The organism is Pantanalinema rosaneae CENA516 (assembly GCF_050753385.1).
Classification (GTDB): domain Bacteria; phylum Cyanobacteriota; class Cyanobacteriia; order Leptolyngbyales; family Leptolyngbyaceae; genus Pantanalinema; species Pantanalinema rosaneae.
The window spans coordinates 1-54,648 of sequence record NZ_JBLZFZ010000039.1; the positions used below are offsets into that span (position 1 = coordinate 1).

Below are 54,648 nucleotides of genomic sequence, written 5' to 3' on the forward strand. Positions count from 1 at the left end.
AGATGTGTATAAGAGACAGGAGGTGGGGAGGTGGGGAGATGAGGGAGATGAGGGAGATGAGGGAGATGAGGGAGATGAGGGAGATGAGGGAGGTGGGGAGATGGGGAAGATAGGTGAAGATTAACGGCTACCTAGTGATTACTTTAAGGGTTTTTAGGTCAGGGTCGGCACACCCACTGATCATGCCACCGGATGCCAACACATGTTGCAAATAGCCGATCGCTGCCTTAGTAATCCGTTCTCCCGGCATCAACACCGGAATCCCTGGAGGATAAGGACAAACGAGTTCGGCACTGATGAGATCGATCGCCTGCGCCACCTCCACAACCTCCGTCGCCGCACCCCAGGCTTGCCGAGGACTCACTACCATTTCACCCATCATCTGCCAATGCGATCGCCCATCTCCCCCATCTCCCCCATCTCCCCCATCTGTCAGCAAAAACAACTCATAGCAACAGATCGCCACAGCTTGAGCCAGATTAAGCGAGGGATAAACGGGGCTGGATGGAATATAAATTAAACGATGGGCGTAGTTTAATTCTTCGTTGGTCAACCCTCGGTCTTCCCGTCCAAAAATTAGGGCAGCACTATCCGACTGGATTTCATCACTTAATAGCCAGGGTAAGGCAGTTCTTGGCGCTTCTAATGGGGTGGCAAGTGGTCGCAGTAACCCTGTTGTGGCGATCGCGCGTTGGCAACCTTTGAGGGCTTCTGGCAACGTGGCAACGATCAGGGCGGTTTCCAAAATTTCTGGAGCGTGGACTGCCATTTGACGGGCTTCTGCCCCCACTGGATCACATTGGGGATTTACCAAAACTAAATGATTCAATCCCATGTTTTTCATGATGCGGGCGATCGAGCCAACATTCAGTGCCCCAGCCGGTTCTACCAGGACAATCCGAATGTTAGCAAGGCGAGGATCAGGCATAGGTGAGGTCAACCAGAAATCAGCTAAGGTGATAAATGTAAACTTTTGTTTACTGAAGCCATGTCACGCGCTCGATCGAAATCAAATTTACCCACCAAACTCTGTCCGGTATGCCAGCGTCCATTTACCTGGCGCAAAAAATGGGAAGATTGCTGGGATGAAGTGAAATATTGCTCGGAGCGGTGTCGTCGCAGGAGGAATCAGGCATGTCAGGACTAGGGGTGCAACCCAAGTTAATTATTCATGGTGGGGCAGGAAGTTCGCTCAAAAGTAAAGGTGGGTTGGAGTCAGTCCGGCGATCGCTCCATGCGGTGCTTGAGGCAGTGTATCCGGTGTTGCTGGATGGAGCAACGGCAGCAGCGGCAGTGATTCAAGGCTGTCGGTTATTAGAAGATGATCCTCGGTTTAATGCGGGTACGGGGTCGGTGCTGCAATCTGATGGGCAAATTCGCATGAGTGCCTCGCTAATGAACGGGAGTCAACAACGGTTTAGCGGGGTCATTAATGTGTCGCGGGTACAAAATCCGATTCTGTTAGCGGAATTTTTGCAAAATTCTCCTGACCATGTGTTGTCTGACATTGGCGCATTAGAACTATTGCGAGAATTAAACCTGCCCACCTATGACCCCCTGACCGAAATCCGCTTGCAGGAATGGATGCTGGAACGACAGGGCAATTTCACCAAAGAAATGGCAGGTGTGGTAGCAGAACGGGAATTGGTGGAAGAGACAGCAGGACGCGGCACGATCGGGGTAGTGGCATTAGACCGCGAAGGACGATTGGCAGCCGGGACTTCTACCGGCGGGAAAGGGTTTGAGCGGATTGGACGAGTGAGCGATTCTGCGACCCCAGCCGGAAACTATGCCACCACGCAAGCGGCAATTAGTTGTACTGGCATTGGCGAGGACATTCTCGACGAATGTTTAGCGGCGCGGATTGTAGTACGGGTCACCGATGGCATGCCCTTACAAGCGGCTTTCGAGAAATCCTTTAAAGAGGCGGCGCAGAATCACCGGGATTTTGGCGCGATCGGCATTGATGCCACGGGGGCGATTTCCTGGGGGAAAACCTGTGAAGTCCTCCTGGCAGCTTACCACGATGGCACTGCGATCGCAGATGTGTTGGAATGGGCAGATGGCAATTTGGTCGGCGGCACTCACTAGCCTATTCAATTGCGATGGTGGTTATTAAATCGCACTCTGGCACCTGCCCATTGCAGTTTTTCTTGCAAGGTCTGATAGTAGGAATAATTTTCTCGCAGAATGATAAATTCTGCCTGACATTCTGCCATCCGAATGTCCACCCGTTGCCCTGGCCAGATTGAAGTGGCTAATACCCCATCCATCCATAATTTGGTGCTGAGATCCTGGTCGGCAAGCGGCCAAATGCTGATTACACAACCGGGCGGCAAGACGATCGGGCGACTCGATAGACTCAAGGGGCAAATGGGGGTCACCACGATCGCTTCCATACCGGGATGGATAATTGGTCCATTCGCCGCCACGGTATAACAGGTAGAGCCAGTGGGGGTCGCCACCAACAATCCATCGCCCTGATATTGATCCACTACCTCGCCATCAATTTCCATTTCCAGAATCGAGGTAATCATGCGATCGGCGGAGGCAGGCTTGACACACATCTCATTCAGTGCCAGAAACCGATCGCTCATTGGTTCCAGGTTGCTGCGATTGCCTTCAAATACCGTTGCCTGAAGCATCATCCGGCGCTGTACCGCAAAGCGATCGCTCAGTAATCGATCCCAGACTCGTTCAGTATCGGTAAATTCATCAATTGATTCGGTTAAAAAGCCTAAATGCCCACCAATGTTGACGGCTAGAATGGGCACAGCGTCACCAGCTAACCAGCGAGCGGCGGTAAGAGCCGTCCCATCACCCCCCAGCACAATGGCAAGGTCGATCGATTGAGTCGCTGAAGCGAGAAAAACTGGGAAGGGATTGTCTTTCGGCCCGCTCGGACCAACTAAAACTTTACAGCCACGACTCTCTAATTGTCTGGCGCACTTTTCGGCACACCGCTGACTACTGGAATCGTTGGCTTTGTGGGCAATAATGACCTGCTGAAGTTGCACGTTCGCTCAAAGGATTTGGGTGATTAGTTGTTAGTCTACTGGCAAGTTGCGACGGATCACTAATCACCCCAAAATTACCACTTGAGCAAATTAAATTGCTCCATGTCTACCGTGTCACGGTTGCGATAGATCGCCAACACGATCGCCAAACCAACGGCGGCTTCGGCGGCGGCGATCGAAATCACAAACACAGTAAACACCTGTCCTTTGATGCTTTGTCCATCCATGTAATTGGAGAACGCCATCAAATTTAGATTGACCGCATTCAACATCAATTCCACCGACATTAAAACGCGGACAGCATTCCGGCTGGTAATTAAGCCAAAGATACCAATGCAGAATAGGGCGGCTGCCAGGATCAAAAAGTATTGCAGTTGCATGAGTCTCGGTTGAATTCGGGCAAATCGAAGTTAGGACTGAGGAGGTGGGATGCGATCGCGGCTGCCTGCCGATACCAGTTCCCGAGGACGCTCGGGTAAAGTCAACACAGGGGATTGAGCGGAAGCCGCCACCTCATCGGGCAGAAACTCGCGACGCGCTAGAACTACCGCACCAATTAATGCCATCAACAAGAGGACGGATGCCAGTTCAAACGGGAGCAAAAAGTCTGTGAAAAAGTGCTGCCCAATCCGCACGATCGCGTCATCCCCTGCCGGAACCACTGAAGACAGTGACCAGGGCGTGACTAGCACCATCGTTGCCAGTAGAGCAAATAAGCCAATACAGACGATCGCCGTTGCCGATTTCCGAATCCAGGCGCGGGGCACTGGCGCAAAGTCTTCCCGTTTATTCACCAACATAATGGCAAACAGAATCAGGACGTTGACGGCTCCCACATAAATCAACACTTGGGCAGTGGCAACAAAATCCGCATTCAGCAGTAAATACAGCCCTGCCACACTGATAAATGTGCCACCCAGCAAAAATGCCGAGTAGACAATATTGGAGAGTAGCACCACTCCCAAGGCGGCTCCGATCATCATCAGAGCTAGCAGACCAAACGAAACAATCTGAACCCCTTCAGCTAGATTCACAATCTCTGTTCTCCTCGCGACATTGCCATCCGTGGTTGGCGGCTAGCGTTTAAGATGCACGTTCTGGTCAGCGCCAAACCACCGATCGCTTATTTCTCCATTTGTTCCAAAATTTCCTCTGGACGCTGACCTGCCCGCCGCGCATCTGCTGGCAAATCGTGAGGATCGAGTACCCCTTTCGGGAGGTAAGCCAATTCCCGTAGCGGTGTCACCATCGGATCATTTGTCACCTTATACGGCAGGCGACCCAACGCCACATTATCGTAGTTCAGTTCATGGCGATCGTAGGTCGAGAGTTCATATTCTTCCGTCATCGACAAACAGTTGGTGGGGCAGTATTCTACACAGTTGCCACAGAAGATACAAACCCCAAAGTCAATACTATAGTGCTTGAGTTGTTTTTTCTTCGTGCCAGCATTAAATTCCCAGTCCACCACTGGAAGGTTAATCGGGCAGACCCGCACACAAACTTCACAGGCAATACACTTGTCAAACTCAAAGTGAATCCGACCCCGGAATCGCTCAGAAGGAATCAGCTTTTCATAGGGATACTGCACAGTCACGGGGCGACGCTGCATGTGGTCAAATGTCACTGAAAGCCCTTGACCAATGTATTTGGCTGCCTGAACGGTTTCCTTGGCATAGTCGCCGACCTGTTTGAGGAACTTCAGCATAGGTTCAGTCTCTAAAAGGGATAAGGATGAAGTTTAGCCACCAAACGCCACAGGGAAAGCAATTTTTAGCCCTGCTGTGAGCAGAAGGTTAACTAAAGAAACGGGCAATAGGAATTTCCACCCTAAGTCTAACAACTGGTCAATCCGCACCCGAGGCACTGTCCACCGCAACAGCACTGCCAGGAAAACCAGGAAGTAGGCTTTTAGCAATGTCATGGTAATCCCCAATGACGCATCAATGATTTGTAGCCAGGAGTTGGTTTCACTCACGCCAAACCAGTTTGCTACCATATCCAGCGGAATCGGAAACTCCCAACCACCCAAATACAACACTGAAACCAGCAGCGCCGACAGCACCAGGTTGACGTAAGACCCGAGATAGAACAGGGCAAACTTCATCCCAGAGTATTCTGTCTGATAGCCTGCGACCAGTTCTTCTTCGGCTTCGGGTAAGTCAAAGGGCAGACGTTCGCATTCCGCTAGAGCCGCAATCCAAAAAATTAAAAAGCCAACGGGTTGCCGCCAGATATTCCAGCCCAGAATGCCATAGCCGGACTGTTGGTTAACAATGTCGATCGTGCTGAGGGAATTCGACATCATGGCAACGGCTAGCACTGCCAGAGCTAAGGGAATTTCGTAGCTAATCGATTGCGCGGCTGCCCGCAGTCCCCCCAAAAGCGAGTATTTATTGTTCGAGGCATAGCCTGCCATCAATAATCCGATCGGCGCAATACTCGATAGGGCAATCCACAGAAATACGCCCATGCTGACATTGGTGACGACCAGGTTTTGTCCAAACGGCACGATCAAGTAGGACAAAAATACGGGAATCACCACAACCACCGGACCGAGCGTAAATAGCAAGGCATCCGCTTTTGCCGGGACAACATCTTCCTTAAAAATCAGTTTTAAGCCGTCGGCAACGGGTGCTAAAACGCCCAGGGGCCCAATGTATTCCGGACCAATTCGTTGTTGAGCCGCCGCAGAAATCTTCCGTTCTAACCACACGGTGACTAATACGCCCACCGTTGCTCCAATGATCATTAACAACATGGGCAATGGCATCCAGATGGCTTTAGCCGCACCCGCCGGAATGCCCAATTCGGTTAATGACTGAATGAATATTCCTTGTAAATCGATTCCTGAGTCCATGTTTTTCTCGATTCCAGCGATCGCTCAGTATCCACACTGAAGTATATCGCTGGATAGCCGTTACACGATAGGGAAACCGACATCAATAAATTTGGGTTGTCATATAGAGCGATCGTAATCAATCGCATCCATTCCAATAGAAAGCCCCCAGAACCGAGAGTCTGAGGGCTGGAGTTCCTGAAAATCGTCACTTGACATCATCCTGACAAGTTGAAGTCAGAATCGCAAGAGGGGCGTTGCCCATCATTCGCGTCACCCAAAAGTGTGGTAAACCCTATTTTTAGTTAGCGCTCGTCGATCGGCGTGTAGGGCACAGAATGGACTCCAGTATAGATTTGCGTCGGACGAAAGATGCGGTTTTCGTTCAGTTGTTCTTTCCAGTGGGCTAACCAGCCAGCCGTCCGTGAAATCGCGAATACCGGAGTAAATAAATCGATCGGAATGCCGAGTTTGCGATAGACCAGCCCGGAATAAAAGTCTACGTTGGCACAGATGCCTTTATGCCCGACCTTTTCTTGCATGACATTTTCTAGTTCGATCGCGATGTCGTAGTATTCATCCCGACCAAACTTGTCAAACAATTGTTCAGCTAGATGCTGCAAAATCGTCGCCCGTGGATCTTTGACTTTATAGACCCGATGCCCAAAACCCATAATTTTGTCTTTGCGGGCGAGGCGATCTTCCACAAAGGGACGCACATTTTCCACCGAGCCGATCTCTTGCAACATCAGAATCACTTCTTCGTTAGCCCCCCCATGTAAAGGACCTGCCAACGTGCCCACTGCCGAGGCAACGACTCCATAGGGATCGGTTAGGGTGGAAGCCGTTACCATCGCTGAGAAGGTCGAAGCGTTAATTGTGTGCTCGGCATGGAGGGTTAAACAAATGTCGAGCACCCGCGCCGCAAACGGATCTGGCTCCCGTTCATTCAACATATAAAGGAAATTAGCCGCATATTCCAGATCATCGCGTGGCTTCACTGGATCGTTGCCTTTGCGGATCAGTTGAAAGGCGGCAACCATCGTGGGAATTTTTGCTAGTAACCGTACCACCGCTGCCCGAATATACGCCGGATCATCCAACGCCCGCCGGGAATAGAATAGCCCCAATGCAGCCGCACAGGCTTGCAAGGCATCCATCGGGTGTCCGCTTTCGGGAAAACATTCCATCATATCGCGCACCCGATACTTCAGCCGCCGATGGTAGCGAATTTCGTGTTCAAAAGCTGCCAACTCTTCCGCCGTAGGGAGTTCACCCCAAATCAGCAAGTAAGCCGTTTCCAGAAAAGTGCTTTTCTCGGCTAATTCCTCGATCGAAATGCCTCGATATTCCAAAACGCCCCGTTGTCCATCCACAAAACTGATACTGGATTGGGTAACGGGAACGCCCTCTAAACCTGCCCTATATTCGCAGACAGTCATGATTTCACCGATCGTTCAAAAATTAATCAACTCAGGCTAGCTTACTAAAGATCATAAATCTGTATCTCGCTAGTCTGCCTTCCCTCATTGTGCCTGGGTAGAGTCAGGCGTGAGCAGGTATAGCATTATTTGGTAAAAAACTGTGCGTTTTCGTAAAAAACAGTTACCATTTAGCTAAGGTAGTATAAGTCTCATACCCAAAATGATCCGGTCTGAGCTAACTACATGATGAGTTGACGATTCCACCCCAGACTGAATCGACTAGCCCAGCTCTCGACAGTAGTGATGGGGAATGCGGGAACCACCCAACTCTGTCCGTAATTCCAGCACGATCATCTTGTCCCCTGGATACTGCCAGCGAACATTTAGCAAGCGGTACAGGTTGCAAGAACGATGCAGGTCTTGAGAACCAGGACAACCGCCCTTTGCGGCAATGTCAGCCTAATAGAACGATTGAGTTTTTGCGGCAGTTGCCGATGAATGGGGAAGCCCTCACTGAATTGGTCAGTGGGTGGCAGTTCATCCATAAGCCTTATCCAACCTAATAGGTAGTCTTTGCATACATATCCAGCCATTTATCCCTTTCAAGTACCTGAAATTTGTCAGGAGGGGATTGATTGGCTGTTTTAGCCATTTTGAAATAGGAGTAGTATGACTCAACGACGCGTTCGTTCTTCTCGTCCAGACGTAAAGGCAAATTATCAACCTACGCCCACCCGCCACGGTACTGCCAAACCCACGCAAACCTACCGCTCTAAAGCGCATCTCAGCGATCGCCAGCCCCAATCTCGCCTCCTAACCTTGATCGCTCAGGATGCCCCACTGCAAACCCATAGCACCCTGTTACTGATGTATGGACCGTTTCAGGCAGAAATGCTGCCAGAGCACAAGCAAGGGGTTGCCTCCTGGTTGCGTGACTGTGTGAGAAAACATGGTTTGCCTAGCCTGGTGCGCTTTGACTATCGCCATCGGGCACAAATCTTTCGCCGTGATCAGTTTCAATCCTGGTTAGAACCGCTCGTTTCGCAGGCGGCTAGTTAGCTTTTCCAGTCAGCGACCACTGAACTGAAGAGGTGGTGTGCATCAGGATCTCTGCAAATCGGCAGTTCACTATTCAGGGACGATCGTGACTGACTGATTCGTTCATACAAACTGTCATCTTTTATACTGGCTGGCTGGATTGCTAAGGTATGAATTCGACTTAATTCAGCAAATCCATACCTGCAAGGTAATCGGTAACTAATTGTCCTGAGTTTCAGCGGTTTCTAAAACAGTCCTTAGATTTTGCAAAGCCCAATGCTCGGAGGGATACCATCTCCAGGATTGGGCTTTCTGGCGTGGTAGAAGAGACAGGGAAATTGGAAGACTTGTTGCACGATCGCTATTTTTTTAAATTCGGTAGATATAATGAGGTTGCTGCGATAAACATGGATGGTAAAGCCGTGTTTTTACGGAGGTTCTGACGATGGACAGAATCAATGCCGTTCTGGAGGCAGAAATTCCAGGCTGAACTGGGCTGAAGCAAATCCTTCAGTCGGGTGATTTTCTCGCTCAAAATTATTTGCATGATCAATGCAGTATCAGGTCAGCTACCTTGCATCTACCGATCGGCTATTCCTCAAGCAATTAGTTCACCTCCAGGCGGCTAATCGCTGCAATGGTTATGAAAGTTTCGTGTTCTCCCTATTTGTTGCCCTGTTGAGTCATTGGTTTGGCTATGCAAGCACTTGATCTTTCTACTAGCATCCGCTATAGCATTACCCCCTGCCAGGATGGCGTTAATCTCTGCGTTTGGGAAACGGCTAAAACCACAGATGTACGCACAAGACCATTTTTATTTAAGGTGAACCACCGAGTGACTACGCGGGAAGAAGCCTACCGCATGTTAAGGTTCTATCTGGATCCGGTTTAATCAGCCTCATCGATTCAAAATAATTGGAGTTGCGTAGCTTCAGGGGGTGTTTCCGGTGGGAGGGTGTCCCAGGGGAGGCTGGGGATCGGTGACCCGTGTTGTTCTAAGCAATGTTGAATATAGCGGGCATGGCTGGGCGATCGCTCCTCCACGGGGCAATGGACAAAGAAATAAAGCCGAATCCCTTGCTGTAACCATTGGTCTACCTGAGTTAACCAATCCTGCAAAAAAGTCCAGTTGGTTTGTTGATCGGGGTGACTAATAAACCGGATTAGACTAAAGGGGGCGGTGACACTCATTTGCAAAGGCAATCGAGGTTTTCGCCGTTCTGAATGGAGTTGCGGATCATCAGGTACTTCGTACACTGGACGCGAATCGAGCAGCACCCGTCCAATACCTAGCTCTGTCAATAATTCCGTGAGACGCTCTCTATGGGGGGCTTGAAACCAATCGGGATGACGCACCTCTAGGGCAAACTCTGATTCCTGGCGGGGTAAGGCGGTCAGAAAGGCGGCTAAGTCGCTGAAATGGGCTGGACTGTAGCTGGGAGGAAGCTGAGCAAAAAAAGGTCCCCGCCGATCGCCTAAGTCTTGCATCTGTTCGAGGAATTGCATCGTTGCAGCGATGTTGGGTTGCAAGCGATCGGCATGGGTAATTGCCTTGGGGAACTTCAAGCAAAACTCAAATCCTGGTGGTGTGACGGTTGCCCACCGTTGAACAGTTTTGCGATCGGGGACAGAATAAAACGTGGTGTTGCCTTCTACGGTGGTAAATCGCTGGCTATACAGTGTCAGAAACTCGGAAGCCTGACTTCCCGGCGGAAACAGTTCTCCCACCCAGGCTTTGTATGCCCATAGCGCACAGCCAATCCGAAACTCCATATTGTCGTCCTAATCATGCCGCGAGAGTCAGGGCGATCGCCGCTAACCTCTTTATGATGATCGTTTGGACGGAAGCAATCTGTCAAAACCAGTAAGGTAGACAATCTAGAAATGCAAAACACTGCCGAGTTTTTCTGTGCTTACTGTGGTGAACCCAATACCACGTTTATCGATTTTAGTGCGGGTGGGCAACAGTCCTATGTGGAAGATTGCCAGGTGTGTTGCCGACCGAATATTTTGTATGTGCGAATTGATGAAGAGACGCTAGAGATTGAAATTGACAGCGAATACGAAGGCTAAGCGATCGCCCATAAACCGCTAAATGCTGCTCTTGGCATTGATGACCTGAGCAGCATTTAGATCCCGATCTTGAATTCCTTGTTTAGTGGAGATGAATATCAATTGATTGATCGCCTGATTATCCCAGGTAGCTAGCTTCAGCTTCCAATAGCCGGATGAGGTTTTCATCGCCTCTAGCTCTGGCGGCTTCCAAGCGCCGTTGCAGATTCTTTTGCAGATTCATGCGGTGAGTTTGGGCAATTTCTGTTGAATTATGCTGACGTCTTCTGTTCATCATGAACGGATCCCCTTCACTTTAATATGCATCTAATTACGAATTAATATAGCACTGTAAATGCGAAACGGTAGTTTATGTTACCGATTTTTCACAAAGGGTAGTGATTGCTACTCAGTTCGGCTTAGATTAAGTTCGCTGCTAACGGTTTTGCAAATTAAGTGATGATTACCGGACAAAATCGCATTTTGACCCTGTTGACTGACTTTGGATTGCAAGATCCCTATGTTGGTGTGATGAAGGGGGCGATCGCGCAAGTTAATCCTCAGTTAACCGTGATCGATTTAACCCATCAGATTTCCCCGCAAGATGTCGTCAGTGCCCGGTTTGCCTTGATGAGCGCTTATCCTTACTTCCCGGCAGAAACGGTGCATCTGGCGGTGGTTGATCCGGGAGTTGGAACGAGTCGTCGGGCGATCGCGATCGCCGTTGGAACCAATGTTACCCAGCCCACCGGATTTTTAGTCGGGCCTGACAATGGCTTGTTTAGTGGGGTGTTGCAACAGCAGCCTGTGTTGGCAGTCGTTGAGTTAAATCAACCGATCTATTGGCGGGATCCCAATCCCAGTAGCACGTTTCATGGGCGGGATATTTTTGCACCGGTAGCGGCCCATCTTGCCAGTGGAGTGCCGATCGCGGCATTAGGAACGACGATCGCTGCCGATACATTGATCCAACTGGCGATTCCGCAGTGTATTTATCGACATGATCCTAACCAACCCGCCACTACTATTACAGGGTGCATTCAAGCCATTGATCGATTCGGGAACTTGATCACTAATATTCCTGCTGTGGATGTAGTGGAGAAGGAATGGTTGGCGATCGTCAATGGCATTGTCCTATCTGGTAAGCAAACCTATAGCGATCGACAGGCGGGCGAGTTGTTAACGCTGATTGGTAGTCATGGTTGGGTAGAAATTGCTGTCAATCAGGGGAATGCTCAAGCTACACTCAAACTAACGATCGGAAATCCGGTGCAAGTTTTAATTAAAGAACAGTCGTAAGGAATGATGGCTCACTATGACATCAGCCGTTGAACTCATGATTTATCAAGGTCAGTTTGGCGAATTTACTATCACCAAAGCCGATCGCCGGGGAGTGGTGATTTATCGCGGTGGGCTAATGGTCGCCGCCCTCAGTTTTGCGATCGCAGTCGGATTCATCCTAGGGCAGGGTAATGATCCTACGGTAGTGCAACTGTTAACTCCCCTGTATACCGTCTTTTGGTTTGCCTTAGCTGTCAGTTTGCTGACCATTCACATCTATCTCGAACCACTCCATCGCGCTTTACAAGCATTTTTATTGATCGGTGGTCTGGCATCGTTGGCGATCGCTCACCTCAGTCCAGAACCCTTCGCCCAAACGGTATACACCAATCCCTTGAGCATTTTAGGCGTGGGCTTTACCTTTGCGGCGCTGACGGGAATTTATTTTAAGGAAGCCTTTTGTTTTAATCGATTAGAGACTAAAGCCTTAACGCCGATCGTCCCTACCCTATTAATCGGACATTTAGTTGGATTGTTGCCCCTCGCGGTCGAACAAATGTTGTTAGCCAGTTGGGCAATTTTGTTCCTGGTATTTGCCATCCGCAAAGTCATACAACCGATTCCACCGGATATTGGAGATAAAAGTGTGTTTGATTATTTGCATCAGCAACGGCAGGCTAAAACGAATTCTTTGTAGCCAGTAAGTGTGAGGAGGGCTAAATGACGACCCAAACCAATTCCCTAATCCAAATTGACTATCAACCTGCCCAAGAAAAGTTACAAGCTCTGGGTGTGTTTAATTGGCCGATTTGGACAAAAGAGGTTTCAGAGTTTCCCTGGACGTATGATGAGGCGGAAACCTGTTATTTCCTGGCGGGTGAAGTGACTGTCACTCCGGCGGGTGGCGAACCTGTATCGATGGGTCAGGGGGATCTGGTGACTTTCCCGGCAGGGATGTCCTGTACCTGGAAGATCACTAAAGCGGTTAGAAAACATTATTCCTTTGGTTAAGCAACCAAGTCTTTGACGGCGATATTAAAGTTGGATCGAACCAATTGGGTGCTAACAACATCTTCTAAGCCATACAAGGTTTGCTGAGTAGCAGTAATCACTAGCACCCATTGGCTATCAGGAGCCTTAGCATAGCGCAACCCTGAGTCTGAATTGAGCTTAAACTATGCGGACAAATAGGTATAGCGGCTTAGACTGCGTTCGTAGTTTTGCAGCAATAATTGTGATTCTTGCAAGGTAATTTGTTTGTCTTGCAATGCCTGTTCTGTTTGTTGCCGGATACTTTCAATTAAGTCCTCGGAATCGTATTGCACATATCCCAAAACTTCTGTCATGGTGTCACCTTTAACTACATGATCAATCTGGTAGCCTTTGGGAGTCAGGGTAATGTGGATGGCATTCGTATCGCCAAATAAGTTGTGTAAATTCCCCATAATCTCCTGATAGGCTCCATTCAAGAACATACCCAGGTAGTAAGGTTCATGCTGATGGGTAGCAGATTGTGGGTTAGGAATTGGCTTTAGAGGATGCAATTCCAACACATGTTTGACATCTCGCAAATCAATAAATTGATCGATTTTGCCGTCACTATCACAGGTTAAATCCGCTAATGTGCCTCGACAGGTCGGCTCTTCATCCAAGCGGTGAATTGGCATGATGGGGAAAAGCTGATCGATCGCCCAGCTATCGGGAGCCGACTGGAATACGGACAGGTTGACATAGTAAATCGATGCCATGATCTGCTCTAAATCTTCCAGATCATCCGGTACATAATCTTGCTGACGAGCGATCTGCAAAATTTTGTGGCAACATGCCCAATATAAGCGTTCGGCTCGGGCGCGTTCCGGTAAACTCACATAGCCGAAGGTAAATAGGCTGATTGCTTCTTCTTTAAACTGAGTCGCATCATGATATGCCTCCTGATAATTCTCTACTGAAATGGATTGATAGGTTTCGTAGAGATTGCGAATAATCAGGTGTTCCTTCGGCTGAAGCGGTTCCGGTACTCCAGACAGCACTTCGCTAGTGCCCAAAACATCAAATACTAAAACGGATTGATGCGATGCGATCGCCCGTCCACTTTCACTAACTAAGGTTGGTGCTGTGATATTGCGTTCTTCACAGGCTTCTTTCACTTCCGCCACAATGTCATTGGCGTAGTTTTGCATGTTGTAATTTTTAGACGCATAGAAGTTGGTTTTAGAACCGTCATAGTCAACGCCTAACCCTCCGCCAACATCGAGATATTTCATGTTAGCGCCCAGTTTGGACAGTTCCACATAAATCTGGCTGGCTTCCCGGATGGCATCTTTGACGACGGCGATCGCGGAAATTTGGGAGCCAATGTGATAATGCAACAGTTGCAGAGAATCGAGCATATCCGCTGCCCGCAGTTGCTCCACAGTGCTGAGAATTTCGGGAATGGTTAAACCAAACTTGGCGCGATCGCCCGCCGAAATGCCCCAACGTCCAATGCCTTTAGCACTTAACTTGGCGCGTACTCCCAGAATCGGACGAATTCCCAATTTGCGACCCGCTTCGATTACTAAGGGAACTTCTTCAATTTGCTCCAACACAATAATTGGCGTTTTGCCTAACCGTTGTGCCAGAATTGCCGTCTCAATATATTCCCGATCTTTGTACCCATTACAGATCAGCAGTGCCCCCGGTGTCGTCAGGGTTGCCAGGGCAATCATTAATTCTGGTTTAGAGCCAGCTTCTAAGCCAAACTGATAGGGTTTGCCAAATCGCACCAGGGCTTCGACTAAATGCCGTTGTTGGTTACACTTGACCGGAAATACCCCTCGGTAGACCCCCGGATAGTTATACCGGGCGATCGCCTTGGCAAAGGCAGAGTTCAACCGCTCGATCCGGTCTTCTAAAATATCTGAAAAACGAATTAAGAGAGGCAAATTCAGGTTGCGCTGCTTCAGGGCATTGACTAACTCGAATAAGTCTAACGAACCACCACGATCGCCCTTGGGAGACACCGTAATATGACCTGCGGCATTAATCGAAAAATACGGTTCACCCCACCCATTAATCCGATAGAGTTCTTCGCTATCCTCGATCGTCCAGGTTTTTGCAGGTTCAGTTGATACCGATGCTGCCCCATTCAACGGGCGATCGATCTCTCCCTGAGCCTTCGCACCCGCTTTTCCGGATGAGCCATTGGGTGTCTGTTCTGCCTCAGCATCTGTTGCGGTTGGTTTTGCCCCCATGCTGCTTTTACCTCACAATGCGTACCGAAATGCCAGTCTATCGCATTTGTTCCAGCACTGGAGATCATGTAGAACACATTGAGTTCAATAGGGTTTTAAGCAGTCCGATCTAGCCGGTTTAGCAAGTCCAAGATGTCGTCTTGAATTACCAAATGGGAGAGCATGATGCTGAACCGCTATTATTTCTCTATAAAGCAAAACAAATTAAACCTGAATTGTCCAAGTCCCATGCCTTTCAGGACATACAAAATTCATCATTCATCAAATTTCTGCCAGGTTGACTAGAAATCACAATTGCAATGTATGAAGTTACCGAATGGTGATCAAGCCCAGCTTGGTGACAAACTTGAGCGCTACTCACTGAATCAGCAGCATTCGAAAGGGAAGGATAAAGCGGTTCTGTTTGAAAAGCGCTCGGGAATCACGCTAGAAAATCAAGCACTTTTAGAGGTCGTGTTGTTAGCTGTCGCTGCCAATAACGAGGCAGAAATTTATAAAATAGATGATTATGGAACTCAGTATGATATTAAGTTTTTCATGACAACAGAAACAGGCAGTTCGTGGGTACTAAGCTGCTGGATTATTCGTACCAATGAAAATTTTCCCAGGCTAACACATACTTACCCAATTAATAAATCAGGAGAATAGCATGGTATTACACGAATATGATGTTATTGCCTTAAAGGAAGAGATTCAAGCAATTCATAAAGAAACTCATCAACCTATTCTGCTCCGACCGGGGCAAGTTGGTACTATTCTGATGAGCTTTGAAGACAGGGCTTACCTGATAGATTTTGCGGATGCTCAAGGCAATACCTATGCGATGGAAACTGTTCCAGTCGGAAAACTGATGCAACTGATTTATGAATCGTTACCCCTTACGTCTGACCGAAAGAATGGGATACAAGCCTCGTCCTTCCAGGAGGGCTTTTCGCACCTTCATCGAGGAATCTGAATAAATGAACACCTGTTTATTCAGTCAATAGCTATAATGGTTGTATGCTAAATCTCACCTACGAGTACAAACTCATACCCACCGACGCACAGCGCGAAATGTTCGACCACTGGCTAGAAATTTGCCGGAAGGTCTACAATTTTGCGTTGCGTGAGCGGAAAGACTGGGTTAATGCTCGTAAGTGCGACATCAACTCATGCAGTATCAAACAGGAATACATTATTCCGGTTGATGCACCACGACCAACCTTTGCCCGTCAATGCAAAACATTGGCAGAGGCAAAGAAATCAATCCCTGAATTGAAACTTCCTCATACTCACGTCTTGCAGCAAGTGTTACGCCAATTGGAGGCGGCATTTGTAGCCATGTGGGAACGTGGACATGGATTTCCCCGATTCAAAAAACGGATGCGCTCTTTTGTGTTTCCGCAACTGAATTTAGAATCTGTGAAACGATTTGACGGTGCAGACTGGGTGAATCTACCCAAGATTGGTTTGGTCAAAGTGCATTGGTCGCGTCCGATCCCTGATGGCTTTGAGGTTAAGCAAATTCGCGTTGTCAAACGGGCTTCTGGCTACTATGCCATGCTGACGTTGCAGTGTGATGTTGAAGTGCCTCAACTGCTGCCATCAGGTCATGGACTGGGCATTGATTTGGGTCTGGAACATTTCCTGGCAACATCTGATGGTGAATTGATTGATAGACCTCGATTCTTTGTGGATGGACAACGCCAGCTGAAATCGCTGCAACGTCAACTGAAACGGAAGAAAAAAGGTTCTAGGAAATATCGTCAATTGCAGCATCAGATTGCCAAACACCACGAATACATCTCGAATAGCCGCAAGGACTTTCACTTTAAGACCGCTCATCATTTGTGTGGTCAAGCAGGCACAGTATTCGCTGAGGATTTGAATCTGAAAGCAATGTCGGCAGGGATGCTGTGCAAACATACGCTAGACGCTGGGTTTGGGCAGTTCCTCAACATCTTGAGCCATGTTTGCTGTAAGCGGGGTGTATCCTTCGCTAAGGTCAATCCCCATGGCACAAGCCAGACCTGCCCAAGATGTCAAACCCACACAGGCAAAAAGGAATTGTCTCAACGGGTTCATAAATGCTGCGAATGCGGATATGAAACGAATCGAGATGTAGCAGCCGCACAAGTGGTTTTACAGCGTGGCTATACAGCGGTGGGGCACATCGCAGTGAATTTTGGGGAGGGCAAGTAGCATGAGCTATCCCGATGAACCAAGAATCCCCGCTCCTTTAGGACGGGGAGTGTCAATAACAGATGGTGGATTCGGGTCAATCCTAAGGAATGTCGGGGTGGGTCACGATCGCAGCTGCAACGAATTGAGTGTCTATTAAACTCGCGCATATCTAGTTCTAGAACATACCACCAATCCGATCGGTGTACCCGGAACAGTAGAGATAGGAGATATCTTGACTGATTGTTTACATTCAAACAATCCTCTGCTATTCTGTTTGTATGCAAACAGTATGAACTAGTTTGATCTGTCACTAATTTCCTTCAGGAGAACCCAATGACTGAACCTGTTATTGCCGATACTAAGCCTGTCGTGATGCCACTGGAACCTGGAACTTACTATTGGTGCAGTTGTGGTCAAGCTCAAAATCAACCGTTCTGTGATGGGTCGCACAAAGATACAGGCTTTACACCCCTGAAGTTTGAAGTAACGGAAGCCCGACAGGTCGCTTTATGTAACTGCAAACAGACTCAAAATCCGCCGTTCTGTGATGGCGCTCACGCCAAGCTATAACTCTGCAATTCCCGTTGTCCTTTCACTTAAGGATGTCAAATCTATGATCACCATTCGTAAATCTGCCGATCGTGGACATGCGAATTACGGTTGGCTCGATACCTACTATTCCTTCTCGTTCGCCAATTATTATGATCCCAAGCACATGGGCTTCCGCCATCTACGAGTGATTAACGAAGATCGGATTGCTCCGGGCAACGGGTTCCCTACCCATCCCCATCGGGATATGGAAATTATTTCCTATGTGGTTGATGGCTCATTAGCCCACCGGGATAGTTTGGGCAATGGCGAAACGATCGGCGCCAGTGGGATTCAACGCTTCACGGCGGGAACAGGGATTACCCACAGTGAATTTAATCCCTCATCAACCGAATCCACTCATCTCTTGCAGATTTGGATTTTGCCGGAGCAGACAGGCATCAAGCCTAGCTACGAACAAAAACTGTTTCCGGCGGACGAAAAGCGAGGACAGTGGCGCAAACTGGCTAGCCCCGATGCCACCGATGGTGCGGTGAAAGTGCATCAAAATATGACGCTGTATGCCACCATTTTGTCGCCCGGTGAAGCACGTAGCTACACCTTACAACCCGATCGCCATGCCTGGATTCAGGTGGTCAAAGGTGACATTAATTTGAACGATCGCTCTCTATCTGCGGGGGATGGAGCCGCTGTCTCGGAAACGACTAATCTGACGATCGAGGCGACGACGACTGAAGCAGAAGTGTTGCTGTTTGATCTAGCGTAATCAATTGAGGAATGGAGGCTAAACAACTCCGCATCTTTTTGTATGGGCGTGGCATACCCTGCGGGAAGCAAGCTACGGCAGGGATTTCTGGGGCAATAGCAAGGATTTATTACCGAATGCCACGCCCCTACGCAAAATTACACCTTAATCAATCTGCAATTCTTAGGAGGAATTATGGCACTGGGAATGATGGTCGATGGGCAATGGACGACCGAATGGACAGAACGGGATACTAGCGGCAAATTTAACCGGATGCCGACCAAGTTCCGTCACCAGATTACGGCAGATGGTTCGAGCGGATTTCCTGCCGTTGCCGGACGCTATCACCTGTATGTCTCGCTGGCGTGTCCCTGGGCACACCGGACGCTGATAATGCGAAAGCTGAAGGGATTGGAATCTGCGATCGATGTATCGATCGTTGATCCATTACTCAGTGATAAAGGCTGGCATTTTTCCAACTATCCCGGTGCCATCCCCGATTCTGTCAATCAGGCAGAGTATCTTCAGGACATCTATCGTAAAGCCAAAGCGGATTACACTGGGCGCGTGACGGTGCCTGTGTTGTGGGATAAGGAAACTCAGACGATCGTCAACAACGAATCGCGCGAAATTATTCGCATGTTCGATACCCAATTTGGCGCGATCGCAGAATCGAATCTCGATCTGTATCCGGCTGAGTTGCAAGCCAAGATTGATCAAACGATCGATGCCATCTACATGCCGATTAATAACGGTGTTTACCGTTCTGGCTTTGCCACGACCCAAGCGGCGTATGAGGAGGCTGTGACCGAACTGTTTGAAGCCCTGGATCACTGGGAATCGGTGTTAAGCCAACAGCGTTATCTCTGTGGCGATCGCTTGACAGAAGCAGATATCTGTATGTTTACGACGCTGATCCGGTTTGATCCGGTGTATCACGGTCATTTCAAGTGTAATCTCCGGCGAATTGTGGATTATCCCAACCTGTGGAATTACCTCAAGGATCTGTATCAGTTTCCAGGAATTCAAGCTACCTGCAATTTGGATCACATTAAACGGCACTATTACGCCAGTCATACCCAGATTAATCCAACGGGGATTGTGCCCAAAGGACCACTAATTGACTTCTCGGCTCCCCACGATCGCGATCGTTTCGCCACGATGGCAGTTGCATAAACGCCAAGCGTGCACCTGAACAATCAGTAGGTACACGAGCCAATTCAACGATTCCAACTAAAAGCCGCTTAAATCCAGGAGATCTAAGCGGCTTTTCTATGATTAAGGTTTAATTTAGAGAACGCCCGCGTTGCTCAGACCCAGGATGACACCTGCACCCAGGATATGACCAAAGCTAGCAGTTGCCAGCAGTTCCGCTACACCAAAGCCTTCAAATAGAGCGGGTCCTTCTACAGGCAGCTTGGGACCAACACCACGCTTTTGAATGGCATACCGACCGATCGCTACTGCAACCAGGTTGCAGATGATCATCGTCAGTCCAACAGCAGGCGACCACTCCACAGTTCTAGGAGCAGCAGTCGTAGCAGCAAGTAAGAACGAATAAAACAAGCTTTTACCCTCCTGGATTAATAAACTGATGTCCTCACAGTTCTCTGTTGTCCGTAAACAGCGAGTAGCGTAAGATACTCTTTTACAGATGAAATCAACATGCCAATTAATCTCGAACCGAAGCAGCACTTACGATCGAGAGCATTGGGAGAACCGTGACGACGCAGGATTTAGAAGGATTATAGGAAGGTCTTGCTCCAGAACCGCAAAACGATCGCGATCTGTTTTAATTCTTAAGAGTTAACGAAAGAAGAATTAACAAAAAAGTTCATGATTTTATACATGTCAAACTAATGGGGTTACGAGTCAAGATTTGCGGCATTACTAAACCAGACCAGGGACGAGCGATCGCCCAACTGGGAGCGACGGCTTTAGGCTTCATCTGCGCCCAACAATCGCCCCGTTATGTCTCACCGGCACAGATTAAGGCGATCGTTGCCCATCTCCCAACCGATCCCATGACTGGAGCGCCGATCGCTGATCGAGTGGGCGTATTCGTCAACGCTACGCTAGAGGTTATCCAGCAAACGGTAGCGATCGGACACTTAAACGTGGTGCAACTTCATGGCAGTGAATCACCGGAGTTCTGTCAACAGGTACGGCAACACTTACCAGGAATTGAATTAATCAAAGCTCTACGGATTCGGACGATCGCGGATTGCACTCAAGCCGATCGTTATCATGCCTGGATTGATACATTGCTGTTGGATGCCTATGATCCCAAACTGGCAGGAGGGACAGGGAAAACGATCGATTGGCAGATTCTGCAACAATTCCAGCCGCAATGCCCCTGGTTTCTAGCAGGAGGCTTAACGCCGGATAATGTGCTGGCAGCGTTGCAACAGGTCAATCCAGATGGGATTGATTTATCCAGTGGAGTTGAACGCAGTCCCGGCGATAAAGATCTCGATCGCGTGGCACAGTTGTTTCAGCAATTACAGCATGGGTAGGGGCAATAGTTTCTAGAACCAGGCTACCCCTACCTGCGTCAAATCCTGTTGTTTAGCTATCTGGGATCACCACATCACCAGGTTGTCGGGTTGTGCCAGTGGCTGGTTGAGTAGCCGGTTGACCTGTGACAGGTGGTGAGGTTTCTGGCTGTCCACTGGTTGCGGGAGAGGAGGGGAGGGGCTGGCTAAGGGGAGCAGGAGGAGTCGGGGCTACGGGCGATCCGGTAGATGCAGGGGCGATCGCGGGTTGTCCGGTTGTCGTGGGGGAGGTTGGTGCGGATTGCCCCGTGGGAGGTTGGTTCAGCATACTCGGTTGTCCAGTGGTTGCGCCTGGATCTGGAGCCGTTTGACCCGTTGGGGCGGCAGGAGTTCGCGGTGGCTGTCCGGTAGTGGGTGTCGCTGGGGAATTCGTTGGTTGTTGGGGGGCTGCACTACCTGGTTGTCCCGGTTCGCCTGCCAGGAAGGTAAATTCCACTTGCCCAGCCACTTTTTTGGCATCCAAACTATTGCCGATCGAGTAAATTGCTTCCTTGGTGGAATTATTTAAATCGTGCTGTTTGTTGTTGCGAATGACATTGTTACCTGAATCGGCATCTGACCCTAAATTCGGTTTTGCTTTGATGGTAACAATAATGCCGTCCCGGTTGTTATTTTCAATTAAATTGTTGCGCAGAATGGGTTTGGCGGAGTCATTAATATAAATGCCGTCCACATTTTGCACAATCTGATTACTATCAACAATTGGCGCTGATGATCCACCGATCGCTAAACCAAATCCCGTATCTTGAAACAAATTATTCCGAATTTCACCTCTGGCTTTAGAGGCGAGTGAAATGCCATTGCCACCGTTCTTAAAAAACACATTACTCGTAATCTTGGGATTGCCTGTGCCAGTGACAAAAATCCCTTCCCGGTGGTTGCTGGTGAAGGTGGAATTCTGAATTAAAGGGCTTCCGGCTTCAATCCAAATCCCGGTGCCGCGAACGTTGGGATTGCTAACCGTAATGCCGCGAATCTCCGCATCTCGATCGAGCCAGATGGTCATATTTTGGCGGGCAAAGCTAGGGCTAACATTTTGTCCACCCCCGGTAATCACCACACTTTGACCCCGATCGGCTTCACTGCCCAACAGCACGACACCCGTAGGGAGCATTAATGGAAAAACTTCCCCCGATTCCTGGGAATAGGTACCCGGAGCCACCTGCACGATCGTTCCCGGAGTGGCTTGTTTAAGCGCGTAAGCAATAGTGCGATAGGGGGCTTCACTGGTTCCGGCTCCCGGAGCATCCTGACTATTGTTAGCCATGGGATTCACGTAAAGTACCGTCATCCCCGCTGGTGCTTGGGCAACTGATATGGATGGCTGAATAGTTTGGGCGAATGCGAGCGGTTGAGTCGCCAACAGACCCAGGCTATTAGCGCCGAGCAAAAGGGTGACGAAGCCAACTCGAATTGGGGTAGCGAAGTGGAGGAGAAGTTGGTTCATAGGTTTGAAACTCCCAGTTTGGCGATGACGCGATCCCTGACAAACTTTATGCAGGATAGTGAAAACTATTCAAGCTGATCCGACTCGTTGCAAAACTTGATTTAGCCGCTAGCGATCGTCAGCAAATATTTTATTTCAGGCAGCTTAATTCATCATCATTCCCGATCGACGAAGGCTTCCATGACGTGTCTTAACAAAAAAAGTTTCTCGATCCATCAAACTGGCGATGGAGATTCGTGTAGCGGGAGTCTGGACATTCGGGCTTCAGGGATAACCAGGGCTGCTGTCAACCTCTATCGCAGAGCGCTCGTCGAGGATCAAAAGCGCAGAATGGGGTTGACTGACCACACTTCTAGCAACTGGAGCAACATATCCGCGATCGCTCTAAATGGGATAAGGCTAAAAAATTTGGAATTACATAAAAAATATAGGGGCAGATAGTGCTAAAGATCTGAGCTAGCCAGTGGGTTCTGGCTACATTAGCAATGTCTGCCTCTACAGGAGAAATATTAATCTAGATCGCCGACTCAGTTAGTAAGCCAGGGTTTCTAGTGTTTCGCGCAAATAGCGATGCACCAACGTGTCTAACTCTTGGTTAGGTAAGCGATCGTCTACACTATGTTCCAATTGCCAACGACGGAAGCCAGAACTGGCGGCGATTGCTTGCTTCAGGTTGTGCCAAATCTGGGAATCTTCCGGCAATCGATCCAGCGTTTCCTGAGGGAGGTTTCTCATGGAAAAAGTATCTCCGAATGAAGGGTTAGAACTAGTCATAGGGAATTAGGGTGAGGAGGAATTTGCAAAGTGAACGTCGATTGCTTCCTTTCTCAGGATAACGTACCCCTCTGATTGGAGTGTGTCTACAGTAACACTCTCGGATTCGAGTTGCCGTACTTTAAGCACCTGAATGGAGGATAGGCGTAAGGGTTTGGGGATTCGGACGTGACAGAATCTACTGATTTAAAAAATCATGGCGGATTGTGATATTTAGTCTGTTTTCATGAGGAAGTACGAATAATCGTGGTAGCTGGAGTAAATTGCTCGGTTGCCGAGGTCAGATGTTTGAGCAAAGTAGCTGGTGGTAGAGCCGCCTGTAAATGGCTCCAGGGCAGCAGTTGACCCGGTTGCCAGTCACGATGCACGTAAAAGTCCAAATCGGGTAACTGACCACGTAGCTCTTTAAATGCCCGTCGATAGCTACCCAGGGAATCGCCATAATGTCGTGTTAGTTTGAGGAGTTGAGATAGGCGGCGATCGCCCCGTGACAATAACGCCTGAATCACTGACCAGTTGTAGCTTTCAGGTCGAAAATCTATGCCGTGGGGACGTAGGTGTTTTTGCAGGAATTGCAAGCGTTTTTCCGCTTGTCGATTCACGCCAAACCATTGAAACGGGGTATGGGCTTTTGGCACAAAGGTGCTACATCCCAAAGTTAACCGTAGACCAGGAGCCGCTTTTTTAAGCTGCCGCATCATGGCAACGGTCTGTTCTAAATCCTCCGTCTGTTCATCGGGCAGACCCACCATACCGTACAATTTCAAACTACTTAAACCACCTGCTTTGGCATTTATCGCCGCTTGAACAATCTCCTGATTCAACAGTTTTTTGTTAATGATTTGTCGTAAGCGATCGCTACCCGTTTCGACGGCGATCGTGACGGATTTGGTGTCATGTTTCACCAGGGTTTCTGCCAGTTTGGGAGTAACAGTATTAGTCCGAACGGAGGCAATACTGACTCGAACGTGGTCATATTCGGGACGATTTAAATAATCCAGTAAGCTTTCAAATTCAGGATGTTGGGTGACTGATGCACCCAGTAATCCCAGGCGATCGGTGACTTGTAAACCCCGAGCGATCGCGGGGATCAAAGATTCTTCGATACTGGCTGTCCGAAACGGCAGGGTTAAATAACTAGCGAGGCAAAAGCGACACATTTCTGGGCAACTGCGGACTACCTCGACCATATAAATATTTTCCCAGGCGGCTTTTTCGGTGACCACCGTTGAGGCAGATAGCACATTCCCCCGGTAAGTTTGCTTATCAATTTGAGCCGGAATATCTGCATCGATCGGTTGTATATCCGCTACTCCAGCCTCCGCACTGTGATAAGTGACTTCGTACAAACTGGGAACATAAATCCCCGGAATTTTGGCTAAATGTCGCAGTTGAGTAGCGCGATCGGCATGACGAATGGCTTTGTAACCCTCAATCAATGCCGCTAATAAAATTTCGCCATCCCCTAACAAAATCACATCAAAAAAGTCAGCAAAGGGTTCGGGATTTGCCGTCAATACAGGCCCACCACCAAACACTAAGGGATGTTCAGAGATGCGATCGCGGGTTTCGATCGGAATCGCTAACGCCTCCAGCATGTTCAGAATATTGACGTAATCTAGTTCCCAGGAGAGGGAAAACCCCAGCAATTCTGGATTCGCGGGTAATGATTCCTGCACATCAGTAAATAAGCGGCTGACTTGCACATCCGATCGCGTGGCTAAGGTTGCCCAAACCACTTGATACCCCAGGCTGGTAATCCCCACACTATATTCATTTGGGAAGGCAAAGATGACCGGGATGGCATCTGATTCGGGAGTGGTCGGCGTGAATAATAAGCGTTCTGCCGCAAACGGAGACTCTGGCATTGAAGCGTTGTGGGAATAATGAACTGGAATTGTTAGGAATAATCGTCAAATCGAATCGTCTTAACGAGCGATCGTTTGGCGTAACTGCTGCAAAATACTGGCAACGTTGTATAGATCGTTATGTCGTCGCTGCAAGGTAAACAGGTCTGCAAACCCATATTGATTCGTCGATTTAACGAGCTTGGCAAATAAAAATTCTGTTCCATTCGTGATCAGTCCAAAAGCAGGACGATCGGGATGGGGGGTTGCCGCCAGGTAAGCGATCGTCTGTGCTATGCCTGCATTGACTGAAAAGCCAGCTTCTTTTGATTCCACCACCATTACCCAGAATTGATCCTGCAACACCAGGACATCAATCCGTCCTCGCACAATGGCATCGTCAGCTTCAAGTGCAATTTGAATCGGTGCTTCAGTTCTCAGATGAAAGGGGGGGCGATAAAACCCTGACATGGCTAACAGAGGTGAGACAATCACTAATTTGACTGCCTCTTCACTCATGGGATATTTCTTCAAATACAGAAAGTTCGCTTTGATTTCATCCAGCGATCGCTGTTCTGGTTCGGTTAGTTCAGGTAAGTTTTGCCAAAACTCTGGAAAGAATGACGGCTCATTCGCCTCTTGTAACCCAAATCTAGCCTCAACCTCATGAAGCGATAATTCGCTGGCTTGAATCGTTTGTACCATGCTCCATTCCCCGCTCTCCCTTCCAGTGTAACGTTCCTAAGCTAGACAAGTTGCTAGACTAAAACCAATGAAATTAGACAGTCTAGCTAGAAAACCTCTATGGCTCGAATTTGGCAACTTCAGGAAGCAAAGGATCAGTTTAGCGAAGTTGTGGATGAAGCAATTCATCATGGACCGCAAGTGATCACTCAGCATGGGGTAGAAGTCGCGATCATCCTGTCTTCTGCTGAATATCACCAAATGATGCGTTCCCAACAAAAGCTATCCGAGTTTTTTCACACCTCACCGTTAGCTGAAGTTAGCGAAGAACTAGACTTAAACCGTGATCCCAGTCCAGCCCGACCTGATCTCGCTCTATGAGATTCTTGCTCGATACGTGTGTCATCTCGGAATTGATTACCAAACAGCCCAATCAGCAGGTTATTGCTTGGTTAGATGCATTACCTCCTCCTAATGTTTACTTGAGCGTGATTACAATCGGCGAAATCAGCAAAGGAATTACAAGACTTCCAGATTCTCGCCGCAAAAGGCAATTGGATGAATGGCTGCATCAGGAATTACTGGTTCGCTTTGCCGATCGAATTGCTGAAATTGATCTGGAAACAATGCTGATTTGGGGAGAACTGGCAGGCAGGCTAGAACGAAATGGTCATCCGATGCCTGCCATTGATTCGCTGATTGCCGCGATTGCGCTGCGGGGAGATTTTCACTTAGCAACTCGGAATACGAATGATTTTCGAGAGACCGGAGTAAACATCGTGAATCCCTGGCAGGCGTGATTATTGGTACGCTTCCATGGGTAGGCAGGTACAAACAAGATTACGATCGCCGTAGGCTTGATCAATCCGACTGACAGATGCCCAGAATTTATTGTCCCGTGTCCAGGTGGTCGGGTAAGCCGCACGTTGCCGGGAATAGGGACGATTCCACTCGTCTGCCATTAAAGCGCTGGCCGTGTGAGGGGCATTTTTCAGCAGGTTATTCTGGCGATCGACCTTGCCCACTTCAATTTCTCGAATCTCTTCCCGAATGGCGATGAGCGCATCACAGAAGCGATCGAGTTCGGCTGGCGATTCGCTTTCCGTTGGTTCTACCATGATCGTTCCCGCAACCGGCCAGGACACGGTAGGCGGATGGAAACCGTAATCAATCAACCGTTTCGCTATATCATCGACTTCAATTTCGGCGGTTTTCTTAAATTGCCGCAGATCGATAATACATTCGTGCGCTACTAACCCCTGTTGACCTTTGTAGAGGACAGGATAATGACCTTCCAGGCGTTTGGCGATGTAATTCGCGTTGAGGATGGCGACCTGAGTCGCTTTCGTTAAGCCCTCGGCTCCCATTAGCGCGATGTAAACCCAAGAGATCGGCAGAATACTCGGACTACCCCAGGGTGCAGCGGATACCGCTCCGATTCCTTGTTCTCCGCCCACGGCAATCACGGGATGTTGGGGGAGAAAAGGCACGAGATGCTTGGCTACTCCGATCGGTCCCATGCCAGGGCCACCACCACCGTGGGGAATACAGAAAGTTTTGTGCAGATTTAAGTGACAGACATCCGCCCCAAAGTCTGCTGGACGACACAAGCCCACCTGGGCATTCATGTTGGCACCATCCATGTAAACCTGTCCGCCGTTGGCATGGATAATTTCGCAGATTTCGATCATGCCTTCTTCAAACACGCCATGCGTGGAAGGGTAGGTGACCATCAAGGCCGACAGGCGATCGCGATGGTGTTCGGCTTTAGCTCGCAGGTCAGCGATATCAATGTTGCCGTCTTTATCACAGGCCACCGCCACGACTTGCATTCCAGCCATCACTGCACTTGCCGGATTCGTGCCATGAGCAGATTGAGGAATTAAACAAACCTGCCGATGCGTATCCCCGCGAGATTCGTGATACTGCCGGATCACCAACAGTCCAGCATATTCGCCCTGGGAACCCGCATTCGGTTGGAGGGAAATGCCAGCGAATCCGGTGATCTCCGCTAACCATTGTTCTAACTGTTCAAACAGAGTTTGATAGCCGCGAGTTTGTTCTAGCGGCACAAAGGGATGAATTTGCCCAAATTCTGCCCAGGTAACAGGCAACATTTCGGTTGTGGCATTCAGCTTCATGGTGCAGGAACCCAACGGAATCATGGCTGTGGTCAGCGATAGATCCTTCGCCTGCAATTGATAGATGTAACGCAACAATTCGGTTTCCGAGTGATGCGTATTAAAAACGGGATGGGTGAGATAGGAAGAAGTCCGCACCAACTCCGAGGGTAGGGACGATACGGGGCAATGCAGCAAATCCTCGGGCGTGAAGTGCGCTCCCTGTTCTCCGGCGAAGATTTGGAATAAGGCAATCAAATCATCGGAACACACCGTTTCATCCAGCGATACCCCGATCGCGCGATCGCTAATTCGCCGCAAATTGATCTGATGGGAATGGGCGCGGGCAAGAATCTGATCGACTTGCCCCTCAGGGACTTCTACCCGCAATGTATCAAAGTAAGGTTCTGTGCCCAGGGTGTAGCCTAACCGTTGCAAACCCGCCGCCAGAATTCCGGTCAAACAGTGGACGCGATCGGCGATTTGCCGAAGTCCCTGTGCCCCGTGGTAGACGGCATACATACTGGCAATAATGGCTAATAACACCTGCGCCGTACAAATATTGCTGGTGGCTTTATCTCGGCGAATATGTTGTTCCCGCGTTTGCAATGCCAACCGTAACGCCGGACGACCTTCGGCATCCTTGGAGACTCCAACGAGCCGACCTGGCAGTTGTCGCTTAAACGTTTCTTTAGTGGCAAAGTATGCGGCATGAGGGCCACCATACCCCAGAGGCACACCAAACCGTTGGGTATTGCCGATCGCAATATCTGCGCCGAATTCTCCCGGTGGCTTTAATTTGGTCAGACTCAAGAGATCCGCCGCAACCGTGACTAATGCTCCCGCCGCATGAGCGCGATCGCAGAACTCTCGATAGTCGTAAATCGCGCCATCGGTTGCCGGATATTGCAGTAATACGCCGAACACCGCTTGATCAAATTGGCACTGACGATGATCGCCGATGATCACCTCAATGCCTAACGCTTTAGCGCGGGTCTGCACCACCGCGATCGTCTGGGGATGGCACGCGTCCGACACCCAAAAGGCTTTGGCTCCCGCCTTATGCAGCCCATAGCTCATAAACATGGCTTCAGCCGCCGCCGTCGCTTCATCTAATAGGGACGCATTGGCGATCTCCAGTCCCGTCAAATCGGTGATCATGGTCTGGAAGTTCAGTAGCGCTTCCAACCGACCTTGGGAGATTTCCGGTTGATAGGGCGTGTATTGCGTGTACCAGCCGGGATTCTCCAAAATGTTGCGCTGAATCACCGGCGGGGTAATGCAGTTGGCATATCCCATGCCAATAAAGGAACGAAAAACCTGATTTTCGGCAGCAATCTCTTTGAGTTCCTGCAATAGTTCATACTCGCTCTTGGCAGGATTTAAGTGCAGCGGTCGTTGTAGCCGAATCGCTGCCGGAATCGTGGCATCAATTAATGCCTCCAAGCTGTCGAACCCCACTACCTTTAACATTTCGGCAATATCGGCATCATTCGGACCAATATGTCGATCGGTAAAGCAGTCGGTATAGGCTAGAGGCGATGCCGCGATCGCGGCAGCAGTAGAATTCATTGGCGTTCCACGTTTAATTGGAGCAGCAGAATAACTTGTAACGGTTGGATGGTCAGCATTAGCAGTGATATCGGACTGTTCCATGGAACGCTCTAGCATAGAAGACTCAAGGGATTAGGTGCTTTGGTGCCGCCGCAGACGACGCTCTTTATATTTTGCAACAAATCCACCCGAAGCATCCGACTTTACTGATCAGCTCTAACAAATAACCACCGATCGAGTAGGCTATCCTTACTGCCAAACCTCGACTGGTGGTGTATTTAAGGTGATTGAGTTAAGCGATTGCAGTGAGATGAGCGATTCAAATAATGCTTATTCGCCTTCGACCTGCGATCGATATTCATTTGCCGATAAAGCATCATCCAGGTCATCCAGATCATTTACTCGGACTTTAATTAACCAGGCTGCCCCATAGGGATCATCGGCTAGTTGTTCGGGTGCATCAAGGAGCGGTGCATTACTTTCAATCACTGTGCCAGACACGGGAGAGTTCAAATCTTCCACGGCTTTCACCGATTCCACTGTGCCAAACTTCTCCCCCTTTTCGACGGCATCCCCCACGTCCGGTAATTCCAGGAACACAATGTCTCCCAACTGATCGACGGCAAAGGCTGAGATGCCGATCGTGGCAATGTCTCCCTCCAGCCGAGCGTACTCATGGGAGTCCAAATATTTCAAATCGTCAGGATATTCCAGAGCCATTCGCTGTTTCTGTCAACGCCTACAGGTTCTAGGGTACAGGGTAACGGCAACAACGGGTAGAGGCTGGGGATAGAGAGGGGAGGGGGAAGATAGGGGAAGTGAGGGAGATGAGGCAGGGGAGAGAGATGGGGTGGTGGAATTTTGCTGGCTGGCAGAGGTCATGCCCTGATCTGTGGGTTGGCTTTAATAGGGGGTGCCATCTTTGTGAACAAATTGCCACTTGCCCTCCACCAATAGAGCTTGGAGATCGTCATCAGGGTAGTGTCCGGCATCGCCTGGTGTGCGATCGCCCACTTCTAGATACACGACATCCTCAGTTGTTTTGTTGATCAGATGATGAGCATTGCCCGTACCTGCTGGGAAGCCTGCACACATACCAGGAGCAAGTAGTGTTTCCCCAGCATCAGTGCATAGCGTGGGATGTCCTTGCAAGATGTAAATAAACTCATCTTGTTTGGTATGAGCATGGCGGAGGGCGGAAACGGCATTAGGGGACAAGCGGGTCAAATTCACCCCGAAGTTGGTCAGACCAAATAAATCACCGAGCGGACGCTTTTCTCTACCGACCATCCGAGTGGCGAAGGGTTCAGGGTAGTTAGAAGGCTTAATTCGGGCTGGGGCGGTAGTGGCATGAATGGCGATCGGTCTTGGCTCGTGTGACATATAAGATTTGTGAGACAGAGTGGGGGAATCGGTTATCTCAGTTTCAGTTAAGTGCAATCAGTTGGCTCATCTGGAGGCATCCAGACAGTCGGTATTGGCAAAGGTGATTGCTGAGTTAGAAGCCGATCGATCCCTATCCACCAAAATCGCGAGAGCCTCGATACCCTGATAGATCGGCTAAAGCGGTTAACGGATAGCTGCCGACATAATATTGCCCATTAATTTCCCAGGTCGGATAAGCTGAAATGTTGGCTCGATTACAGAGATCGGGGCGGGCATTGGTGCCCCGAGGGTCACATTCAATATAAGTAATGTATTGGGCTGCCTGACCGAATTTGTCCTTCTGATGATTGCAACTGGAACACCAATAGGTGCCATATATCTTTGCGCCCACTTTGCGTAGGTGCATTGCCAATGCCATTTCAGCCGTCACTGTTGGTGTAGCTGCTATTGCAACAGTGGGTTTAGGTGGATTTAAAGTGTTTAATTGTTCCTGCACAACCGCCGCCTGGGCTTGATTACCCTGCTGTTTAAACAGTTGATTCGCAGTGGTCAAATCAGCGATCGCATTTTTCTTATTGCCTAACGCCACATATTCATCGGCGCGATTTTGATACGCGGCGGCAAATTTAGGATTGAGCAGAATGGCTCGATCGTAGTCTTTAATTGCTGCTCGGCGATTCCCCAAACTGGCGTAGGTCAACCCCCTGCCTAAGTAGGCTTCTGGCATCTTGGCATCGTTTTGAATCGCTTGGTTAAACTGCTTCAATGCTGCTTGATAATTCCCACTACTTAACTGCTGCACTCCTTGATTGTTGAAGGCAACGGCTTGAGAATTTTGAGCTTTAGTCGGTTGTGATGTTGTCTGAATAGGTTGAGGTGTAGGTTGACTACTGGCTACCGGCGAGGTGCTAGGGGATGGGGTCGGTGGTGGGCTGGCGATCTGAATAGAGCATCCAGTTAGCAGCGTCAGGAGAGCGATCGCAGTAGTCCGTCGGTGCAAAGTTAGCCAGGGCATAGGATGAAGAAAATGGGGCAGGTGAGCAAGAAGATCGATTTACTTCGGTTGATTTATTATTCCCAGTTCTAACCTGACAACTCCTTTAGAATCGGAAGTGTGAATAACTGTTTCGGGTTGAGCGTTTTCCTATGCCGCGAATTGTCCTAATTGCTGGATTTGAATCGTTTAATGCCGATCTGTATCGACAAGCGGCAACATTGGCACAATCTCGTTGTCCGGCGCTCGATATCCAGATCTTTAGCGATCGGGATTTAGCTGCAAAACCGGATCAAGTGGAGGCGGCACTGCAAGGGGCACAGGTATTTTTTGCCAGTCTGTTGTTTGACTATGATCAGGTGCTATGGCTGCGGGAACGGGTGCAGCAGATTCCGATTCGCTTAGTGTTTGAGTCGGCGTTGGAATTAATGAGTTTGACGCAGTTGGGTAAATTCGCGATCGGGGATAAGCCGAAGGGGATGCCGAAACCCGTACAGTTTATTCTCAGCAAGTTTAGTAATGGGCGGGAAGAAGATAAGTTAGCGGGGTATATCAGCTTCCTGAAAACGGGCCCGAAGTTACTGAAATTTATTCCGATCGGCAAAGTTCAAGATCTCCGCAACTGGCTGATTATCTACGGCTATTGGAATGCGGGGGGAACAGAAAATGTGGCGGCGCTGTTCTGGACGCTGGCAGAAAAGTATTTGAATTTGACGGTAGGAGAAATTCCGCCTCCGCTAGAAACGCCGAATATTGGCTTGTTGCACCCGGATTATGTGGGTTACTTTGAGTCGCCACGGGAGTATTTGAGGTGGTATTTGGGACGGAAGGTTGGGGGTGCGGGAGATAAGGGAGATAAGGGAGATAAGGGAGATAAGGGGGATGGGGGAGATGGGGGAGAACAACTGCCGAGGGTGGGGATTCTGTTGTATCGCAAGCATGTGATTACGAAGCAGCCCTATATTCCGCAGTTGATTCGATCGTTTGAGCAGGCGGGAATTGTGCCGGTGCCGATCTTTATCAATGGGGTAGAGGGGCATGTGGCGGTACGAGATTTGCTGACGACGGAGTATGAGCAAACTCAACGGCTGCGGGGGATTAAGGAAACACCATCGTTGTCTGAGCAAGCGGTCATTGTCGATGCGATCGTTTCGACGATCGGGTTTCCGTTGGTCGGTGGTCCGGCGGGTTCGATGGAAGCGGGGCGGCAAGTGGAGGTGGCGAAACGGATTCTGACGGCGAAGAATATTCCCTACATCGTGGCAGCCCCGTTGTTGATTCAAGATATTCATTCCTGGACACGGCAGGGGGTGGGCGGTTTGCAGAGTGTGGTGTTGTATGCCTTGCCGGAGTTGGATGGGGCGATCGATACAATTCCGTTGGGTGGCTTGGTGGGCGAAGACATTTATCTAGTTCCCGATCGCGTCAAACGCCTGACCGATCGCCTGAAACACTGGATTGCCTTACGCCGAACTCCCGCCACCGATCGCCGGATTGCCATTATTCTGTATGGGTTTCCACCGGGATATGGAGCGGTAGGAACAGCCGCATTGTTGAATGTGCCGCAGTCTCTCTTGAAATTGCTGCAAGCTCTGAAAGAGCAGGGCTACACGATCGCCGACTTGCCGGAGGAGGGTGAAGAGTTGCTCGATCGGGTAAAAGCGGCGGATGAAATTAGTAGTTTGCAAGTGGTGGGAACGACCCATGTGGCAACTCCCAGTTTTGTGGCGGGGACAACGGTGAACGTGCGTCAGCTAGAACGTTGGCTGGGCTATTTGCAAACCTCCCGAATTGAAAAATGTTGGAAGTCTCTCACCGAAACGGGGATTAAAACCCTGGACGATCAGTTTTTGTTAGGCGGAGTGCAACTAGGCAACGTCTGGATTGGGGTGCAGCCGCCTTTGGGGGTAGCCGGTGATCCGATGCGATTGATGTTTGAGCGAGATTTAACCCCCCATCCTCAATACGCCGCCTTCTACAAATGGTTACAGGAGGAGTTTCGGGCCCAGGCGATCGTCCACTTTGGTATGCATGGCACCGTGGAATGGTTACCAGGTTCACCCTTGGGCAATACCGGCTATTCCTGGTCAGATATTTTGTTGGGTAATCTGCCGAATCTCTATGTCTATGCCGCCAATAATCCCTCGGAGTCGATTCTGGCAAAGCGGCGCGGCTATGGCGTGTTGATTTCCCACAATGTGCCGCCCTATGGTCGAGCCGGATTGTATAAGGAATTGGTAGCGTTGCGAGATTTGATTGCCGAGTATCGCGAAGACCCGCAGAAGAATGCCGTACTGAAGGATGCGATTTGCAAAAAGATTGTCGATGCCGGAATTAATGCCGATTGTCCGTTTGAGGAGGCCCGCCATTTAGGGATTGAATTTACGCCAGAGAATGCTCGCTTGTTTAGTCAGGATGTGTTCGATCGCTATCTGGTCAAGCTCTACGACTATTTGCAAGTGCTAGAGAATCGCCTGTTCTCATCAGGGTTGCATGTGTTGGGGGCTGTGCCGTCACCGGAACAACTGACGCAATATTTAGAGGCTTATTTTGGCGATCGCTTACCCTTAGCCGTAATTGACCCGATCGCCAATGGAGCAGATTTACCTGCGGCGATCGCAGTGGCAACCACCTACTACAAACGGGAAACCGGGAAATCGATTGACCTTGAATCGATGCAGCCGACGATCGAGGAAGCGATCGCCATTCGGTCATTATTGACTCAAACTACGGATGAGTTAACCAACTTATTGCGGGGATTGAATGGCGAATATATTCCGCCCGCTCCCGGTGGCGACTTGTTACGGGATGGCATGGGTGTACTGCCGACCGGACGCAACATTCATGCCCTCGATCCCTATCGGATGCCTTCTCCCGCCGCATACGAACGCGGTCGCGAGATTGCCCGCAAGCTGATTGAGCAACATTTGCAGGAACACCAGAGTTACCCCGAAACGATCGCCGTGATGTTGTGGGGGTTAGATGCCATCAAAACAAAAGGGGAATCGTTAGGAATTCTGCTGGAATTAGTCGGGGCGGAACCCGTCAAAGAAGGCACAGGGCGCATTGTCCGCTATGAATTGAAACCCTTAGCGGCAGTGGGACATCCCCGGATTGATGTGTTGGCAAATCTATCCGGTATCTTCCGCGATAGTTTCGTCAACATTATTGAATTGCTCGATGATTTATTCCGGCGTGCCGCTGAAGCCGACGAACCAGAGTCAGCCAACTTCATTCGCAAACACGCCCTGAGCTTAAAATCCCAAGGCATTGATAACACGTCAGCCCGACTATTCTCCAATCCGGCGGGTGATTTCGGCTCGTTGGTCAACGATCAAGTCGTTGCCTCTAATTGGGAATCGGGTAACGAATTGGGGCAAACCTGGCAAAGCCGCAATGCCTTCAGTTATGGTCGGCAGGACAAAGGACAAGCCCGCCCGGAAGTGCTGAACACGCTGCTGAATAGCTGCGATCGCATTGTGCAGGAAATCGATTCGATCGAATATGGCTTGACCGACATCCAGGAATACTATGCGAATACAGGGGGCTTAAAGAAAGCCGCAGAACAGCAACGCGGTCGCAAAGTGACGGCTAACTTTGTCGAAAGCTTTTCGCAGGACACCACTCCCCGCAAACTGGAAGACCTGTTGCGGATGGAATATCGCACGAAGCTGCTCAACCCTAAATGGGCGGAAGCGATGGCAGAGCAGGGATCTGGCGGTGCCTATGAAATCTCCCAACGCATGACAGCGCTCCTTGGTTGGGGTGGCACGGCAGACTTCCAAGATGCCTGGGTGTATGACCAAGCGGCTAGCACTTATGCCCTCGACGCAGAGATGGCAGAAAAACTTCGTCAATCGAACCCAGAAGCGTTTCGCAATATCATTGGCAGAATGCTAGAGGCGCATGGTCGTGGCTTTTGGAACCCAGATCAGGATACGTTGAGCCAGCTTCGTGAACTATATGATTTAACGGATGAAGACTTGGAAGGGGTCACGGTTTAAGGCTTATCGCAGTAGCCTGGTGACTCTAACGTCATATTCTGTGCCTTTCGGGTGTTCGGCTCTCGCTTTGGCGCGGGCCATGCCATCAACTCTGGCTCTAGACTCGGCATCAATCTCGTACCGGGTAGTTTCGTTATGAGAGGCGCTGGCATCGAAGTATTCCCGGATGTCTACCAGCACTTCGTATGTGTGAACCATTGTAGGGGTCTCCTCGTTCAACTTACAAACGACAGGAATTGGCTTTAGTATAAAAACCTTAAGCACCCCTAGTCTGCCCTGGCTTACAATTCTTCAGTTGTTGTTAGAAATTGTCACGCAATTGCAATTTGTTGTATTGCTCGCTGCTGCTTAAGGAAACCGTTGCATGCCTTAATCCTTGTGAAAGCAGTCAATTAAGCTAAGCAGAAGTCAAATTATTTTACAATCAGAATATTATGCATGAGCGCGACCATCAGCATAATCCTTGCACTCATACATAACCTGTCGTGATGGTGGGACTGCTAAGGGTTGGAGACTTGTAGGTTCTATCACTAGGTAAGAGTATTCTATGGAAACCCTGTTTGTCTCGCTCCTACCCTATATCATCGGCAGTGCTGTTGTGCCTGTGCAAATCATCATCGGTTTGTTACTACTCAAAAGCCCCAATCAGGGACTATTGAAGGCTATAGCTTATGTCATTGGAATGACGATTACACGTCTGTTCCAAGGTCTGATTTTTGGTTGGGTTTTGTCCGAATCTTCGGCATTCGGTGAGGGAAGTAACGGTAAAAATCCAATAATTTCAACATTGCTCCTAGTGCTTGGCATTCTCTTACTAATCACCGCTTATAAAAAATGGTGTGGAGAGAACGATCCAGACGATCCCGCTCCCAAAGGGTTAACCATAATTGATAGTTTAACTCCGCTCAAAGCGTTTGGAATTGGACTCGGACTACCGTTGATTGCAGCAAAGTTATGGGTTTTTACCCTTAGTGCACTAGCTACTATCGCAGCAGCGCAATTGAATCAGCAATCGAGCGCGATCGTATACTTACTCTTCATTTTGTTAGCTGAATCGTTGCTGTTGCTCCCGATTTTGACCCGTATCCTCATCCCCAAACGCTCGAAGTTTCTACTGACTCAACTTTCAGCCTGGTTGACTAATAATAGCCGTCCAATCACCATTGTTGTTTCGCTTATTTTTGGTTTGTTTTTCTTACACTCTGGTATCAGCGGATTACTTTTGTGAATTGCTTACACAGATTTTCCACGATCGCCCATCTTTTCTCAACAACGACAAATATCCGAGGCGCGATCGTGAAGGCAGATGTAAAGTTACTCATCTGATATCCAAGCTCAGGTTGTCTTGTATTTCCCGAAGGATCTGAAATTAGGTAGAAAGATTCTCTCGATGCAGCTTGAGTGGCGTATTATGCAGAAATAATCTAGCTAAACACTAAATTTGGAGTGTTATGCCGAATCGTTCTGCCTATCTACCCAAAATGGGATCTTAGGCAGAAAAATTCCGTCTATTCATTGTTAGGCTTCACTCTTTTACAGGTTGTGCTTGTCCAGTGGTCATTCCTCTGCTGTGGGAGTCAACTTATACTTTGCTTCAATAAGACTTTCTATGAATGAACCAGTAGATATTGATATTGAGACTGTCAGAGCTGAAGCACTTAGAAAGCTTGGGAGAAATATAGTCAACTTTTCAAAAATTGAAGCAGTCCTAAAATACTTACTCGCGGTTAGTCAATTTAAAGGAACGAGGGGTACAACTTCAGAACAGTTTTATAGAGATCATGTTAAAAATCGTAAAGAAACTTTAGGCAAGCTAGTTCAAGAATTTCATAAGAATGTTTTAGTAGATGGTAGCCACGTCGAAGCCACAGTGCCTCCTTCTAATTCCGAATTCTCTGTTTCCTTCCTTGTTACTTATAGTGATCCAGACTTCCAGAAATCTCAGAAACGTGCTCTTTCAAAGATAGTAGTTGAGCGCAACAAATTGATTCATCAAGACTTGGCACTTCTTGATACCACTTGCATAGAAGACTACCGTAAACTCATTGGTCTTTTAGATGAACAGAATCCTCGACTACTGGCTCATCTCGAAGAACTGGGATGGATGATAAAGGCAATGGGTAGTAGTTTGAAAACCCTAGTGGAGTCACCAGAATTTCTTGAATTTATACAATCCAACCAAATTGAAGCCTAACAATTCGGGTGCAGCGGATTGACTGAAGCCGCTTGGGTTGGATGCAAAGGTGCTAGCAACCGCTGACCCGAACCGTTGGACTGCTTCATATTCTGGTGGGGATGGTACAGCAGTGTTATCTGTAAGTATCAAAGGTTAATCTACTTTGAGGTTATCTGTGCGGCATTGCTTTAAGGGGGTTGGCGAGGCGATTCTCTCCGAGACGGCAAAGCCGAACGCACAAATAGGGATTACGGCATAAAATCAGGGCATGGTCTCATTCAACAGATATGCTAAAAACGCTTTGGGCTACGGTTCGGCAAGGGAAAATTGAGCTGCTGGAATCAGCAGAACTCCCAGAAGGGGTAAGAGTGCTGGTAACAGTTTTACCTGACGATGAGGCTGAATTTTGGCTACAGGCAAGCCAAACATCCCTTGATGCCGTCTGGGACAATGCTGAGGACGATGTGTATGCCCAGCTACTCCAAGCATGACGTGATTCTAGTGCGCTATCCCTTCTCAGATTTGTCGAGTTCAAAGGTAAGACCTGCTGTTGTTGTAAGTACAGCGCATCCATCTCAAGACATTCTCATTACTCCTCTGACAAGCAAAACAAGCTCATTACTGGCAGGAGAGTTTGTGTTGTCTGAGTGGGCAGCAGCAGGATTGAACGTAGAAACCGCAGTCAAAAGAGGCGTGTACACAGTGCATGAAAGTTTGGTAATCAAAGTGATTGGTCAGTTGGCTAAGGACGATGCCGACCAACTTGAGCAATCCTTGCGAGGATGGCTAGGTTTGTAGAATATTCCAACAGCTACAGCCCAATATTGCGTTGGTGCAGACGGTACAAAGGTCAAAGGTTATCGGTGGGTGTTCGGTGTTATCTGCCGCCGCACAACTTCGATGTTACTCCTCCTAAATTTCATGAGAATACATCTGAAAGCTGCTTGGTTGGGAGTTAGAATCATTAGGCTCACGTAAGCTTTTGCTTGGGTTGAGCTTAAGTATCTCCAACTTTGAAGAATCTGTTGATGTGGGTCAAAATGGTGAGGTAGGTTTTTCGATCGCACCTAATTATGGCTATGAAACCTGATTTTGGTTGGGATTTATCAGTTGGCGATCGTAACAATTTCCATGTCGGCTGTGAAAGAGCTAATTAATCATGTGAAAAAATATAGAGGCTTTAGATCAATATAGGTTCATTGACCTGAAAATCACCAACTTCTAGGTTATACTCCTCATCACCATTAAGAAAGCTGGCTTCTCCATCGATCGCATTCATCTAATAGCCGGTTAAGTTCTGCCGCCACTTGCCACGGATTGCGCCCTTTAAATGGTGCTGCAACTACAGCTTCGTAGGGATTTCTCCCCGTTTGTTTCACCGCCGCGATCGCGGCTTTGGGAGCAAGTCCGCGTCCAGCCACCAGCCAAGCGGCTAAAACATGCCCTGTGCGCCCAATTCCGCCCGAGCAGTGAACCACCACCTTTTGATTAGTTTGATCCGCAGTGGCTAAGAACGGCAAAATTTGGTGGATGAGAATGTCGGGGGTGGCAAGGTGAAAATCCTCGATCGGGATCCAACAGACGCGATCGCGTCCAAAGGTCTGTTGGTAGACATCAAGTAAATTGGTATAGCGAGTCAGTTGCGATGCAGGCAGCAAACAGCAAACAGCAAACCCGCTTGATGTCCCGATTCTGCATAAATGCAATCCACTCAGTCACTCGCTCATGACGATATCCGGGACGAGCCGCGCCAAACACGATCGATTCATTCTCCATAGCGGCAGCAAATCTATACATAGTGCATGTGCATTGAGTGGCTCAACGATCGATTTCGACGCTTAGTGAAGTTAGTCGATAGTAGAGTATTTCATCCCAACAGTCAGGCTGAACTGGAACACATTTAATAGTGATATACTTTCAGCCATCGGTTCTAGTGGGGAGCAGCCGCTAGAGGTAACGGGGAAAGTCCGGTGGAAATCCGGCACTGTCCCGCAGCTGTGAAGCGAGGAATAACACCTCTCAGTCAGAATGCCCGCCGATGAATAATTCAAGCTCCATCACATCTGCGAGGTACGGGTGACAATCCAGTATTTTATTAACTGCTGCCCTAGTGCTGCACAGTCTATATTCTCCATTCATGCTGCTGCCGATACCTTTCTATCAGCATCTGACCCATTGAGCAGTTGGGAGATATATCGCGCTGCTCTGGGATACTGCTTTGGCGACAATGTGCTGTGTTTCGTTTAGCACCGGTCTAAGTAATTCCTGAGTCGCATCTGTCTAAACTCTCAACACCCTGCCGTTGCTGCTTCAGGACTGTGGGGAGGACTGCCGATTGTGCGATCGCTCAGTGCCATAATGACCCAAAAAAATTAAGACCTTTGCTTTAAACTGATTCTTCTAGGAGATTTGTATGAAACACTTGCATCGAACGCGGCAATTAGCTGCAATGGTAGGTTTGAGCGCCTATCTTGTGATCGGATCTGCCCAGCCTGCCCAGGCGATGCACATCATGGAAGGCTTTTTACCCGTTAGTTGGGCGGTGTTTTGGTGGGTTGTGGCGTTGCCCTGCTTTATCTGGGGAGTGCGATCGCTGACTAAAATCACTCGCGAGAATCCCGAACTCAAGCTGCTCCTTGCCCTGGCTGGAGCCTTTAGCTTTGTCCTCTCGGCGCTCAAAATTCCCTCGGTGACGGGTAGCTGTTCTCACCCCACGGGTACGGGATTGGGAGCCGTGTTGTTTGGGCCGTCGGTGATGACGGTGTTGGGGAGTCTGGTGCTGGTGTTCCAGGCGGTGCTGCTGGCGCATGGGGGCTTGACCACACTGGGAGCCAATGTGTTTTCGATGGCGATCGTCGGACCTTGGGTTGCCTATGCTGTTTATCGGCTCTTTGCCAATAGCGGTAAGCAAAAACTTGGTGTTTTCCTTGCCGCTGCCCTGGGTGATCTGGTGACTTATGTGGTTACGTCGATTCAGTTAGCCCTTGCCTTCCCTGCTGCCAATGGTGGTTTTCTGGCGGCGCTGGCTAAATTTGCTGGAATCTTTGCGTTGACCCAGATTCCCCTGGCGATCAGCGAAGGGTTGCTTACGGTGTTGGTGTGGAATTGGCTCCAGTCCTACGCCACCGATGAGTTACGCACCCTGAAACTTTTGCGCCCCCAAGCATGATCGGTTAATTCACTGTTTGTGATCTATTTATTCCCAGAGTTTTGCTATGAACGAACCCTCAAAAAACACGCCATCTACGGCCTCAACGTCAACCCATCAAGGGACCTGGTTAATTGTGCTGACCGTGATCGCATTGGCTGTGTTGCCTCTCATATTCGTGCGGGGAGAATACGGCGGCGCAGATGGGGAGGCTGAAGCCGCGATCGCCGAACTTCAACCGGATTATCAACCCTGGTTTGGGGGGGTGTTTCAACCGCCCAGTGGGGAAATTGAAAGCCTTTTATTTGTCTCTCAGGCGGCTATAGGTGCTGGGATCATCGGTTATGTGATTGGGCTATACAAGGGGCGCAATTCTGTCAAAAAATAAGGCTCTGAGTCCCAATGAACCTTTGAGTTGATTCGGTTGAATGCACCATCAAATTGATACGCTAGCCCATACTAACCAATTGCGATCGCTTCCTCCAGAACACAAACTTGGATTTGCGATCGCCCTGTTTCTATTAGGCTATCTAGCGCCTGCCCATGTGCAAGGGTTGATGGTACTCTGGCTATTTCTTTGGGTGGTCAAATATGCTCGAATTCCTGCCCAGATTTATCTCAAACTTCTATCTCTGCCCATTAGTTTTCTCCTATTAAGCCTGCCTGCGTTGCTGATTGGCATGGGGACGGTGGATCACCTGACAGCTTTTGCACCCGATGTAGTTTGGGGCATGCCCATCGGTTCCATCTATCTCTATCTGAGCCAGCAGGGGATTGAACAAGCCAGGGCTGTCTTTGTTCGGGCGATCGCCCTGACCTCTTGCCTCTATTTCATCCTGCTAACGGTTCCCATGTTCGAGATCATTCGTGTCTTAAATCGGTTAGGATGTCCTGTCCTGGTGACTGAATTGATGGGGCTGATGTATCGGTTTATCTTCATCCTGACCGACACGGTGGGGGAATTGCTCACTGCCCAACAATCGCGCATGGGTTACGGCACCTGGCGGATTGGAATGCGCAGTCTGAGTGTGTTAGTGGGACAACTGCTGCATCGCACGTTGCACAACTATCGGCAGCTTACGCTGGGGCTGACCGCTCGCGGCTACACCGGGGAATTGCGGGTTTGGCATCGCCGCCGTTATCAAGCCAATCGCCGCTACACTTCCGAAGCGATCGGCGGTTATCTATTGTTGCTCACCCTGACCGGCTTCCACTATCACACCATCCTATGCTGATGACGTTCGAGCAGGTAAGCTACACCTATCCCTGCAACCCCAAACCCACGCTACGTGAGCTTTCCCTTAGGATCCAGGCAGGGCGGCGCTATGCGGTGATTGGGCAAAATGGTTGTGGCAAAACCACGCTGTTTCGCCTTGCCAATGGGCTGTATCGTCCCTCGGTAGGGCATGTGTGTTGGGACAACCAACCGTTGCGCTACGATCGCTCCTTTCTCTACCAGCTTCGCCAACAGGTAGGTCTGGTCTTCCAAAATCCCGAGGAACAACTGGTCGCCGCTACGGTAGAAGAGGATCTATCCTACGGTCTGTGCAATTTGGGACTGCCCGATGCGGACATTGCTCAGCGTGTCCAGGAGGCTCTGGAGGCATTTAGACTGACGGATTTAGCAGATTTTCCAGTCAATTACCTGAGTTTGGGGCAAAAAAAGCGCTTGGCGATCGCTGACATTATGATCCTTCGCCCCCGCTTACTACTGCTTGACGAACCCACGGCGTATCTCGATCCTGGACAAGTTCGCAACCTGCGGCAGATGCTTGCCACGATCCAAGCCACCGGAACTACCCTTGTCATTGCGACCCACGATCTCCAATTTGTTCATGACTGGGCAGATTGGGTTGTTGTTATGCACCAGGGGCAAGTTGTGATGGAAGACCATCCCACGACCATTTTCAGTCATCAGTCTTTTCTACAGGCAATTGGTTTAAGTTAGTCATCTTTGGCATTGGTGAAATCAGGGCGATTGCATTTGTTAGACCTTGGCGCTCAAAGTGACTTTTATGATGATTAGTTATTCCAAGCATGAGTCTTGGTTGCTGCATGATTAGATACGAGAGGAGCGAGAGGCATTACGACAGGCGTTTGAATAAGTGGCAACTGCGGCATAACCATTGTGTTGGGACTCGGTAGACATATCCCATACTTGATTTGATAGACTTGGGGCATCAATTGGGCTAGGTTGACTTATGAGTATTGCCATCGATCGATCAATTCAACAGACACCACTTAGCTTTGACGAGTTCCTGGCTCGTTATGGTGGCGGTAACCGCTACGAACTGATTGATGGCGAGGTGTTCGATTTGGAACCAACAGGTGCCCATGAAGAAGTTGCCGCCTTCATTACCACAAAGCTCTGTGTTCAGATCGATGCCATAGGCTTACCTTGGTTTGTGCTTCAGCGAGGACTCCTACGCCCTATTAACATTGGGATCACAGCCTTCCGACCTGACGTTGCCGTTGTCGATCGCAATGAACTTATCAAAGAATCCCTGTGGTCTGAGCAATCCATCTTAACGCTAGGTAGCTCAATTAAACTTGTCGCAGAAGTAGTGAGTAACAACTGGCAAAATGATTATGCCCGTAAGGTCGAAGACTATGCCATTTTGGGCATTCCCGAATATTGGATTGCCGACTATGCCGGATTAGGGGGGACTCGACACATTGGCAAGCCCAAACAACCCACCCTCTCTATTTGTACGTTAGTGGATGGGGAGTATGACATTCAGCAATTTCGGGGCAATCAAACAATTGTTTCTCCAACCTTTCCTGATTTGAAGCTAACCGCTGCCCAAGTGTTGCAGGCTGATAGATAATACCGCTGCGAGCCAGAAATCCGATTTCCCTCACAATGGCAAACTTCTGAAGCGCGATCGTGGGGACATGGTGTATTGCTTTAGCTTGGTAAGAATTTTTTAAAGACTAGAGAAATTTATGGATTTTGGCTAACCATTCAAGTTAATTGCGCTTAAGCTTGGAACATTGGGTGTTGCCAGCAGAACAACTTTAGGAGTGGAGCGCTATGGGGCAGTTATTCGATCGTGTTAGCCGCGTGGTTCGAGCTGGGTTGAACTCCAAGCCAGGTGATTGTCAGGCGAATTACCTGAATGAAGGAACTGCTCTAGTGGCTGGAGGAGCAGTTACAGGTGCTTCTATTGGTAAGGTAGGAGTATTGCCTGGTGGCACATACAGCGTTGGTGCTGTTCCACTTGCTGCTGCGGGGACGTTAATAAGTGCAGCTCTTTACGAAGCCTTACAATAACAGCTTATGACACTAACCCTTAACCTATCACCAGAGTTAGAGCAGTATCTTTTGCAGGAAGCTAGCCAGAATGGGCTTTCTGTAGAGGCGTTGGCATTACAACTTTTGACAAATTCTATCTTGTTGAAGCAAAAGCAAACTGAAGCGGTCAACTTACTTCAGTCTTGGATTGATGATGAGGGTGAAGGGGAACAGCAGGAAACAGGTCAGTATTTAATTCAGGCTTTAGATGACGATCGCTTATCTGATCGCAAGCTATTTCCTGCTGAACTGAAAGGTATCTCTTGGTGAGCCGCGTCATCCTATTGGATACAGGACCGCTTGGTCTAGTGACTAATCCAAAGTTGTCTGCCGAGAGTCTGGCTTGTGCCCAATGGCTCCAAGCTCACGTTAGCTCAAGTAACCGTGTAATGATTCCAGAGATCGCCGACTATGAGGTTCGACGCGAACTCCTACGGGCAAATAAGGTCAAAGGGCTGGCTCGTTTAGATGAACTATCTAAGCTGCTTGAATATTTACTGATTACAACGAACTCAATGCGTCAAGCCGCACAACTTTGGGCACAAGCTCGCCAGCAAGGACAGCCAACAGCAGGTGACAAAACAATTGATGGTGATATGATTCTGGTGGCTCAAGCTATGACTCTAGCCATTCCAACGGTTGTTATTGCAACAACAAATGTGGGTCACTTGTCCAAATTTATAGCAGCAGAATTGTGGCAAAATATTGCCTCTAGTTGATCGCCGTGAGAACTCACTTTATTGAGGATTTAGTAGCTTATGGTGCGATCGCTTAGCGGCGGGCTAAAAATTCGACTTTGGGAATTAAGGGATCTTGGACAATGCCGATGCCGCTAAAGTCCCAGCGTTTGAGTAAGCTTTCGAGTTGGCTCATGGGAATCGATTCCACCGCAAAGCGATCGGTGGTTCCGCCCCCATGCGTATTCAAATAACTCAAGGCATCAAAGTGTTCTTGAAAAAGTAACAAGTAGCCTTGTTTGGGTGGTTGACGATCGCCTTCCGATGCCGCCTCGCGATCGCCCAGTCGAGCCGCTAAATAACTGCCATCGGCTCGGGAACGCACTAAATAATAGACTTGCGAATACATTACGCATCCCCTAGCTTAATGCGTGGATCAACCGCTTTCAGCAATAGGTCTGCCAGGAGATTGCCAATGATTAACATCGTGGCTCCAATCATCAGGCTAGCCATCACCAGGTATAAATCCTGTGCCTGCATCGCTTGCAAAATTAAGCGTCCCAGCCCAGGCCAGTTAAAGAAATACTCGGTGATAAAAGCTCCACTTAAGAGGCTGGCAAACTCAAACCCCAACAGAGTGATTAAGGGATTGACGGCATTCCGGAGGGCATGGACATAGATGACCTTATTTTCTGGTAATCCCTTAGCTCGTGCCGTTTGAATGTAATCTTGCCGCAAGACATCGAGTAGTTGCCCCCGAGTAATCCGTTGTAGTCCAGCAAAGCCAGTAATGCTAAGAGCCAGGGTGGGCAAAATCATGTGCCAAACAATATCGACGACTTTTCCGATCGGGGTCAGATCCTCATGATTGATACTGGTCATATCTCCGACGGGAAATAGCGGTGTCGTATTTTGCGCCACAATCAGCAACACCAATGCCGCGATAAAGCTGGGAAAGCCTTGACCGATGTAACTGATCACCCGCAGGATGCGATCGCTGAGTTTATTCTGATTCACCGCGCCAATAATGCCCAACGGCAGGGCGATCGCCCAGGTGACGATGAGCGAGGAGAATGCCAGTAACAACGTCGCTGGCACCCGTTCCCATAGGAGAGAAGCCACCGATCGGTTATAGACAAAACTCGTACCAAAGTTACCCTGGAGAATTTGTCCGAGCCAGCGACTATATTGCCCACTCCAACAAACTGGGGTGGTTAGCGCTCCCGGTAAGCGCCACTTCTGTACTCCTTGCTCTGCCCAGGTACAATCCAAGCCAAATTGTTGCTTGAGTTGCTCGATCCGTTCCGGGGAAATTTTGGGATTCTCCCGCAGGGTATCGATGTAATCTCCGGGAGCCAGTTGAATAATCACAAAGCACAGGATTGAGGCGAGAAACAGGGTTAACAGCCCCTGCAATAATCGCTTAACAATATAGGCAAAGGTATCACTGACAAAAAAAGAGCCTAAAGCATCGATCGTGGACTCTAACCGGGTGCGGGCGGAGGTTGACATAACGTGGGACTGATGGGGAATCAGGGAGCAGGAACTTAATAACTATCCTAGTATTGCACCAGGGTTACGATCGGCACGTCTGGTAAATACTGACGACCCTGAAGTTCCAAGAGTTCAATCACAAAGGCAAACCCGACTAAGTTGCCCCCAGCTTGTTCCACTAGCTTAGCGGTAGCGGCGGCAGTGCCTCCTGTGGCAATCAAGTCGTCTACGATCAGAACTTTACAACCCGGTGGAATTAAGGCATCCTGGTGAACTTCCAGCCGATCGGAACCATATTCCAACTCATATTCCACCGTATGGACAGCCCCAGGCAATTTCCCGGGTTTCCGGACTGGAATAAACCCTAGCCCCATGTGATATGCCAGCGCTGTGCCGAAGATAAACCCGCGTGATTCCATGCCAATAATGCAGTCGGGCGCTAGATCGGCACACTTTTCTGCCAGGGTATCGATCGTGTAGCGTAGTCCTTGAGCATCCCGTAACAGTGTAGTGATGTCGCGGAACAAAATTCCAGGTTTAGGGAAATCGGGAATCTCGCGGATCAGGGCTTTAATGTCCATTGCAGGTCTACAAACTCATGATTTAAAGGATCAAGGCTAAGAGTATCATCTGTTGAGCGATCGCAGTGTTCAGCGCCGCCAATTCGCTGGAAGTTCGATAAAATCGTCGGCATGGCTATAATCACTCAGTTAATGGGCTGAGGTAGCCAACCTGCGTTTGATCGGGTAAGCATAGCTTTCCACTGCACCAAGGATGGGATGGGTCATGGGTGAGAAAAATTTGCTGAAATTTTCTGGCAAGTGGATTGCCGCCTTAATTGTGCTGGCTCTAGGGGTAACGGGCTTCAGCATTTTTGTAGCGCTGCGTCCTCCCGAGCAGAAGCAAGCCCAGTCTGAAGGGAGCACAGATTCTACGCCTATGCCACCATCTACTCGTGAGGATCAGATTACGGCGTTGGGGCGGTTGGAGCCAGGTGGCGAGGTGTTTTGTGTGTCTCCTCCGTCCTCCGCCGGATTTAGTAGTGTGATTCGGCGCTGGATGGTCAAAGAGGGCGATCGCGTCAAGCAAAATCAGGTGATTGCGGTCATGGACACCTACGATCGCCTGTATGCCGCCGGGTTAGAAGCCGAAGCGAGGGTGAGAGAAGCGCAGACCCGATTGGCACAGGTTCAGGCGGGTGAAGCCAAACAGGGTGATGTCAATGCCCAACAGGCGACGATTCAGGCACGACAAGCCCAAATTGGGGTGAAAGAGGCAGAAATCAATCGCTGGGCTGCCGAGTTAGAGATTGCCAAACGCGACTATCAACGCTACGAAAGCCTGTATAACAGTGGTGCGATTTCCCAATCGGATCTGGATCAACGCCGATTGGCTCTAGCAACCGCCTCCGAAACCTTAAAGCAAGCTCAAAAGGAATTGGAACAGTCGGTACGGGAGTTTCAACAGTCCCAACAGGTGCGTAGTGGACTGGTAGAAGTGCGTCCGGTGGATCTGCAACAGGCAGAAGCCCAGGTGCAGGTGGAACTGGCAAATTTACAGCGTGCCAAAGCGGATATGGAAACGGCGGCGGTACGATCGCCGATCGAAGGTCAGGTACTCAAAATCTACGCTAAAGAAGGGGAACAGGCAGGCAGTGCTCAGTCATCTGGTGGTAGCAACCGCCAAAGCTGTAGTGGCATCGCTGAATTGGGACGGACGGATCAAATGTATGCGGTGGCTGAGGTGGCCGAAGGGGATGTGGGTCGAGTGCGGGTTGGGCAACAGGCAACGATCGCCAGTACCAGTCCTGTCAACCCTCCGTTCCCAGGCACACTGGCGGGAACTGTGGAGCATATTGGTTTACAGATTCGTAAAAATGATGTCCTGAACACCGATCCGGTGCAGGATACAGATACTCGAGTGGTAGAAGTGAAAGTGCGATTGAACGATAGTCAGCCTGTTGCCAAACTGACTAACTTAAAGGTTTTGGTGAGTATTGAGCCGTAGAGCATGTTTGCGATTCCCCTAGCCTGGTTACAACTCAAACGTGAGAAAGTGCGCTTATTGGTAGCGCTGGCAGGCATCGGCTTTGCCGTGATTTTGATGTTTATTCAATTTGGCTTTCAAGATGCCCTGTTCGATAGTGCGGTCAGCCTACACCGCAATATTGAAGGCGATATCTTTTTAATTAGTCCCCAATCCACGGCATTAATTGCGATGGAGCAATTTCCTCAACGTCGCTTATATCAGGCGTTAGGAGTGAATGGGGTGGAATCTGTTAGTCCGTTATATTTGGGGTTTGCCACCTGGAGAAATCCGACCAATCGCCGCACCCGGCAAATTCTGGTAATTGGATTTGATCCGGACAATCCCATTTTTAGTCAGGAAATTGTCTCAAATTTAGCCCCCATTCGGTTGCCGGATACCGTGTTATTTGATCGCGCCTCACGGGAGGAATTCGGACCGATCGGTGAGTTATTTGAACAGCACAAAAGTGTAAGGACGGAACTGAGTGGGCGGCGCGTGAATGTAGGCGGTTTGTTTAAGCTAGGGGCATCCTTTGGTGCCGATGGCAACCTGATTACCAGCGATCTGAATTTTCTGCGGTTGTTTGGACAACGAGACATAGGACAGTTGGATGTGGGAGTGATTCGGTTAACGCCCAATGCCGATCGCGAACAGGTTCTACAGAGATTACGAACGATTTTGCAAGAGGCAACCAAGGATGTGCGGGTGTTCTCTAAAGAAGAATTTGTCGATTTTGAACGCAACTATTGGGCAAGTAGTACCGCGATCGGGTTCATTTTTACTCTAGGGGCGGCGATCGGCTTTGTCGTTGGCACCGTGATTGTGTATCAGATTTTGTATACCGATGTTTCCGATCACCTGGCAGAATACGCCACGCTCAAGGCGATGGGCTATCGGAATACTTACCTGTTGTCTGTAGTGTTTCAGGAGGCGTTTATCCTGGCAATTATGGGCTATATTCCAGGGTTTCTGTTTTCGACGGGACTGTATAACCTGACCCGCAACGCCACCTCATTGCCCATCTTTATGACCGCCGAACGCAGCCTGATGGTGTTTTGTCTAACGGTCATTATGTGTATGGTGTCCGGAGCGATCGCGGTACGTCGAGTCCAGGATGCCGATCCAGCCGACATTTTCTAGTAATCTACCAGGCTAAACGGAGCATCGGCTAAGATCAAAACCAGTCTCACTAGTATTTTGATCCATGTCGCAGGAACCTGTTATTGCCATCGATCGGGTGAATCACTACTTTGGCAGCGGTCGATTACGCAAACAAATTTTGTTTGAGATTACTGCCGAGATTCAGCCTGGGGAAATTGTGATTATGATGGGACCCTCCGGCTCCGGGAAAACAACCTTACTGACGTTAATTGGTGCCCTGCGATCAACTCAAGAAGGCAGTATGCGGGTGTTGGGGCAGGAGTTATATCATGCCGACCACGGTCGCTTAGTGCCTTTACGGCGCAATATTGGCTATATCTTTCAGGCACACAATCTCCTCAATTCCTTGACGGCGCGGCAAAATGTCCAGATGTCGCTGGAATTGCATAGTGAGGTGTCTGAACGAGATGCCCGTCGTCTGTCGGAAGAAATGCTAGAAGCGGTGGGACTCCGCGATTGGGCGAACTACTATCCCCATGAGCTATCCGGTGGGCAGAAGCAACGGGTGGCGATCGCCCGCGCCTTAGCCAGTCATCCCAAAATTGTGCTGGCAGATGAACCAACGGCCGCGTTGGACAAGCAATCCGGGCGGGATGTGGTGGAAATTATGCAACGGCTGGCGAAACAACGGGGTTCGGCGATTTTGTTAGTCACCCACGATAATCGGATTCTGGATGTCGCCGATCGGATTATTTATATGGAAGATGGACGACTCTCTGCCTTAGAGACGGCACCGATTTGAACCAGGAATTTATTTTCAGCGATCAGCGACTTTTGCCCTAGAATCCTTGTACTGCTGTAGTCGGTTAGAGTCGCGATTTTGAATCCTATCCCCAGCGTCACTGCTTCTGACCTCGATCGCCATCGTCCAGAACTAAATCAGCTTCAGGAGCGCGATCGAGTTGCCCATAGTTGGTATCGGTTTATCCTGTCTTTTCCGCCCCATCTGGTACAGGATTACATTGAGAAGTTTGGCATTACACCTGACCATCAGGTGCTTGATCCCTTTTGTGGCACTGGTACCACCGTGGTTGAATGCAAAAAGTTAAGCATCCCCAGCCTGGGAACGGAAGCTAACCCAATGGCGTGGTTCGCGGGTTCCGTTAAACTCGATTGGACTCCCGACCCAGATCAGCTTTTAGCGATTGCCGAAACGGTTGGCATTGCCACAGAACAGGCGATCGCTCAATCACCTGAATCCCTTCGCACTCTGCCCGAGGAAAGCCAGAAGGTGATTCTGAAAAACTCGATTAGTCCCCTACCACTACATAAAACCTTAGTATTACTGGAGCAAATCGATCGGTATGCCACCCATCCCTCATTCCGACACGTGCGGTTGGCATTGGCAAAGGCGGTGATTACGTCCATTAGTAATTTGCGGTTTGGGCCGGAAGTTGGGGTGGGGAAAGCAAAGTCTGATGCTCCTGTTGTGGAAGCTTGGCTGAGGGAAGTACAAGCGATCGCCGCCGATCTTCGGTATTTACAAACTTTGCCGTTCACTCCGGCAACGATTCATCATGCCGATGCGCGGCAAGTCGTCCAGGTGTTCGCTGCCAATTCGATCGATGCTGTTATCACCTCACCGCCCTACCCAAATGAAAAAGATTACACCCGGACAACACGGCTAGAATCTGTCCTCTTGGGATTCATTCACAATAAAGCAGAGTTGCGATCGTTTAAGGAAGGGTTAATTCGCTCTAATACTCGAAATGTGTTCAAGGCTGACACCGATGATATCTGGGTATCTCGCCATCCTGAAATTCAACGGATTGCCAATGAAATTGAACAGCGCCGCCTGAGTTTAGGCAAAACCAGTGGCTTTGAGCGGCTGTATCACCGAGCGGTCAAACTGTACTTTGGTGGTATGGCAAAACATCTCGCCGATTTGCGGCATATTCTGCGTCCGGGGGCACAACTCGCCTATGTAGTGGGTGATCAAAAATCCTATCTGCAAGTTCTGATTCGGACAGGAGAATTACTAGGAGATTTGGCACAGGGGTTAGGCTACGAATTTGTTGGGATTGATCTGTTTCGCACACGATTAGCGACGGCAACCAAAGAGCAGATGCGGGAGGAGGTGGTGTTATTGCGGTGGTCGGGGCAAATGCCAACAACGCTTTACCCGTTTAGCGATCGCCCATTGTAATGGTTCAAAATGCGATTACTCATGCACTCGACCATCGGGCAGAATTGTACCCGTGAGTTTAGCGCCCGTTAGTTTCACCATAATGCGATCGCCGGAACCGACTTTGGCTCCGGTTAAATCCGCACCCGATAAATCGGCTCCACTTAAGTCCGCTCCGATCAAATTGGCTTCCCGGAGGTTGGTCTGTTGTAAGTTGGCTTCCAGTAAATTGGCGCGAAACAGATTGGCTTTCTCCAAATTTGCCGCGTGTAAATTCACCCGGTGGAGAAAAGCATCACTCAAATCGGTTTGACTCAAATTCGCGCGAGTCAGATTCCTCCCAGCGAAATCCTTTTCCTTTAAATTGCGACCACTGTAATCCACTCCAGTTAAATCAGGGGTTTGATTCCAACTATTGAAGGTCGAACTGCTCTGGCTGGTCGAATGCGGTCTGGCTTGGGATTGCCCATTGCTATTCGGCTTAGCCGTCTGATGATTGCCGGTGGTATGGGTCTGCTTCTGTTCCGCCGATCCTTGCTGGTAATAGGAAGAATAGGGTTGGTAATACGAGGCGTAACTCTGGTAGCTCGATCGCTCTTTGTGGGAAGCCGCCTGATGGTTGGTTTGATGGCTGCTGTTCTGATGGCTACCACCTTGGTGGTTCGTTTGGTGGTTGTTCGGCGGTCGATCGCCAGCTTGATGGCTACTGCCATTCGCGGCATTTGTAGCCCGATGCTTAGGGGATTGGTCGTTTGTTGATTGATGATGGGATTGAGCTTGAGACTGCGATCGCCCCGCCGATGACTGAGACTCATGGGGACGAGGATAGGGTTGATAGTAATGGTTACGGGCTTTAGATCGGGCTGCCTGTACCCGGACTTTCTCCTGGTGTTCTCGCAGCCGATCGCGGGCTTCATTAATTTCTTTAATCTTGGCTTCTGCTTTTTGGTGCAGACGCGGATTATCCTTCGGCACCCGATCGGGATGCCAAATAAACACCAAGTCCTTATACGCCTGGTTCACTTCTTCCAGTGAGGCTCCAGGCTGTAATCCTAATACATCGTAAAACCGCTTCAGATCGCTCATTGACACCACGATACCACCATTTTTCTAGTTCTGACTTTGGTGCATTTGGGTCTTAAAGACGAATATAAGCTAAAGGATAGATTAGCTTACTCTATCCTTTAGCTTATTCAGGTCAGCCTTCAGGCTTTCTTTAGGCTTCAACCTTAGAATGTTTTAAGGTTTCCCCCAGAATTAGAGAGTTAGGGGGCATTCAAATCACTAGTTCTCTGTTTCAACCAGCCTCTTAGGAGCGGGAATTAAATCAGCTCAAGGTTTGGTAGGGACGGGTTTTGCCAATAGATTATATAGGGAGGAGGCAGATTAAGTCTTCTCAACCCGCCCGTACAGTTTGATTAAGCGTTGGTGCGGGTCAGCAAGACGGGACAATTCGCATGTACCCGCACATAGTCTGACAGTGAGGAGCCCAACAACCGATCGAGATCCGGTAGCCCCCGGGCAATAGAAGGACGGCGATCGGGCGAACCCAACAGTAATAGATCAATGTGCATTTCCTCTGCCAGACGGCAAATTTCTTCACCCGGCTTACCCGAAGTCACCACGCACTTGTAACCAACGCCCATTCGTTTGGCTTCCGCGATCGCGGGAGCTAAGACTGGATCACGTTCAGCCTCCGTACTGCTGAGGGTAGTACCCGGTTTACCACTTAAATCAGGATTGACATGGACTAAAACAATCTGTCCATCTTTAACATCTCGCAGCAGGAATAATGCTAGTTTCAGGGCTTGACTGGCGGAGTCAGACTTGTCCAGGGCAACCATAACTCGCTGGATATGCCGAACTGCGTACAGATCATCTTTTACCAGCAGCATGGGGCGGGACGACAATTGAAACACGTACTGACTCACGGAGTTTTCCAAGATAGAAACCAGGCGTTTCAGACCCCGTGATCCCATGATGATCAGGTCAGCATCAATCTCTTCCGCCACCTTACAGACGGTATCTTTAGGATCACCCTGCCGTAGCACTGCTGTGACTAAGTTAGGGTCTAAGTTAAGAGTCTGAATTGCGTTTGCCAAGATTTTGCCGCCCTCTTCCCACTTTTCAGTCATCACATCTGTGGTGATTTGGGAAGGAACAACATGCAAAACAGTCACATTGGCGTTCCGAAGGGGAGGAATTTCCATTAAAACCTTCAGCATTTCTTCAGAATGCCCAGTTCCAGAGTCAGCCAGGAGAATCTTATTGATCATTACATTGCCTCGGACTTCTAAAACGGTTTCAGTCTCTATAAACCCTCAGACTCATTCAACAATCATCAATCGTTGCATGATTGCAGTGACCCGATCGCCTGATATCTATCATCACGGCTTTTGATAGCACCTCGTCATCACTGAGGACGAACAAAAGACTACCTTAACGAATGTCTCTCCTCATTCCAAATCGGATCGCTATATGAGTTTCAATCAGTAATTATACCTTCAGAATTGCTCGATCTTATGGTGTTGTGGCACTCTAATTAGGATTGAAAAATGTAAAGAAATATCAAATTAATTCTTGAAAATTTCTAGCATTTAAAAATATGTTTAAACGTTGCTAGAATCCTGGGATGACCTTTGCTGCTAAGAGAATGTTTTAAAAGTATCAAAACGATTGCACTAGCCCCCTAAATCCCCCAATTCTGGGGGACTTTGAATCCGGTTCCCCCCAGAATTGGGGGGTAGGGGGGCAGTTCAGGTAACGATTGTGACTTTTCAAACGCCCTCTAAGCAAATTTCTCATTGGCGGATGGCAACCAATCGTAAAATAACTCTG

The 54,648-nt window shown here is 49.2% G+C and carries 63 protein-coding genes and 1 riboswitch; of the genes, 35 read left to right on the forward strand and 28 right to left on the reverse strand.

The genetic code is table 11. The features are described 5' to 3' along the window. Positions 1–127: 127 nt before the first annotated feature. The gene (locus ACN4EK_RS20615; RefSeq protein WP_431660077.1) at positions 128–928 is read right to left on the reverse strand and encodes an RNA methyltransferase; all 801 of its coding nucleotides are present in this window, start codon (positions 926–928) and stop codon (positions 128–130) included. Positions 929–988: 60 nt separating this feature from the next. Between ACN4EK_RS20615 and ACN4EK_RS20620 the strand changes: the two genes are divergently transcribed. Then, positions 989–1,147: a DUF2256 domain-containing protein gene (locus tag ACN4EK_RS20620; RefSeq protein WP_431660078.1), complete on the forward strand. Its 159-nt coding sequence runs from the start codon at positions 989–991 to the stop codon at positions 1,145–1,147. Beyond that, on the forward strand, positions 1,135–2,091 hold the full coding sequence (locus ACN4EK_RS20625; protein WP_431660079.1) for an isoaspartyl peptidase/L-asparaginase: 957 nt from the start codon (positions 1,135–1,137) through the stop codon (positions 2,089–2,091). Before ACN4EK_RS20620 ends, ACN4EK_RS20625 begins: the two co-directional genes overlap by 13 nt. 5 nt (positions 2,092–2,096) lie before the next feature. Here ACN4EK_RS20625 and ACN4EK_RS20630 read toward each other — a convergent pair whose 3' ends face one another. The 6 genes from ACN4EK_RS20630 to ACN4EK_RS20655 all read right to left on the reverse strand — a co-directional run bounded on the left by ACN4EK_RS20630 (position 2,097) and on the right by ACN4EK_RS20655 (position 7,298). Next, positions 2,097–3,017 (reverse strand): NAD(+) kinase, encoded by a 921-nt coding sequence (locus tag ACN4EK_RS20630; RefSeq protein WP_431660080.1) that lies wholly within the window; start codon positions 3,015–3,017, stop codon positions 2,097–2,099. A 74-nt stretch (positions 3,018–3,091) separates the two neighbouring features. Next, positions 3,092–3,397: an NADH-quinone oxidoreductase subunit NuoK gene (gene nuoK / locus ACN4EK_RS20635; protein WP_431660081.1), complete on the reverse strand. Its 306-nt coding sequence runs from the start codon at positions 3,395–3,397 to the stop codon at positions 3,092–3,094. A gap of 30 nt (positions 3,398–3,427) precedes the next feature. Continuing rightward, positions 3,428–4,051, reverse strand: coding sequence for an NADH-quinone oxidoreductase subunit J (locus ACN4EK_RS20640; RefSeq protein ID WP_431660082.1), 624 nt, complete (start codon positions 4,049–4,051; stop codon positions 3,428–3,430). Positions 4,052–4,140: 89 nt separating this feature from the next. Next, complete coding sequence (gene ndhI, locus ACN4EK_RS20645; protein ID WP_431660144.1) at positions 4,141–4,722, reverse strand: NAD(P)H-quinone oxidoreductase subunit I; 582 nt, start codon at positions 4,720–4,722, stop codon at positions 4,141–4,143. Positions 4,723–4,758: 36 nt separating this feature from the next. After that, the gene (gene nuoH / locus ACN4EK_RS20650) at positions 4,759–5,877 is read right to left on the reverse strand and encodes an NADH-quinone oxidoreductase subunit NuoH (RefSeq protein ID WP_431660083.1); all 1,119 of its coding nucleotides are present in this window, start codon (positions 5,875–5,877) and stop codon (positions 4,759–4,761) included. A gap of 284 nt (positions 5,878–6,161) precedes the next feature. Further along, complete coding sequence (locus ACN4EK_RS20655) at positions 6,162–7,298, reverse strand: citrate synthase (protein ID WP_431660084.1); 1,137 nt, start codon at positions 7,296–7,298, stop codon at positions 6,162–6,164. A 651-nt stretch (positions 7,299–7,949) separates the two neighbouring features. Here ACN4EK_RS20655 and ACN4EK_RS20660 point away from each other — a divergent pair. The 3 genes from ACN4EK_RS20660 (at position 7,950) to ACN4EK_RS20670 (ending at position 9,210) form a co-directional block, all read left to right on the forward strand. Beyond that, complete coding sequence (locus tag ACN4EK_RS20660; protein ID WP_431660085.1) at positions 7,950–8,339, forward strand: hypothetical protein; 390 nt, start codon at positions 7,950–7,952, stop codon at positions 8,337–8,339. 531 nt (positions 8,340–8,870) lie between these two features. Then, entirely contained in the window at positions 8,871–9,029 is a 159-nt protein-coding gene (locus tag ACN4EK_RS20665; RefSeq protein WP_431660086.1) for a hypothetical protein, read from the forward strand. Then, a complete protein-coding gene (locus tag ACN4EK_RS20670; RefSeq protein ID WP_431660087.1) occupies positions 9,016–9,210 on the forward strand; it encodes a hypothetical protein in 195 nt (64 codons plus the stop codon). The genes ACN4EK_RS20665 and ACN4EK_RS20670 overlap by 14 nt, the downstream gene beginning before the upstream one ends. A 14-nt stretch (positions 9,211–9,224) precedes the next feature. Here ACN4EK_RS20670 and ACN4EK_RS20675 read toward each other — a convergent pair whose 3' ends face one another. Further along, positions 9,225–10,091 carry a DUF72 domain-containing protein gene (locus tag ACN4EK_RS20675; RefSeq protein ID WP_431660088.1) on the reverse strand — a complete coding sequence of 289 codons (867 nt, stop codon included), beginning with the start codon at positions 10,089–10,091 and terminating at the stop codon, positions 9,225–9,227. A 111-nt stretch (positions 10,092–10,202) separates the two neighbouring features. Between ACN4EK_RS20675 and ACN4EK_RS20680 the strand changes: the two genes are divergently transcribed. Next, positions 10,203–10,391, forward strand: coding sequence for a CPXCG motif-containing cysteine-rich protein (locus ACN4EK_RS20680; protein WP_431660089.1), 189 nt, complete (start codon positions 10,203–10,205; stop codon positions 10,389–10,391). A gap of 118 nt (positions 10,392–10,509) precedes the next feature. Here the strand turns inward: ACN4EK_RS20680 and pirA are convergent, their stop codons facing one another. After that, the gene (gene pirA, locus ACN4EK_RS20685; protein WP_431660090.1) at positions 10,510–10,665 is read right to left on the reverse strand and encodes an arginine synthesis PII-interacting regulator PirA; all 156 of its coding nucleotides are present in this window, start codon (positions 10,663–10,665) and stop codon (positions 10,510–10,512) included. 164 nt (positions 10,666–10,829) lie between these two features. Here pirA and ACN4EK_RS20690 point away from each other — a divergent pair, with 164 nt between their 5' ends. Genes ACN4EK_RS20690 through ACN4EK_RS20700 form a run of 3 tightly spaced genes read left to right on the forward strand, consistent with a single transcriptional unit; the run spans position 10,830 to position 12,662 of the window. Then, positions 10,830–11,669 (forward strand): SAM hydrolase/SAM-dependent halogenase family protein, encoded by an 840-nt coding sequence (locus ACN4EK_RS20690; RefSeq protein WP_431660091.1) that lies wholly within the window; start codon positions 10,830–10,832, stop codon positions 11,667–11,669. 16 nt (positions 11,670–11,685) lie between these two features. Next, the gene (locus tag ACN4EK_RS20695) at positions 11,686–12,348 is read left to right on the forward strand and encodes a DUF2301 domain-containing membrane protein (protein ID WP_431660092.1); all 663 of its coding nucleotides are present in this window, start codon (positions 11,686–11,688) and stop codon (positions 12,346–12,348) included. A 23-nt stretch (positions 12,349–12,371) separates the two neighbouring features. Continuing rightward, positions 12,372–12,662 (forward strand): cupin domain-containing protein, encoded by a 291-nt coding sequence (locus ACN4EK_RS20700; protein ID WP_431660093.1) that lies wholly within the window; start codon positions 12,372–12,374, stop codon positions 12,660–12,662. A 164-nt stretch (positions 12,663–12,826) separates the two neighbouring features. Here ACN4EK_RS20700 and speA read toward each other — a convergent pair whose 3' ends face one another. Then, positions 12,827–14,884 (reverse strand): biosynthetic arginine decarboxylase, encoded by a 2,058-nt coding sequence (speA, locus tag ACN4EK_RS20705; protein ID WP_431660094.1) that lies wholly within the window; start codon positions 14,882–14,884, stop codon positions 12,827–12,829. A 303-nt stretch (positions 14,885–15,187) separates the two neighbouring features. Here speA and ACN4EK_RS20710 point away from each other — a divergent pair, with 303 nt between their 5' ends. The 6 genes from ACN4EK_RS20710 (at position 15,188) to ACN4EK_RS20735 (ending at position 19,517) form a co-directional block, all read left to right on the forward strand. Then, complete coding sequence (locus ACN4EK_RS20710; protein ID WP_431660095.1) at positions 15,188–15,532, forward strand: DUF6883 domain-containing protein; 345 nt, start codon at positions 15,188–15,190, stop codon at positions 15,530–15,532. Position 15,533: 1 nt separating this feature from the next. Further along, positions 15,534–15,839 (forward strand): DUF4926 domain-containing protein, encoded by a 306-nt coding sequence (locus ACN4EK_RS20715; RefSeq protein WP_431660096.1) that lies wholly within the window; start codon positions 15,534–15,536, stop codon positions 15,837–15,839. Positions 15,840–15,883: 44 nt separating this feature from the next. Then, a complete protein-coding gene (locus ACN4EK_RS20720) occupies positions 15,884–17,065 on the forward strand; it encodes an RNA-guided endonuclease InsQ/TnpB family protein (protein ID WP_431660097.1) in 1,182 nt (393 codons plus the stop codon). A gap of 315 nt (positions 17,066–17,380) precedes the next feature. Further along, on the forward strand, positions 17,381–17,617 hold the full coding sequence (locus ACN4EK_RS20725; protein ID WP_431660098.1) for a CDGSH iron-sulfur domain-containing protein: 237 nt from the start codon (positions 17,381–17,383) through the stop codon (positions 17,615–17,617). 43 nt (positions 17,618–17,660) lie between these two features. Further along, positions 17,661–18,362, forward strand: coding sequence for a pirin family protein (locus tag ACN4EK_RS20730; RefSeq protein ID WP_431660099.1), 702 nt, complete (start codon positions 17,661–17,663; stop codon positions 18,360–18,362). Positions 18,363–18,536: 174 nt separating this feature from the next. Further along, positions 18,537–19,517, forward strand: a complete 981-nt coding sequence (locus tag ACN4EK_RS20735) for a glutathione S-transferase family protein (protein WP_431660100.1) — start codon at positions 18,537–18,539, stop codon at positions 19,515–19,517. Positions 19,518–19,631: 114 nt separating this feature from the next. On the opposite strand, the gene psaK is transcribed toward ACN4EK_RS20735, so the two are convergent. After that, positions 19,632–19,907 (reverse strand): photosystem I reaction center subunit PsaK, encoded by a 276-nt coding sequence (gene psaK, locus ACN4EK_RS20740; protein ID WP_431660101.1) that lies wholly within the window; start codon positions 19,905–19,907, stop codon positions 19,632–19,634. Positions 19,908–20,200: 293 nt separating this feature from the next. Between psaK and ACN4EK_RS20745 the strand changes: the two genes are divergently transcribed. Continuing rightward, positions 20,201–20,857: a phosphoribosylanthranilate isomerase gene (locus tag ACN4EK_RS20745; RefSeq protein WP_431660102.1), complete on the forward strand. Its 657-nt coding sequence runs from the start codon at positions 20,201–20,203 to the stop codon at positions 20,855–20,857. A 52-nt stretch (positions 20,858–20,909) separates the two neighbouring features. Here ACN4EK_RS20745 and ACN4EK_RS20750 read toward each other — a convergent pair whose 3' ends face one another. The 4 genes from ACN4EK_RS20750 to ACN4EK_RS20765 all read right to left on the reverse strand — a co-directional run bounded on the left by ACN4EK_RS20750 (position 20,910) and on the right by ACN4EK_RS20765 (position 25,669). Beyond that, positions 20,910–22,343 carry a DUF1565 domain-containing protein gene (locus tag ACN4EK_RS20750; RefSeq protein ID WP_431660103.1) on the reverse strand — a complete coding sequence of 478 codons (1,434 nt, stop codon included), beginning with the start codon at positions 22,341–22,343 and terminating at the stop codon, positions 20,910–20,912. Between the two features lie 531 nt (positions 22,344–22,874). Then, positions 22,875–23,078 (reverse strand): hypothetical protein, encoded by a 204-nt coding sequence (locus tag ACN4EK_RS20755; RefSeq protein WP_431660104.1) that lies wholly within the window; start codon positions 23,076–23,078, stop codon positions 22,875–22,877. 263 nt (positions 23,079–23,341) lie between these two features. After that, on the reverse strand, positions 23,342–24,985 hold the full coding sequence (locus tag ACN4EK_RS20760) for a B12-binding domain-containing radical SAM protein (protein ID WP_431660105.1): 1,644 nt from the start codon (positions 24,983–24,985) through the stop codon (positions 23,342–23,344). 60 nt (positions 24,986–25,045) lie between these two features. Then, the gene (locus ACN4EK_RS20765) at positions 25,046–25,669 is read right to left on the reverse strand and encodes a restriction endonuclease subunit R (RefSeq protein WP_431660106.1); all 624 of its coding nucleotides are present in this window, start codon (positions 25,667–25,669) and stop codon (positions 25,046–25,048) included. A 99-nt stretch (positions 25,670–25,768) separates the two neighbouring features. On the opposite strand from ACN4EK_RS20765, the gene ACN4EK_RS20770 reads away from it, so the two are divergent. Further along, positions 25,769–26,029, forward strand: coding sequence for a type II toxin-antitoxin system Phd/YefM family antitoxin (locus ACN4EK_RS20770; protein WP_431660107.1), 261 nt, complete (start codon positions 25,769–25,771; stop codon positions 26,027–26,029). Between the two features lie 5 nt (positions 26,030–26,034). After that, positions 26,035–26,448, forward strand: coding sequence for a type II toxin-antitoxin system VapC family toxin (locus tag ACN4EK_RS20775; protein ID WP_431660109.1), 414 nt, complete (start codon positions 26,035–26,037; stop codon positions 26,446–26,448). Here ACN4EK_RS20775 and gcvP read toward each other — a convergent pair whose 3' ends face one another. The 4 genes from gcvP to ACN4EK_RS20795 all read right to left on the reverse strand — a co-directional run bounded on the left by gcvP (position 26,449) and on the right by ACN4EK_RS20795 (position 31,723). Then, positions 26,449–29,340 carry an aminomethyl-transferring glycine dehydrogenase gene (gene gcvP / locus ACN4EK_RS20780; RefSeq protein WP_431660110.1) on the reverse strand — a complete coding sequence of 964 codons (2,892 nt, stop codon included), beginning with the start codon at positions 29,338–29,340 and terminating at the stop codon, positions 26,449–26,451. A 312-nt stretch (positions 29,341–29,652) separates the two neighbouring features. Then, positions 29,653–30,042 carry a glycine cleavage system protein GcvH gene (gene gcvH / locus ACN4EK_RS20785; protein ID WP_431660111.1) on the reverse strand — a complete coding sequence of 130 codons (390 nt, stop codon included), beginning with the start codon at positions 30,040–30,042 and terminating at the stop codon, positions 29,653–29,655. A 183-nt stretch (positions 30,043–30,225) separates the two neighbouring features. Further along, entirely contained in the window at positions 30,226–30,705 is a 480-nt protein-coding gene (locus tag ACN4EK_RS20790; protein ID WP_431660112.1) for a cupin domain-containing protein, read from the reverse strand. A gap of 133 nt (positions 30,706–30,838) precedes the next feature. Further along, the gene (locus tag ACN4EK_RS20795) at positions 30,839–31,723 is read right to left on the reverse strand and encodes a tetratricopeptide repeat protein (RefSeq protein ID WP_431660113.1); all 885 of its coding nucleotides are present in this window, start codon (positions 31,721–31,723) and stop codon (positions 30,839–30,841) included. 131 nt (positions 31,724–31,854) lie between these two features. On the opposite strand from ACN4EK_RS20795, the gene bchH reads away from it, so the two are divergent. Next, a complete protein-coding gene (bchH, locus tag ACN4EK_RS20800; protein WP_431660114.1) occupies positions 31,855–35,706 on the forward strand; it encodes a magnesium chelatase subunit H in 3,852 nt (1,283 codons plus the stop codon). A gap of 3 nt (positions 35,707–35,709) precedes the next feature. On the opposite strand, the gene ACN4EK_RS20805 is transcribed toward bchH, so the two are convergent. Then, complete coding sequence (locus tag ACN4EK_RS20805; protein ID WP_431660115.1) at positions 35,710–35,904, reverse strand: hypothetical protein; 195 nt, start codon at positions 35,902–35,904, stop codon at positions 35,710–35,712. Between the two features lie 349 nt (positions 35,905–36,253). Between ACN4EK_RS20805 and ACN4EK_RS20810 the strand changes: the two genes are divergently transcribed. The 4 genes from ACN4EK_RS20810 (at position 36,254) to ACN4EK_RS20825 (ending at position 38,680) form a co-directional block, all read left to right on the forward strand. Further along, on the forward strand, positions 36,254–36,934 hold the full coding sequence (locus tag ACN4EK_RS20810; protein ID WP_431660116.1) for a GAP family protein: 681 nt from the start codon (positions 36,254–36,256) through the stop codon (positions 36,932–36,934). A gap of 381 nt (positions 36,935–37,315) precedes the next feature. Further along, positions 37,316–37,900, forward strand: coding sequence for a hypothetical protein (locus tag ACN4EK_RS20815; protein ID WP_431660117.1), 585 nt, complete (start codon positions 37,316–37,318; stop codon positions 37,898–37,900). 269 nt (positions 37,901–38,169) lie between these two features. Then, positions 38,170–38,373: a hypothetical protein gene (locus ACN4EK_RS20820; RefSeq protein WP_106174877.1), complete on the forward strand. Its 204-nt coding sequence runs from the start codon at positions 38,170–38,172 to the stop codon at positions 38,371–38,373. Next, entirely contained in the window at positions 38,351–38,680 is a 330-nt protein-coding gene (locus ACN4EK_RS20825; protein WP_431660118.1) for a type II toxin-antitoxin system PemK/MazF family toxin, read from the forward strand. The genes ACN4EK_RS20820 and ACN4EK_RS20825 overlap by 23 nt, the downstream gene beginning before the upstream one ends. A gap of 446 nt (positions 38,681–39,126) precedes the next feature. On the opposite strand, the gene ACN4EK_RS20830 is transcribed toward ACN4EK_RS20825, so the two are convergent. Together ACN4EK_RS20830 and ACN4EK_RS20835 are read right to left on the reverse strand one after the other, a co-directional pair. Continuing rightward, entirely contained in the window at positions 39,127–39,540 is a 414-nt protein-coding gene (locus ACN4EK_RS20830; RefSeq protein WP_431660119.1) for a protein-tyrosine phosphatase family protein, read from the reverse strand. Continuing rightward, positions 39,497–39,679, reverse strand: a complete 183-nt coding sequence (locus ACN4EK_RS20835; protein ID WP_431660120.1) for a hypothetical protein — start codon at positions 39,677–39,679, stop codon at positions 39,497–39,499. The genes ACN4EK_RS20830 and ACN4EK_RS20835 overlap by 44 nt, the downstream gene beginning before the upstream one ends. Before the next feature lie 111 nt (positions 39,680–39,790). Further along, positions 39,791–39,936: riboswitch (cobalamin riboswitch) on the forward strand. 359 nt (positions 39,937–40,295) lie between these two features. On the opposite strand from ACN4EK_RS20835, the gene ACN4EK_RS20840 reads away from it, so the two are divergent. The 8 genes from ACN4EK_RS20840 (at position 40,296) to ACN4EK_RS20875 (ending at position 45,044) form a co-directional block, all read left to right on the forward strand. Then, positions 40,296–41,051, forward strand: a complete 756-nt coding sequence (locus ACN4EK_RS20840; RefSeq protein WP_431660121.1) for an energy-coupling factor ABC transporter permease — start codon at positions 40,296–40,298, stop codon at positions 41,049–41,051. 46 nt (positions 41,052–41,097) lie between these two features. Then, positions 41,098–41,418: an energy-coupling factor ABC transporter substrate-binding protein gene (locus tag ACN4EK_RS20845; protein WP_431660122.1), complete on the forward strand. Its 321-nt coding sequence runs from the start codon at positions 41,098–41,100 to the stop codon at positions 41,416–41,418. A gap of 40 nt (positions 41,419–41,458) precedes the next feature. Then, complete coding sequence (gene cbiQ, locus ACN4EK_RS20850) at positions 41,459–42,265, forward strand: cobalt ECF transporter T component CbiQ (RefSeq protein WP_431660123.1); 807 nt, start codon at positions 41,459–41,461, stop codon at positions 42,263–42,265. Beyond that, positions 42,259–42,978 (forward strand): energy-coupling factor ABC transporter ATP-binding protein, encoded by a 720-nt coding sequence (locus tag ACN4EK_RS20855; protein ID WP_431660124.1) that lies wholly within the window; start codon positions 42,259–42,261, stop codon positions 42,976–42,978. The genes cbiQ and ACN4EK_RS20855 overlap by 7 nt, the downstream gene beginning before the upstream one ends. Before the next feature lie 253 nt (positions 42,979–43,231). After that, complete coding sequence (locus ACN4EK_RS20860; protein WP_431660125.1) at positions 43,232–43,858, forward strand: Uma2 family endonuclease; 627 nt, start codon at positions 43,232–43,234, stop codon at positions 43,856–43,858. Positions 43,859–44,064: 206 nt separating this feature from the next. Continuing rightward, complete coding sequence (locus ACN4EK_RS20865; RefSeq protein ID WP_431660126.1) at positions 44,065–44,304, forward strand: hypothetical protein; 240 nt, start codon at positions 44,065–44,067, stop codon at positions 44,302–44,304. 6 nt (positions 44,305–44,310) lie between these two features. Then, complete coding sequence (locus tag ACN4EK_RS20870) at positions 44,311–44,595, forward strand: hypothetical protein (RefSeq protein WP_431660127.1); 285 nt, start codon at positions 44,311–44,313, stop codon at positions 44,593–44,595. Between the two features lie 119 nt (positions 44,596–44,714). Next, positions 44,715–45,044 carry a PIN domain-containing protein gene (locus ACN4EK_RS20875; protein ID WP_431660128.1) on the forward strand — a complete coding sequence of 110 codons (330 nt, stop codon included), beginning with the start codon at positions 44,715–44,717 and terminating at the stop codon, positions 45,042–45,044. Positions 45,045–45,096: 52 nt separating this feature from the next. On the opposite strand, the gene ACN4EK_RS20880 is transcribed toward ACN4EK_RS20875, so the two are convergent. From ACN4EK_RS20880 to ACN4EK_RS20895, 4 genes are read right to left on the reverse strand one after another with little or no spacing between them, the layout of a single operon-like run. Next, positions 45,097–45,411, reverse strand: coding sequence for a hypothetical protein (locus tag ACN4EK_RS20880; protein ID WP_431660129.1), 315 nt, complete (start codon positions 45,409–45,411; stop codon positions 45,097–45,099). Continuing rightward, positions 45,411–46,514 carry an ABC transporter permease gene (locus ACN4EK_RS20885; RefSeq protein ID WP_431660130.1) on the reverse strand — a complete coding sequence of 368 codons (1,104 nt, stop codon included), beginning with the start codon at positions 46,512–46,514 and terminating at the stop codon, positions 45,411–45,413. The genes ACN4EK_RS20880 and ACN4EK_RS20885 overlap by 1 nt, the downstream gene beginning before the upstream one ends. Before the next feature lie 47 nt (positions 46,515–46,561). Then, the gene (locus tag ACN4EK_RS20890; protein WP_431660131.1) at positions 46,562–47,077 is read right to left on the reverse strand and encodes an adenine phosphoribosyltransferase; all 516 of its coding nucleotides are present in this window, start codon (positions 47,075–47,077) and stop codon (positions 46,562–46,564) included. Further along, positions 47,059–47,190 carry a hypothetical protein gene (locus ACN4EK_RS20895; protein ID WP_431660132.1) on the reverse strand — a complete coding sequence of 44 codons (132 nt, stop codon included), beginning with the start codon at positions 47,188–47,190 and terminating at the stop codon, positions 47,059–47,061. The genes ACN4EK_RS20890 and ACN4EK_RS20895 overlap by 19 nt, the downstream gene beginning before the upstream one ends. Before the next feature lie 92 nt (positions 47,191–47,282). On the opposite strand from ACN4EK_RS20895, the gene ACN4EK_RS20900 reads away from it, so the two are divergent. From ACN4EK_RS20900 to ACN4EK_RS20915, 4 genes are all read left to right on the forward strand, one after another. Next, the gene (locus ACN4EK_RS20900) at positions 47,283–48,503 is read left to right on the forward strand and encodes an ABC exporter membrane fusion protein (RefSeq protein WP_431660133.1); all 1,221 of its coding nucleotides are present in this window, start codon (positions 47,283–47,285) and stop codon (positions 48,501–48,503) included. A gap of 3 nt (positions 48,504–48,506) precedes the next feature. Continuing rightward, a complete protein-coding gene (gene devC, locus ACN4EK_RS20905; RefSeq protein ID WP_431660134.1) occupies positions 48,507–49,664 on the forward strand; it encodes an ABC transporter permease DevC in 1,158 nt (385 codons plus the stop codon). Between the two features lie 64 nt (positions 49,665–49,728). Next, a complete protein-coding gene (locus tag ACN4EK_RS20910) occupies positions 49,729–50,427 on the forward strand; it encodes a DevA family ABC transporter ATP-binding protein (protein ID WP_431660135.1) in 699 nt (232 codons plus the stop codon). 78 nt (positions 50,428–50,505) lie between these two features. Next, positions 50,506–51,831 (forward strand): DNA methyltransferase, encoded by a 1,326-nt coding sequence (locus tag ACN4EK_RS20915; RefSeq protein WP_431660136.1) that lies wholly within the window; start codon positions 50,506–50,508, stop codon positions 51,829–51,831. A gap of 15 nt (positions 51,832–51,846) precedes the next feature. Here ACN4EK_RS20915 and ACN4EK_RS20920 read toward each other — a convergent pair whose 3' ends face one another. Then, positions 51,847–52,896: a pentapeptide repeat-containing protein gene (locus ACN4EK_RS20920; protein WP_431660145.1), complete on the reverse strand. Its 1,050-nt coding sequence runs from the start codon at positions 52,894–52,896 to the stop codon at positions 51,847–51,849. A 332-nt stretch (positions 52,897–53,228) separates the two neighbouring features. Further along, positions 53,229–54,086: a universal stress protein gene (locus tag ACN4EK_RS20925; protein WP_431660137.1), complete on the reverse strand. Its 858-nt coding sequence runs from the start codon at positions 54,084–54,086 to the stop codon at positions 53,229–53,231. Positions 54,087–54,648 lie beyond the last annotated feature (562 nt).

Bases quoted from the DNA above. Each gene is read 5' to 3' on its own strand.
- ACN4EK_RS20615 (WP_431660077.1), bottom strand. From the start codon at position 928: ATGCCTGATCCTCGCCTTGCTAACATTCGGATTGTCCTGGTAGAACCG.
- ACN4EK_RS20620 (WP_431660078.1), top strand. From the start codon at position 989: ATGTCACGCGCTCGATCGAAATCAAATTTACCCACCAAACTCTGTCCG.
- ACN4EK_RS20625 (WP_431660079.1), top strand. From the start codon at position 1,135: ATGTCAGGACTAGGGGTGCAACCCAAGTTAATTATTCATGGTGGGGCA.
- nuoK (WP_431660081.1), bottom strand. From the start codon at position 3,397: ATGCAACTGCAATACTTTTTGATCCTGGCAGCCGCCCTATTCTGCATT.
- nuoH (WP_431660083.1), bottom strand. From the start codon at position 5,877: ATGGACTCAGGAATCGATTTACAAGGAATATTCATTCAGTCATTAACC.
- ACN4EK_RS20655 (WP_431660084.1), bottom strand. From the start codon at position 7,298: ATGACTGTCTGCGAATATAGGGCAGGTTTAGAGGGCGTTCCCGTTACC.
- ACN4EK_RS20660 (WP_431660085.1), top strand. From the start codon at position 7,950: ATGACTCAACGACGCGTTCGTTCTTCTCGTCCAGACGTAAAGGCAAAT.
- ACN4EK_RS20665 (WP_431660086.1), top strand. From the start codon at position 8,871: ATGCAGTATCAGGTCAGCTACCTTGCATCTACCGATCGGCTATTCCTC.
- ACN4EK_RS20670 (WP_431660087.1), top strand. From the start codon at position 9,016: ATGCAAGCACTTGATCTTTCTACTAGCATCCGCTATAGCATTACCCCC.
- ACN4EK_RS20675 (WP_431660088.1), bottom strand. From the start codon at position 10,091: ATGGAGTTTCGGATTGGCTGTGCGCTATGGGCATACAAAGCCTGGGTG.
- ACN4EK_RS20680 (WP_431660089.1), top strand. From the start codon at position 10,203: ATGCAAAACACTGCCGAGTTTTTCTGTGCTTACTGTGGTGAACCCAAT.
- pirA (WP_431660090.1), bottom strand. From the start codon at position 10,665: ATGAACAGAAGACGTCAGCATAATTCAACAGAAATTGCCCAAACTCAC.
- ACN4EK_RS20690 (WP_431660091.1), top strand. From the start codon at position 10,830: ATGATTACCGGACAAAATCGCATTTTGACCCTGTTGACTGACTTTGGA.
- ACN4EK_RS20695 (WP_431660092.1), top strand. From the start codon at position 11,686: ATGACATCAGCCGTTGAACTCATGATTTATCAAGGTCAGTTTGGCGAA.
- ACN4EK_RS20700 (WP_431660093.1), top strand. From the start codon at position 12,372: ATGACGACCCAAACCAATTCCCTAATCCAAATTGACTATCAACCTGCC.
- speA (WP_431660094.1), bottom strand. From the start codon at position 14,884: ATGGGGGCAAAACCAACCGCAACAGATGCTGAGGCAGAACAGACACCC.
- ACN4EK_RS20710 (WP_431660095.1), top strand. From the start codon at position 15,188: ATGAAGTTACCGAATGGTGATCAAGCCCAGCTTGGTGACAAACTTGAG.
- ACN4EK_RS20715 (WP_431660096.1), top strand. From the start codon at position 15,534: ATGGTATTACACGAATATGATGTTATTGCCTTAAAGGAAGAGATTCAA.
- ACN4EK_RS20720 (WP_431660097.1), top strand. From the start codon at position 15,884: ATGCTAAATCTCACCTACGAGTACAAACTCATACCCACCGACGCACAG.
- ACN4EK_RS20725 (WP_431660098.1), top strand. From the start codon at position 17,381: ATGACTGAACCTGTTATTGCCGATACTAAGCCTGTCGTGATGCCACTG.
- ACN4EK_RS20730 (WP_431660099.1), top strand. From the start codon at position 17,661: ATGATCACCATTCGTAAATCTGCCGATCGTGGACATGCGAATTACGGT.
- ACN4EK_RS20735 (WP_431660100.1), top strand. From the start codon at position 18,537: ATGGCACTGGGAATGATGGTCGATGGGCAATGGACGACCGAATGGACA.
- ACN4EK_RS20745 (WP_431660102.1), top strand. From the start codon at position 20,201: ATGGGGTTACGAGTCAAGATTTGCGGCATTACTAAACCAGACCAGGGA.
- ACN4EK_RS20750 (WP_431660103.1), bottom strand. From the start codon at position 22,343: ATGAACCAACTTCTCCTCCACTTCGCTACCCCAATTCGAGTTGGCTTC.
- ACN4EK_RS20755 (WP_431660104.1), bottom strand. From the start codon at position 23,078: ATGAGAAACCTCCCTCAGGAAACGCTGGATCGATTGCCGGAAGATTCC.
- ACN4EK_RS20760 (WP_431660105.1), bottom strand. From the start codon at position 24,985: ATGCCAGAGTCTCCGTTTGCGGCAGAACGCTTATTATTCACGCCGACC.
- ACN4EK_RS20765 (WP_431660106.1), bottom strand. From the start codon at position 25,669: ATGGTACAAACGATTCAAGCCAGCGAATTATCGCTTCATGAGGTTGAG.
- ACN4EK_RS20770 (WP_431660107.1), top strand. From the start codon at position 25,769: ATGGCTCGAATTTGGCAACTTCAGGAAGCAAAGGATCAGTTTAGCGAA.
- gcvP (WP_431660110.1), bottom strand. From the start codon at position 29,340: ATGAATTCTACTGCTGCCGCGATCGCGGCATCGCCTCTAGCCTATACC.
- gcvH (WP_431660111.1), bottom strand. From the start codon at position 30,042: ATGGCTCTGGAATATCCTGACGATTTGAAATATTTGGACTCCCATGAG.
- ACN4EK_RS20790 (WP_431660112.1), bottom strand. From the start codon at position 30,705: ATGTCACACGAGCCAAGACCGATCGCCATTCATGCCACTACCGCCCCA.
- ACN4EK_RS20795 (WP_431660113.1), bottom strand. From the start codon at position 31,723: ATGCCCTGGCTAACTTTGCACCGACGGACTACTGCGATCGCTCTCCTG.
- bchH (WP_431660114.1), top strand. From the start codon at position 31,855: ATGCCGCGAATTGTCCTAATTGCTGGATTTGAATCGTTTAATGCCGAT.
- ACN4EK_RS20805 (WP_431660115.1), bottom strand. From the start codon at position 35,904: ATGGTTCACACATACGAAGTGCTGGTAGACATCCGGGAATACTTCGAT.
- ACN4EK_RS20810 (WP_431660116.1), top strand. From the start codon at position 36,254: ATGGAAACCCTGTTTGTCTCGCTCCTACCCTATATCATCGGCAGTGCT.
- ACN4EK_RS20815 (WP_431660117.1), top strand. From the start codon at position 37,316: ATGAATGAACCAGTAGATATTGATATTGAGACTGTCAGAGCTGAAGCA.
- ACN4EK_RS20820 (WP_106174877.1), top strand. From the start codon at position 38,170: ATGCTAAAAACGCTTTGGGCTACGGTTCGGCAAGGGAAAATTGAGCTG.
- ACN4EK_RS20825 (WP_431660118.1), top strand. From the start codon at position 38,351: ATGCCCAGCTACTCCAAGCATGACGTGATTCTAGTGCGCTATCCCTTC.
- ACN4EK_RS20835 (WP_431660120.1), bottom strand. From the start codon at position 39,679: ATGTATAGATTTGCTGCCGCTATGGAGAATGAATCGATCGTGTTTGGC.
- ACN4EK_RS20840 (WP_431660121.1), top strand. From the start codon at position 40,296: ATGAAACACTTGCATCGAACGCGGCAATTAGCTGCAATGGTAGGTTTG.
- ACN4EK_RS20845 (WP_431660122.1), top strand. From the start codon at position 41,098: ATGAACGAACCCTCAAAAAACACGCCATCTACGGCCTCAACGTCAACC.
- cbiQ (WP_431660123.1), top strand. From the start codon at position 41,459: ATGCACCATCAAATTGATACGCTAGCCCATACTAACCAATTGCGATCG.
- ACN4EK_RS20855 (WP_431660124.1), top strand. From the start codon at position 42,259: ATGCTGATGACGTTCGAGCAGGTAAGCTACACCTATCCCTGCAACCCC.
- ACN4EK_RS20860 (WP_431660125.1), top strand. From the start codon at position 43,232: ATGAGTATTGCCATCGATCGATCAATTCAACAGACACCACTTAGCTTT.
- ACN4EK_RS20865 (WP_431660126.1), top strand. From the start codon at position 44,065: ATGGGGCAGTTATTCGATCGTGTTAGCCGCGTGGTTCGAGCTGGGTTG.
- ACN4EK_RS20870 (WP_431660127.1), top strand. From the start codon at position 44,311: ATGACACTAACCCTTAACCTATCACCAGAGTTAGAGCAGTATCTTTTG.
- ACN4EK_RS20875 (WP_431660128.1), top strand. From the start codon at position 44,715: ATGATTCCAGAGATCGCCGACTATGAGGTTCGACGCGAACTCCTACGG.
- ACN4EK_RS20880 (WP_431660129.1), bottom strand. From the start codon at position 45,411: ATGTATTCGCAAGTCTATTATTTAGTGCGTTCCCGAGCCGATGGCAGT.
- ACN4EK_RS20885 (WP_431660130.1), bottom strand. From the start codon at position 46,514: ATGTCAACCTCCGCCCGCACCCGGTTAGAGTCCACGATCGATGCTTTA.
- ACN4EK_RS20890 (WP_431660131.1), bottom strand. From the start codon at position 47,077: ATGGACATTAAAGCCCTGATCCGCGAGATTCCCGATTTCCCTAAACCT.
- ACN4EK_RS20895 (WP_431660132.1), bottom strand. From the start codon at position 47,190: ATGCCGACGATTTTATCGAACTTCCAGCGAATTGGCGGCGCTGAACAC.
- ACN4EK_RS20900 (WP_431660133.1), top strand. From the start codon at position 47,283: ATGGGTGAGAAAAATTTGCTGAAATTTTCTGGCAAGTGGATTGCCGCC.
- devC (WP_431660134.1), top strand. From the start codon at position 48,507: ATGTTTGCGATTCCCCTAGCCTGGTTACAACTCAAACGTGAGAAAGTG.
- ACN4EK_RS20910 (WP_431660135.1), top strand. From the start codon at position 49,729: ATGTCGCAGGAACCTGTTATTGCCATCGATCGGGTGAATCACTACTTT.
- ACN4EK_RS20920 (WP_431660145.1), bottom strand. From the start codon at position 52,896: ATGAGCGATCTGAAGCGGTTTTACGATGTATTAGGATTACAGCCTGGA.
- ACN4EK_RS20925 (WP_431660137.1), bottom strand. From the start codon at position 54,086: ATGATCAATAAGATTCTCCTGGCTGACTCTGGAACTGGGCATTCTGAA.